The sequence below is a fragment of the Thioclava indica genome (assembly GCF_000714545.1).
GTDB classification, from domain to species: domain Bacteria; phylum Pseudomonadota; class Alphaproteobacteria; order Rhodobacterales; family Rhodobacteraceae; genus Thioclava; species Thioclava indica.
The window spans coordinates 1-57,671 of the sequence record NZ_AUNB01000002.1; the positions used below are offsets into that span (position 1 = coordinate 1).

General features: G+C 59.2%; 52 protein-coding genes and 1 tRNA gene (1 of these 53 running past the window's edge). 18 read left to right on the top strand and 35 right to left on the bottom strand.

Going from position 1 to position 57,671, the window contains the following annotated elements; all coding sequences use genetic code 11:
* The first annotated feature begins 130 nt into the window (after positions 1-130).
* On the top strand, positions 131-1,726 hold the full coding sequence (serA, locus tag DT23_RS02255) for a phosphoglycerate dehydrogenase (RefSeq protein ID WP_038127827.1): 1,596 nt from the start codon (positions 131-133) through the stop codon (positions 1,724-1,726).
* 64 nt (positions 1,727-1,790) lie between these two features.
* On the top strand, positions 1,791-2,537 hold the full coding sequence (locus DT23_RS02260; RefSeq protein WP_038127828.1) for a metallophosphoesterase family protein: 747 nt from the start codon (positions 1,791-1,793) through the stop codon (positions 2,535-2,537).
* On the opposite strand, the gene DT23_RS02265 is transcribed toward DT23_RS02260, so the two are convergent.
* On the bottom strand, positions 2,519-3,391 hold the full coding sequence (locus tag DT23_RS02265; RefSeq protein ID WP_038127829.1) for an MBL fold metallo-hydrolase: 873 nt from the start codon (positions 3,389-3,391) through the stop codon (positions 2,519-2,521). The genes DT23_RS02260 and DT23_RS02265 overlap by 19 nt on opposite strands.
* Positions 3,392-3,557: 166 nt before the next feature.
* Here DT23_RS02265 and DT23_RS02270 point away from each other — a divergent pair, with 166 nt between their 5' ends.
* Together DT23_RS02270 and DT23_RS02275 are read left to right on the top strand one after the other, a co-directional pair.
* The gene (locus tag DT23_RS02270; protein WP_038127831.1) at positions 3,558-4,733 is read left to right on the top strand and encodes an acetyl-CoA C-acyltransferase family protein; all 1,176 of its coding nucleotides are present in this window, start codon (positions 3,558-3,560) and stop codon (positions 4,731-4,733) included.
* Between the two features lie 138 nt (positions 4,734-4,871).
* The gene (locus tag DT23_RS02275; RefSeq protein WP_038127832.1) at positions 4,872-7,082 is read left to right on the top strand and encodes a response regulator; all 2,211 of its coding nucleotides are present in this window, start codon (positions 4,872-4,874) and stop codon (positions 7,080-7,082) included.
* A 6-nt stretch (positions 7,083-7,088) separates the two neighbouring features.
* On the opposite strand, the gene recQ is transcribed toward DT23_RS02275, so the two are convergent.
* Together recQ and DT23_RS02285 are read right to left on the bottom strand one after the other, a co-directional pair.
* Complete coding sequence (recQ, locus tag DT23_RS02280; protein ID WP_051696990.1) at positions 7,089-9,152, bottom strand: DNA helicase RecQ; 2,064 nt, start codon at positions 9,150-9,152, stop codon at positions 7,089-7,091.
* A complete protein-coding gene (locus tag DT23_RS02285; RefSeq protein ID WP_038127834.1) occupies positions 9,152-9,451 on the bottom strand; it encodes a YggT family protein in 300 nt (99 codons plus the stop codon). The genes recQ and DT23_RS02285 overlap by 1 nt, the downstream gene beginning before the upstream one ends.
* Before the next feature lie 128 nt (positions 9,452-9,579).
* Between DT23_RS02285 and DT23_RS02290 the strand changes: the two genes are divergently transcribed.
* The 8 genes from DT23_RS02290 (at position 9,580) to dxs (ending at position 17,469) form a co-directional block, all read left to right on the top strand.
* Positions 9,580-10,110 (top strand): acyl-CoA thioesterase, encoded by a 531-nt coding sequence (locus DT23_RS02290; RefSeq protein ID WP_038127836.1) that lies wholly within the window; start codon positions 9,580-9,582, stop codon positions 10,108-10,110.
* An 83-nt stretch (positions 10,111-10,193) separates the two neighbouring features.
* Positions 10,194-11,537, top strand: a complete 1,344-nt coding sequence (locus tag DT23_RS02295; protein ID WP_038127838.1) for an MFS transporter — start codon at positions 10,194-10,196, stop codon at positions 11,535-11,537.
* Between the two features lie 3 nt (positions 11,538-11,540).
* Positions 11,541-12,437 carry a penicillin-insensitive murein endopeptidase gene (mepA, locus tag DT23_RS02300; RefSeq protein ID WP_038127839.1) on the top strand — a complete coding sequence of 299 codons (897 nt, stop codon included), beginning with the start codon at positions 11,541-11,543 and terminating at the stop codon, positions 12,435-12,437.
* On the top strand, positions 12,410-13,330 hold the full coding sequence (locus DT23_RS02305) for an esterase-like activity of phytase family protein (protein ID WP_038127841.1): 921 nt from the start codon (positions 12,410-12,412) through the stop codon (positions 13,328-13,330). The genes mepA and DT23_RS02305 overlap by 28 nt, the downstream gene beginning before the upstream one ends.
* Positions 13,331-13,415: 85 nt before the next feature.
* Positions 13,416-14,048, top strand: a complete 633-nt coding sequence (locus tag DT23_RS02310; RefSeq protein ID WP_038127843.1) for a queuosine precursor transporter — start codon at positions 13,416-13,418, stop codon at positions 14,046-14,048.
* 360 nt (positions 14,049-14,408) lie between these two features.
* On the top strand, positions 14,409-14,657 hold the full coding sequence (locus DT23_RS19905; protein ID WP_038128000.1) for an exodeoxyribonuclease VII small subunit: 249 nt from the start codon (positions 14,409-14,411) through the stop codon (positions 14,655-14,657).
* Positions 14,658-15,524 (top strand): polyprenyl synthetase family protein, encoded by an 867-nt coding sequence (locus tag DT23_RS02320; protein WP_038127845.1) that lies wholly within the window; start codon positions 14,658-14,660, stop codon positions 15,522-15,524.
* Between the two features lie 19 nt (positions 15,525-15,543).
* Positions 15,544-17,469, top strand: a complete 1,926-nt coding sequence (gene dxs, locus DT23_RS02325; protein WP_038127849.1) for a 1-deoxy-D-xylulose-5-phosphate synthase — start codon at positions 15,544-15,546, stop codon at positions 17,467-17,469.
* A 42-nt stretch (positions 17,470-17,511) separates the two neighbouring features.
* Here dxs and DT23_RS02330 read toward each other — a convergent pair whose 3' ends face one another.
* The 6 genes from DT23_RS02330 to trhO form a co-directional block, all read right to left on the bottom strand.
* The gene (locus DT23_RS02330) at positions 17,512-18,129 is read right to left on the bottom strand and encodes an HAD family hydrolase (RefSeq protein ID WP_038127851.1); all 618 of its coding nucleotides are present in this window, start codon (positions 18,127-18,129) and stop codon (positions 17,512-17,514) included.
* Complete coding sequence (locus tag DT23_RS02335; protein ID WP_038127852.1) at positions 18,122-18,586, bottom strand: YaiI/YqxD family protein; 465 nt, start codon at positions 18,584-18,586, stop codon at positions 18,122-18,124. Before DT23_RS02335 ends, DT23_RS02330 begins: the two co-directional genes overlap by 8 nt.
* A complete protein-coding gene (gene fghA / locus DT23_RS02340) occupies positions 18,577-19,407 on the bottom strand; it encodes an S-formylglutathione hydrolase (protein WP_038127854.1) in 831 nt (276 codons plus the stop codon). Before fghA ends, DT23_RS02335 begins: the two co-directional genes overlap by 10 nt.
* Before the next feature lie 9 nt (positions 19,408-19,416).
* On the bottom strand, positions 19,417-20,334 hold the full coding sequence (locus tag DT23_RS02345) for an AEC family transporter (protein ID WP_038127856.1): 918 nt from the start codon (positions 20,332-20,334) through the stop codon (positions 19,417-19,419).
* 182 nt (positions 20,335-20,516) lie between these two features.
* Positions 20,517-21,494 (bottom strand): iron exporter MbfA, encoded by a 978-nt coding sequence (gene mbfA, locus DT23_RS02350; protein WP_038127858.1) that lies wholly within the window; start codon positions 21,492-21,494, stop codon positions 20,517-20,519.
* 76 nt (positions 21,495-21,570) lie between these two features.
* The gene (gene trhO, locus DT23_RS02355) at positions 21,571-22,476 is read right to left on the bottom strand and encodes an oxygen-dependent tRNA uridine(34) hydroxylase TrhO (protein ID WP_038127860.1); all 906 of its coding nucleotides are present in this window, start codon (positions 22,474-22,476) and stop codon (positions 21,571-21,573) included.
* Between the two features lie 97 nt (positions 22,477-22,573).
* Between trhO and pncA the strand changes: the two genes are divergently transcribed.
* Positions 22,574-23,173 carry a bifunctional nicotinamidase/pyrazinamidase gene (gene pncA / locus DT23_RS02360; RefSeq protein WP_038127862.1) on the top strand — a complete coding sequence of 200 codons (600 nt, stop codon included), beginning with the start codon at positions 22,574-22,576 and terminating at the stop codon, positions 23,171-23,173.
* A 2-nt stretch (positions 23,174-23,175) separates the two neighbouring features.
* The gene (gene pncB, locus DT23_RS02365; protein WP_038127865.1) at positions 23,176-24,483 is read left to right on the top strand and encodes a nicotinate phosphoribosyltransferase; all 1,308 of its coding nucleotides are present in this window, start codon (positions 23,176-23,178) and stop codon (positions 24,481-24,483) included.
* Here the strand turns inward: pncB and DT23_RS02370 are convergent.
* The 7 genes from DT23_RS02370 to dapF all read right to left on the bottom strand — a co-directional run bounded on the left by DT23_RS02370 (position 24,480) and on the right by dapF (position 31,384).
* A complete protein-coding gene (locus DT23_RS02370; protein ID WP_038127867.1) occupies positions 24,480-25,964 on the bottom strand; it encodes an inorganic phosphate transporter in 1,485 nt (494 codons plus the stop codon). The two genes, pncB and DT23_RS02370, sit on opposite strands and share 4 nt — an antisense overlap.
* A gap of 82 nt (positions 25,965-26,046) precedes the next feature.
* Entirely contained in the window at positions 26,047-26,511 is a 465-nt protein-coding gene (locus tag DT23_RS02375) for an NUDIX hydrolase (protein ID WP_240473525.1), read from the bottom strand.
* Positions 26,493-27,470, bottom strand: a complete 978-nt coding sequence (locus DT23_RS02380) for a phosphotransferase enzyme family protein (RefSeq protein ID WP_038127869.1) — start codon at positions 27,468-27,470, stop codon at positions 26,493-26,495. The genes DT23_RS02375 and DT23_RS02380 overlap by 19 nt, the downstream gene beginning before the upstream one ends.
* Positions 27,467-28,732 carry an aspartate aminotransferase family protein gene (locus tag DT23_RS02385; RefSeq protein WP_038127870.1) on the bottom strand — a complete coding sequence of 422 codons (1,266 nt, stop codon included), beginning with the start codon at positions 28,730-28,732 and terminating at the stop codon, positions 27,467-27,469. The genes DT23_RS02380 and DT23_RS02385 overlap by 4 nt, the downstream gene beginning before the upstream one ends.
* Complete coding sequence (gene arfB, locus DT23_RS02390) at positions 28,722-29,144, bottom strand: alternative ribosome rescue aminoacyl-tRNA hydrolase ArfB (protein WP_038127873.1); 423 nt, start codon at positions 29,142-29,144, stop codon at positions 28,722-28,724. The genes DT23_RS02385 and arfB overlap by 11 nt, the downstream gene beginning before the upstream one ends.
* Before the next feature lie 105 nt (positions 29,145-29,249).
* Complete coding sequence (gene mtaB, locus DT23_RS02395; RefSeq protein WP_038127875.1) at positions 29,250-30,551, bottom strand: tRNA (N(6)-L-threonylcarbamoyladenosine(37)-C(2))-methylthiotransferase MtaB; 1,302 nt, start codon at positions 30,549-30,551, stop codon at positions 29,250-29,252.
* Positions 30,548-31,384, bottom strand: a complete 837-nt coding sequence (gene dapF, locus DT23_RS02400) for a diaminopimelate epimerase (protein ID WP_038128003.1) — start codon at positions 31,382-31,384, stop codon at positions 30,548-30,550. Before dapF ends, mtaB begins: the two co-directional genes overlap by 4 nt.
* Before the next feature lie 106 nt (positions 31,385-31,490).
* Here dapF and DT23_RS02405 point away from each other — a divergent pair.
* Positions 31,491-31,566: transfer RNA gene (locus tag DT23_RS02405), tRNA-Lys, on the top strand.
* A gap of 440 nt (positions 31,567-32,006) precedes the next feature.
* Here DT23_RS02405 and DT23_RS02410 read toward each other — a convergent pair.
* From DT23_RS02410 to DT23_RS02425, 4 genes are all read right to left on the bottom strand, one after another.
* Positions 32,007-32,324, bottom strand: coding sequence for a hypothetical protein (locus DT23_RS02410; RefSeq protein WP_038127877.1), 318 nt, complete (start codon positions 32,322-32,324; stop codon positions 32,007-32,009).
* Positions 32,321-32,635 carry a hypothetical protein gene (locus DT23_RS02415; RefSeq protein WP_038127879.1) on the bottom strand — a complete coding sequence of 105 codons (315 nt, stop codon included), beginning with the start codon at positions 32,633-32,635 and terminating at the stop codon, positions 32,321-32,323. The genes DT23_RS02410 and DT23_RS02415 overlap by 4 nt, the downstream gene beginning before the upstream one ends.
* A gap of 10 nt (positions 32,636-32,645) precedes the next feature.
* Positions 32,646-33,971 carry a DUF2793 domain-containing protein gene (locus DT23_RS02420; RefSeq protein ID WP_051696991.1) on the bottom strand — a complete coding sequence of 442 codons (1,326 nt, stop codon included), beginning with the start codon at positions 33,969-33,971 and terminating at the stop codon, positions 32,646-32,648.
* Positions 33,972-34,116: 145 nt separating this feature from the next.
* A complete protein-coding gene (locus DT23_RS02425) occupies positions 34,117-35,436 on the bottom strand; it encodes a UDP-glucose dehydrogenase family protein (RefSeq protein ID WP_038127882.1) in 1,320 nt (439 codons plus the stop codon).
* A gap of 381 nt (positions 35,437-35,817) precedes the next feature.
* Here DT23_RS02425 and DT23_RS02430 point away from each other — a divergent pair, with 381 nt between their 5' ends.
* The gene (locus DT23_RS02430; RefSeq protein WP_156023824.1) at positions 35,818-36,939 is read left to right on the top strand and encodes a hypothetical protein; all 1,122 of its coding nucleotides are present in this window, start codon (positions 35,818-35,820) and stop codon (positions 36,937-36,939) included.
* Positions 36,940-36,951: 12 nt separating this feature from the next.
* A complete protein-coding gene (locus tag DT23_RS02435) occupies positions 36,952-38,757 on the top strand; it encodes a hypothetical protein (RefSeq protein WP_051696992.1) in 1,806 nt (601 codons plus the stop codon).
* 31 nt (positions 38,758-38,788) lie between these two features.
* On the opposite strand, the gene DT23_RS02440 is transcribed toward DT23_RS02435, so the two are convergent.
* The 6 genes from DT23_RS02440 to DT23_RS02465 form a co-directional block, all read right to left on the bottom strand.
* Positions 38,789-40,198: a phosphomannomutase gene (locus DT23_RS02440; RefSeq protein ID WP_038127886.1), complete on the bottom strand. Its 1,410-nt coding sequence runs from the start codon at positions 40,196-40,198 to the stop codon at positions 38,789-38,791.
* Positions 40,199-40,248: 50 nt separating this feature from the next.
* The gene (locus tag DT23_RS02445; RefSeq protein ID WP_038127888.1) at positions 40,249-41,670 is read right to left on the bottom strand and encodes a mannose-1-phosphate guanylyltransferase/mannose-6-phosphate isomerase; all 1,422 of its coding nucleotides are present in this window, start codon (positions 41,668-41,670) and stop codon (positions 40,249-40,251) included.
* 233 nt (positions 41,671-41,903) lie between these two features.
* Entirely contained in the window at positions 41,904-43,040 is a 1,137-nt protein-coding gene (glf, locus tag DT23_RS02450; protein WP_038127890.1) for a UDP-galactopyranose mutase, read from the bottom strand.
* Positions 43,041-43,158: 118 nt separating this feature from the next.
* Positions 43,159-45,843: a calcium-binding protein gene (locus DT23_RS19290; protein WP_051696993.1), complete on the bottom strand. Its 2,685-nt coding sequence runs from the start codon at positions 45,841-45,843 to the stop codon at positions 43,159-43,161.
* Positions 45,844-45,983: 140 nt separating this feature from the next.
* Positions 45,984-46,640 carry an ABC transporter ATP-binding protein gene (locus DT23_RS02460; RefSeq protein WP_038127892.1) on the bottom strand — a complete coding sequence of 219 codons (657 nt, stop codon included), beginning with the start codon at positions 46,638-46,640 and terminating at the stop codon, positions 45,984-45,986.
* 7 nt (positions 46,641-46,647) lie between these two features.
* Positions 46,648-47,754: a KpsE/RkpR family capsule polysaccharide export protein gene (locus tag DT23_RS02465; RefSeq protein ID WP_038128012.1), complete on the bottom strand. Its 1,107-nt coding sequence runs from the start codon at positions 47,752-47,754 to the stop codon at positions 46,648-46,650.
* Positions 47,755-48,061: 307 nt separating this feature from the next.
* On the opposite strand from DT23_RS02465, the gene DT23_RS02470 reads away from it, so the two are divergent.
* Complete coding sequence (locus DT23_RS02470) at positions 48,062-48,814, top strand: ABC transporter permease (RefSeq protein ID WP_038127895.1); 753 nt, start codon at positions 48,062-48,064, stop codon at positions 48,812-48,814.
* Between the two features lie 63 nt (positions 48,815-48,877).
* Here the strand turns inward: DT23_RS02470 and DT23_RS02475 are convergent, their stop codons facing one another.
* The 9 genes from DT23_RS02475 to DT23_RS02515 all read right to left on the bottom strand — a co-directional run.
* Positions 48,878-49,876 carry a glycosyltransferase gene (locus DT23_RS02475; RefSeq protein ID WP_051696995.1) on the bottom strand — a complete coding sequence of 333 codons (999 nt, stop codon included), beginning with the start codon at positions 49,874-49,876 and terminating at the stop codon, positions 48,878-48,880.
* A gap of 80 nt (positions 49,877-49,956) precedes the next feature.
* Complete coding sequence (gene rfbA, locus DT23_RS02480) at positions 49,957-50,835, bottom strand: glucose-1-phosphate thymidylyltransferase RfbA (protein WP_038127897.1); 879 nt, start codon at positions 50,833-50,835, stop codon at positions 49,957-49,959.
* Positions 50,835-51,677, bottom strand: a complete 843-nt coding sequence (rfbD, locus tag DT23_RS02485; protein WP_038127901.1) for a dTDP-4-dehydrorhamnose reductase — start codon at positions 51,675-51,677, stop codon at positions 50,835-50,837. Before rfbD ends, rfbA begins: the two co-directional genes overlap by 1 nt.
* Positions 51,674-52,723, bottom strand: a complete 1,050-nt coding sequence (gene rfbB, locus DT23_RS02490; protein WP_038127903.1) for a dTDP-glucose 4,6-dehydratase — start codon at positions 52,721-52,723, stop codon at positions 51,674-51,676. The genes rfbD and rfbB overlap by 4 nt, the downstream gene beginning before the upstream one ends.
* Positions 52,720-53,292, bottom strand: coding sequence for a dTDP-4-dehydrorhamnose 3,5-epimerase (rfbC, locus tag DT23_RS02495; protein WP_038127905.1), 573 nt, complete (start codon positions 53,290-53,292; stop codon positions 52,720-52,722). Before rfbC ends, rfbB begins: the two co-directional genes overlap by 4 nt.
* A gap of 194 nt (positions 53,293-53,486) precedes the next feature.
* Entirely contained in the window at positions 53,487-54,587 is a 1,101-nt protein-coding gene (locus DT23_RS02500) for a flagellar basal body P-ring protein FlgI (RefSeq protein WP_038127908.1), read from the bottom strand.
* Complete coding sequence (locus DT23_RS02505; RefSeq protein ID WP_038127909.1) at positions 54,587-55,600, bottom strand: flagellin; 1,014 nt, start codon at positions 55,598-55,600, stop codon at positions 54,587-54,589. Before DT23_RS02505 ends, DT23_RS02500 begins: the two co-directional genes overlap by 1 nt.
* A 1-nt stretch (position 55,601) precedes the next feature.
* Positions 55,602-57,056 carry a flagellar hook-associated protein FlgK gene (flgK, locus tag DT23_RS02510; RefSeq protein ID WP_038127911.1) on the bottom strand — a complete coding sequence of 485 codons (1,455 nt, stop codon included), beginning with the start codon at positions 57,054-57,056 and terminating at the stop codon, positions 55,602-55,604.
* Between the two features lie 30 nt (positions 57,057-57,086).
* Positions 57,087-57,671, bottom strand: the end of a protein-coding gene (locus tag DT23_RS02515) for a flagellar hook protein FlgE (RefSeq protein WP_038127912.1). Its footprint extends 747 nt past the window's final position; the window shows 585 of its 1,332 coding nt (coding positions 748-1,332); the start codon falls outside the window, past its right edge — the gene reads right to left on this strand; the stop codon is at positions 57,087-57,089.

The following is a 57,671-nucleotide window of genomic DNA, read 5'->3' on the forward strand; positions in this document are numbered from 1 at the left end:
GGTCGAATACGCATTCGAGGCCGAGATCGCGGCGCAAGCCTGATCCTTTGGTCTGATCCAAACCTGACAGATCGGCGGGCCATGCAGGCCCGTCTTTCCTAAAATTCAGAAAATTCAAGGAACCCAGAAAATGGCTCCCAAAGTTCTCGTCTCCGATAGTCTCTCGGAAACCGCCGTCCAGATTTTCCGCGACCGTGGCATCGAAGTTGACTTCGAACCCGGCCTTGGCAAAGACAAGGAAAAACTGGCCGAGGTGATCGGCAAATATGACGGTCTCGCGATCCGCTCGGCCACCAAGGTCACCGCGAAACTGCTCGAAAGCGCGACCAATCTGAAAGTCGTCGGGCGCGCCGGCATCGGCACCGATAACGTCGATAAGGAAGCGTCCAGCAAAAAGGGCGTGATCGTAATGAACACGCCGTTTGGCAACATGATCACCACCGCCGAACACGCCATTGCGCTGATGTTCGCCGTGGCGCGTCAAATCCCCGAGGCGGATGCCTCGACCCAAGCGGGCAAATGGGAAAAGTCGAAATTCATGGGGGTCGAGCTGACCGCCAAGACGCTGGGCGTGATCGGCGCAGGCAATATCGGTGGCATCGTGTGCGACCGGGCGCGCGGTCTGAAAATGAAGGTCGTGGCCTATGACCCCTTCCTGTCCGAGGAAAAAGCCGCAACGATGGGCGTCGAAAAAGTCGAGTTGGACGAGCTGCTCAAGCGCGCTGATTTCATCACGCTGCATGTGCCGCTGACCGATCAGACCCGCAATATCCTGTCGGCGGAAAACCTCGCCAAGACCAAGAAGGGCGTGCGCATCATAAACTGCGCGCGCGGCGGTCTGGTCGATGAAAACGCGCTGGCCGAGTTGCTGAAATCGGGCCATGTCGCGGGCGCGGCCTTTGATGTGTTCTCGCAAGAACCCGCCACCGAGAACGTGCTGTTCGGTCTGCCCAACGTGGTCTGCACGCCCCACCTTGGCGCCGCCACGACCGAAGCGCAGGAAAACGTGGCCCTGCAAGTGGCCGAGCAGATGTCGAACTACCTGCTGGACGGCGCCGTTGAAAACGCGCTCAACATGCCCTCGATGACCGCCGAAGAGGCCAAAACGATGGGCCCGTGGGTCAAACTGGCCGAGCATCTGGGTGGCTTCATCGGTCAGATGACCGAAGACGCGATCAAGGCGATCAACGTCACCTATGACGGTGTAGTGTCGGAAATGAACCTCAAGGCGCTGGATTGCGCGGTGATTTCGGGCATCCTCAAGGCCAGCCAACCGGACGTGAACATGGTCTCCGCCCCGGTCATCGCCAAAGAGCGCGGCATTCAGATCTCGACCACCTCGCAAGATCAAAGCGGCGTGTTTGACGGCTATATCAAGGTCACCGTGGTCAGCGAAAGCAAGGAACGCTCCATCGCGGGCACCGTGTTTAGCGATGGCAAGCCGCGCTTTATCCAGATCAAAGGCATCAATATCGACGCCGAAGTCGGCAATCACATGCTTTATACCACCAATAACGACGTCCCCGGCGTCATCGGCAAGCTTGGCACCTTGCTGGGCGAGCACGGCGTGAACCTTGCGAACTTCACCTTGGGCCGCTCGAAACAAAGCGGTGAGGCCATCGCAATCGCCTATGTCGATGAGGCGGTTCCCGCAGATGTCGTCGAGGCGATGAAAGACACCGGCAACTTCAAACAGGTCAAACCGCTGGAATTCAACGTCGATTGATCTAACTGAACGCACGAACGGGCCCCTCGCGGTTGCGGGGGGCCTTGTGCATGAAGGGGACGAAATGCGCAGCTATGCTATCGGTGATATCCACGGCCATCTGGAACAGGTGCACGCAGCACATGCGCTGATCGCGGCAGATCGTGCGAGTTGTGGCGATACAGAGGCTCCGATTGTGCATCTCGGTGATCTGGTTGATCGCGGGCCAAACTCGAACGGCGTGATCCAGTTTCTGATGGAGGGTCAGGCTCGCGGCGAAAACTGGGTTGTGCTGCGGGGCAATCACGACCGGATGTTCTTGGGCTTTCTCAACGATCCAGCCGCACAAGACCCGATCCTGAGCAGCCATGTCACCTATCTCAACCCGCGCGTCGGCGGTGAAGCAACGCTGCAAAGCTACGGTATCCCTGATGCTTTTTCCCGCCCCCTAAGCGAGATCGCCCCGCTTCTTGGCGCGGTCCCGCAATCCCATCGCGACTGGCTGGCATCCCAGCCCGCTTACCATCTGCGCGGTGAAACACTTTTCGTGCATGCGGGCATTCGCCCCGGCGTCGATCTGCACGATCAGGTCGAGGATGATTTGCTCTGGATTCGCGAACCGTTTCTGTCAGACCCCCGCGATCACGGGGTGCTTGTCGTGCATGGTCACACCAACATTCAGGCGGCGACCCATTACGGCAATCGCCTGAACCTTGATAGCGGCGCAGGCTATGGCCACCCGATTTCCACAGCCGTGATCGAGGGGCGCGACGCGTGGCTATTGACGCCCGAGGGCCGCGCTCCCCTGACCCCTCACCGCGCTTCGAAGTAATCCAGCGGGATTTTCAGGTAGCTACGGCCATCCGCTTCCGCCTCGGGTTTGCGCCCGCCGCGAATGTTGATCTGCAACGCCGCCAGCATCAGCTTGGGCAGCGGTAGGGTCGCATCGCGCGCCTCACGCGTTTCGATGAAATCGGCGCGGCTGATCCCGTCCTTCACATGTTTGTTGTCGCGGCGATGCTCGGCCACGGTCGCCATGCAGCGCGGCTCGCCCCCGTCGCCGGGATAATCGTGACCGATGAACAGGCGCGTCTCGCTGGGCAGGTCCAGAATCGCGCGCACCGAGTCCCACAATTCCGCCGCCGAGCCACCGGGAAAATCCGCGCGGCTCGTCCCGTTCTCGGGCATCATCAGAGTGTCATGCACAAAGGCCGCATCGCCCACCACATAGGTGATCGAAGCCAGCGTGTGCCCCGTGGACAGCATCACCCGCACTTCAAGATTGCCAATCCTAAAGGTCTCGCCGTCTGCAAACAGATGGTCCCATTGCCGCCCGTCCTGCGGCAGGTCTGGCGTGTTGTAGATACCCGCCCACAGGCTTTGCACCTTGCGCACCCGCTCGCCAATACCGCGTTTTGCACCCAGTTGTTCAGCCAGCCAGACCGCAGATGTAAAGTGATCAGCATGGGGGTGGGTGTCGAGCACCCATTCCACATCAATCCCCGTCTCGCGAATATAGCTCAGGATCGTCTTGGCGTTGTCCAGACCTGTCGCGCCCGCCTGCGGATCATAATCCCAGACCGGATCAACCACCGCCCCTTTCATCGTGTCGGGGTCGTGAAACACATATTGCCAGCTTCCGGTGGGTTTATCCCAAAAGCCTTTGACGATGGGGTGGGCGGTCATAGTGCCTCCTGCAATCACATTCGTTACTTGGAATGTGTCTCTGCCTTGCAAGATTTCAACCCCCCGGCGATCCGCGCCGTAACGTGCCGTCAATTTCGCATCCCCCCTCTGGCCGGATGCGCGCGCAGGGCCTACCGTACCGCCAACCCTAACCCAGGAGGCCCCCATGACCGGCATCGTCATCCTTTCCGCCACCCGCACGCCCATCGGCACCTTCGGCGGTTCGCTCTCAGGCTTTTCGCCCATCGAACTTGCGACCATCGTCTCAAAAGAGGCCATCGCGCGCGCCGGCATTTCCCCCGAGAAAATCGGGCAAACTGTGTTCGGCCATATCATCAATACCGAGCCACGCGACATGTATGTCAGCCGCGTCGCTGCCGTGAACGCAGGCGTGCCTGTCGGCACCCCGGCGATGAACGTTAACCGCCTGTGCGGGTCGGGCGTTCAGGCAGTCGTATCAGCCGCCCAAATGCTGATGCTAGGTGACGCCGATTTCGCATTGGCAGGCGGCGCCGAAGTCATGAGCAAATCTCCCTACATCCTGCCCGCTGCCCGATTTGGTCAGAAGATGGGCGATGCGAAAGTGGTCGATATGATGACCGGCGCGCTGTCCTGCCCCTTCGGCACCGGCCATATGGGCGTGACGGCGGAAAACGTGGCTGCGGAATGTAACATCTCCCGCGAGGACCAAGACGCGGTTGCGATGCAAAGCCAGGAACGCGCCGCCGCCGCCATTGCTGCGGGCCATTTCAAGGAAGAAATTATCCCGGTTGAGATCACGACACGCAAAGGCACGGTCGTTTTCGACACCGACGAACACCCGAAAGCCACCAGCCTTGAAAAGCTGGCGGGCCTCAAGCCTGTGTTCCAGAAAGACGGCACCGTAACGGCGGGCAATGCCAGCGGCATCAATGACGCCGCCGCTGCTCTTATTATCGCACGCGAAGACGCCGCCGCTGCCGAGGGCCTGACTCCGCGCGCAAAAATCACCGGCTACGCGATTGCCGGCGTGCGCCCCGAGGTTATGGGCCTTGGCCCAATCCCCGCCGTGCGCGCTTTGCTGGAAAAAACCGGCCTTAGCGCTGATGAGTTCGACTGGATCGAAAGCAACGAGGCCTTTGCCGCCCAAGCCATCGCCGTCTCGAAAGAGCTGGGCCTTGATCTTAGCAAGGTGAACCCCGATGGCGGCGCGATTGCGCTGGGCCACCCGGTTGGCGCAAGCGGTGCGATCCTGATCGTCAAGGCGCTCCATGCGCTGGAACGCACCGGTGGTAAACGCGCGCTGATCACCATGTGCATCGGCGGTGGGCAAGGCATCGCACTGGCCATCGAACGGGTCTGAGCGCCAGAGAATACGAGTAATTTTAATCGTATTCTCAATGACCTGACGATGAGCGCTCCGCAGCGCGATTAATCGTAAATTCACCGGCCTATGCCAATCTGCCCCCGAAGGAACGCTTTCGGGGGCAACTGGCGCGTGATGCAATCGACTATCGCGGATAAACTGGCGCAAGAACGCCGGGCCCGGCTTGCGGCGGAACGCATGCTGGAGCAGAAAAAGACCGAACTGTTCGCCGCCAACCAGAAACTGGCCGTGCATGCGCGTATGCTGTCGGACCAGATTGTCGAACAACGTCAGGGCCTCGCGCGCGCGCTGAATGAAACCGAAACGCTTAAGGGCGAAAACACGCGCGTTAAAACCGACCTGGAACACGCCCATTCAATGGCGATGATCGCGCAACGTCGCCTCTGGGATGCGGTCGAAACCATTACGCAGGCCTTTGCTGTTTACGATAGCGACCTGCGCCTCGTTGCGGCAAACCGGACATATCTGTCGTTCTTTGAGGGTGAGGTCGCGATCGCGCCGGGCACCTCTTATGATGATGTGCTGCGCTTTGTCGCCGAACGCGGCATGTTCGATCTGCAAGGGCGCGACCCGCAAGACTGGCATTTCGAAATGAGCGCGCGCGTTCGTAGCCGCGATATCCGCCCCGTCGAAATGCAATCCCATGACGGGCATTGGTATCGGCTCAACAATCGCTGGGGCGCGCAGGGCGATCTCGTCACCTACGCCCAAGACATCACCGAGTCGATCGCACGCGAGGATGAGCTGCGCGAGGCCCGCGATAAGGCAGAGGCCGCCAATCGCGCCAAATCCGCCTTCCTCGCCAATATGAGCCATGAAATCCGCACTCCGATGAATGGCGTCGTGGGCATGGCCGATCTGCTTTCAGAAACCGACCTGACCGAAGAACAACAGCTTTACGCCGACACGATCCGCTCCTCGGGTGAGGCGCTTTTGACGATCATCAATGACGTGCTCGACTACTCCAAGATCGAAGCCGAACGGATGAAACTTTATCCCGAACCCTTCGATCTGGAACGCTGCCTGCACGAAATCATGGTGCTGCTGCAGCCCTCTGCCAAGGACCGTGACGTCAAGCTGCTGGTCGATTACGACCTGTTCCTGCCCACCAGGTTCAAGGCCGATCCCGGCCGGATGCGCCAGATCCTGACCAATCTTTTGGGCAATGCCGTCAAGTTTACGCAAAGCGGTCATGTGCTTGCCCGCGTCGTCGGGTTTGAACGCAGCGAGGCGCAATATGAGCTGCATATCACGATCGAAGACACCGGCATCGGCATCGCGCCCGAGTTGCTCGATCACGTCTTTGGCGAGTTCAATCAGGTCGAGGCGGATTCAAACCGCAAGTTTGAGGGAACGGGTCTGGGCCTTGCGATCTCAAGTCAGCTTGTGGCGCTGATGGGCGGCGAAGTCTGGGTCGATAGCGCGCTGGGCGAGGGGTCGTGTTTCGGCTTCAAAGTCACCTTGCCACGCAGCGAACCCGTCACGCCGATCGACGTGCCTTCGCCGCCGATCACCCTGCGCGCGGCGTTGGTGGTCGATGATCTGCTCGTCAATCGCGTCATCCTTGAACGCCAGCTCCAGACCTATGGCCTTGAGGTCACGCTGTGCCGCTCGGGCGAAGAGGCGCTGCATGTTATCCAGGACGGGGCAGCGTTCGACGTTGTGCTCAGCGATCACCTCATGCCCGGTCTTGACGGGTTGTCCTTTGCGCAAAAGCTGCATGATGCAGGCATCGACGTGCCGATCTTGCTGCTAAGCTCTGATCCAGAGGCCGCGCGCGCCGCGCAAAGCGCCGAAGTCGCCGCCTGTCTGCAAAAACCGGTGCTGCGCTCGGAACTTTTCCGCGCCTTGCAGGATCTGTCCCACAAGCCCCCTCCGCCGCCTGTGCCAGCCGCACCGCCCGTCGCGCCCGCCAGCCCGGTGTTGCTGCGTCAAATGCGCGTACTCGCCGCCGAGGACAATCGCACAAACCAGCTTGTCTTTGCCAAGATGGTCAAGGATTTCGACATCGACCTGCGCTTTGCCAATAACGGGCGCGAGGCGGTCGCTGCATGGCGCGAGTTTGTGCCCGATTTGATCTTCATGGATATCTCGATGCCCGAAATGGATGGCCGCGAGGCCGCGCGCGCAATCCGCGATGCCGAAACTCTTGGCGCGCATGTGCCGATCTGCGCACTGACGGCCCACGCGATGGAAGGCGACAGCGAGTCGATCTTTGCCGCGGGCATCGACCATTATCTGACCAAGCCATTGAAAAAGATTGCTATTGCAGAACGTATCAATGCCGAACGTCCAGATGAAACGCGTCCGCCCATCCCCGAATAGCCGCGTTCAACGATACTCGGCCAGCACCGCCAAAAACGCATCGCCAAAGCGCTCCAGCTTGGCCTCGGGCAGGCGCGTCAGGCGCGCCAAATCGTCTTGCGTATGCGGTTTAGCCTCAGAGATCTTGCGCAACAGCGATGTCGAGCACGACAATGGCCGCGCCAGCCCATCGATCCCCCGCTCCAGATCGCGCTGAACCTGCGCCAGACGATCAAAAATTTCGCCCGCCGGACTGCCTGCCAGCTTGCGTCGTGTCGGATGCATCTCCTCGACCGCCCCCGCGATCACGCCCAGAAATGCGGCCCCGTAGCTTTCAAGCTTTTTCGCCCCAACTCCGCCGATCCCGGCCATCTCGTCCAGCGTCGTGGGCCGTTTTTCAGCCATCTCGATCAGCGTGCGATCGTTGAAAATAATATAGGCTGGCATGCCCGCAGCCTCGGCCAAAGCGCGCCGCTTCGCCTTGAGCGCCGAAAGCAGCGGCGCATCCTCATCGCTCACCAGCGCCTTCGCCGTGTTTTTCGTCTTAGCTTTCGTCACCAGATCGCGCCGCAAGGTGATATTTTCCTCGCCGCGCAAGATCGGATGCGCGCGCGCTGTCATTACCAAAGCCCCATGCCGTGCCGCGTCGGGCCGCATCAGGTCGTGCCCCATCATCTGACGAAATACCGCCTGCCATTGCGCGCGGCTAAGATCGCGCCCGATCCCGAAAGTCGGCAATTTATCATGGCCGCGCTGCATGATTTTGTCGGTGCTACTGCCCAGCAAAATCTCGATCAGATGGCCGGCGCCAAACCGTTCATCGGTGCGCAACGCGGCGGACAAGCCTTTGCGCACGGCTTCGGTGCCATCAAACAGGTCGGGCGGGTTGTCGCACAGGTCGCAATTGCCGCAATCCGCCGCATCTTCACCAAAATAACGCAGCAGTTTCACGCGCCGACATCCGGTCGCTTCGGCCAGCCCAAGCAGCGCGTTGAGCCGCCCGTGATCGGCCTCTTTATGCTCGGGCGGGGCGAGCCCCTCGTCAATCTGGGACCGCCGCAACCGAATATCATCCGGCCCATACAGCGTTAGCGTTTCGGCAGGCGCACCATCGCGCCCCGCACGTCCGATTTCCTGATAATACGCCTCGATGGATTTCGGCAGATCGGCATGCGCAACCCAGCGGATATCAGGCTTGTCCACACCCATTCCGAAGGCCACGGTCGCGACTACGATCAACCCGTCTTCCTGCTGAAACCGCACCTCGACATTGCGGCGATCCTCGGCGTCCATGCCGCCGTGATAATGGCACGCCGAATGCCCCGCCTCGCGCAATGCGCGCGCCAGCGTTTCGGTTTTCGCGCGCGTGCCGCAATAAACGATGCCCGACTGTCCTTTGCGCGCCGCCGCAAACGTCAAAATCTGTTGGCGCGGCTGGTCTTTGGGCGAAAATGCCAGATGAATGTTGGGCCGATCAAAGCCGCGTAGAAAGGTTTCCGGCGGCGCGCCATCAAACAGTCGCGTGACAATCTCGGCGCGGGTTTCTTCATCGGCGGTGGCAGTAAAGGCCGCCAGAGGCACGCCAAGACTGCGCCGCAATTCCCCTATGCGCAGATAATCGGGGCGGAAATCATGGCCCCACTGGCTGACGCAATGCGCCTCGTCCACCGCGATCAAGCTGACATTCGCGCGCCGCAGCAAGTTGAGCGCCCCGCCCGAAGCCAACCGCTCGGGCGCCATATACAGCAGTTTCAGACGACCCTCGTCGATCGCGGCAAAGACCTCTTCGGTCTCTTCCTCGGTATTGCCCGAGGTCAGCGCGCCTGCCTCAACGCCCGCCTGTTTCATCGCGCGCACCTGATCGCGCATCAGCGCAATCAGCGGCGAAATCACCACCGTCACACCCTCGCGCATCAGGGCAGGCAATTGAAAACACAGGGATTTACCGCCACCCGTGGGCATGATCGCAAGCACGTTGTGCCCCGCGATCACCGCACGCACGACCTCTTCCTGACCGGGCCGGAACGCATCGAACCCCCAGACCCGCGCGAGCAGCGCAGATGGGTCGTCGCTCGGGTCCGGCTCAGACATTAATAAGCAGCGCCGTAAAAGAAGCCCGCGTTGTTAAACAGCGCCTGACGCAGGATAATAATCACGATGAAGGCCACCAAGGGCGCCAGATCAAGCCCGCCGGTATTGGGCAGAAACTGGCGAATACGGCCATAGACCGGCTCCAGCAGGTTATTCAAACCATACCAGATCTGGCTGACCAGCGGCTGGCGCAGGTTAAGCACCTGAAAATTGATCAACCAACTCATGATGATATGGGCGATCATGATGAACCAGATCACATTCAGAATAAGGACGAGCGCTTGAAAAAGCGTGACCATCGAACACCTCCGCTTTGGGTCGCTAGGACAGGTAAGCGAGGGCCGCGCGCAATGCAACCGTCACACCTGCGGCTTTTTCCGTAACGTCGGTATTGACGCGCCTGCTGCATCGCGGCACCGCTTAGCTTATGTATCCGATCATTCGCATGACCAAAGAGTACCTGAAGTTCCGCAATGCGCCTGCGCTGCCGCTGACGGGCACCCATATCAGCCATCACAGATGCTGGCCGTGGGATATCGACCTGTGGATGGAGCTGAACAACGGGCGCACGCTGACGCTGTATGATCTGGGGCGTATTCCACTGGCGATGCGCACCGGTCTATGGGGCGCGCTGAAAAAGAACCGCTGGGGCATCACAGTTGCGGGCAATACCACGCGCTATCGCCGCCGCGTGCGTGCCTTTCAGCGATTCGAGATGCGCTCGCGCTGCATCGGTTGGGATGACCGCTGGATGTGGTTGGAACATGCGATGTTCGTGGATGGCGAATGCACCTCGCATGTGTTGATCCGTGGCGCTGTGACCTCGCGCAAGGGCATGATCACCCCCGCGCAGGTGATTGCCGAGATGGGGCTCGACACGCCCAGCCCGGACCTGCCAGATTTCGTGACCGCCTGGGCCGAGGCCGACACGAAACGTCCCTGGCCGCCAACTCTTTAGCGTCTCCAGGCACTGTGACTTGCGCCAGCGCGCCTTTTCGGGCTTGATCGCGCGAAAGGCGATTAACGCCTGCGGGGGACAATATGATTACAGCACGCAAGCGCATTTGGGGCTGGTGGTTTTTCGACTGGGCCAGCCAACCTTATAACTCGCTGCTGATCACCTTCATCTTCGCCCCCTTTATGGAAGAGCTACTCGGCTCTGGCACCGGTGCGCAGACCGTCTGGGGTTATGGCGTCGGGCTGGCGGGGTTGGTTGTCGCGCTGTTTTCGCCCTTCCTTGGGGCCATCGCAGACCGCTCGGGGCGGCGGATGCCGTTTATCTGGGTGTTTTCCATCATGTATGTGCTGGGCGCTTGGGGTCTGTGGTATGCGGTGCCGGGCGATTACAGCTTGATGTTTATCATGCTGTCTTTCGCCATCGGCATGATCGGCATGGAATTCGCCACCACCTTCACCAATGCCATGCTGCCCGATCTCGGCCCGCGCGAGCAAATCGGCAAAATATCCGGCTCGGGCTGGGCCTTTGGCTATATCGGCGGGCTGATCACGCTGTTGATCATGCTGTTCCTGCTGCAAGCCAACCCCGGTTCTGGCAAAACGATGCTCGGCATCGCGCCTTTGTTCGGGCTTGACGTGGCGACGCGCGAAGACACCCGCGTCGTCGGCCCGCTGGTCGCGATCTGGTATGCGGTGTTCATGATTCCGTTCTTCTATTGGGTGCGCGAGCCGCGCAAAGCCGACGCCCTGCCGGTTCGCAAAGCCCTGCGCGGCGCATGGCCCGAGCTACGCGCCACCCTGCGCGCGCTACCCAAGCGTCGCTCGCTCTCGTCTTTCCTGCTGTCGTCGATGTTTTACCGCGATGCGCTGAACGGCATCTACACGTTCGGCGGGCTGTACGCGGCAGGCGTGCTGGGCTGGTCGATCACGATGATCGGCATCTTCGGCATCCTCGCCATCATCACCGGCGCGATCTTTGCATGGCTTGGCGGCAAGGCCGATGACCGGTTCGGCCCGAAATCGGTGATTGTGGTGAATGTCGTGATCCTGACGGCGGTGGTGATCGGCGTCGTGTTTATCTCGCGCGATCATGTCTTTGGTATCGCGGTTTCCCCCGACAGCAACCTGCCCGACATCGCCTTTTATGTCCTTGGCGGGCTGATCGGTGCCTGCGGGGGCGCGTTGCAATCGGCCTCGCGCACGATGATGGTGCGCCAAGCCGACCCTGAAAAAATGACTGAACATTTTGGTCTTTATGCGCTGTCTGGAAAGGCCACGGCCTTTATCGCGCCGCTTGCGATTGGCATCACGACTCAGATCAGCGATAATCAATCCACGGGTATCACCCCGATTATCGTGCTTTTGATTCTGGGTCTGGTGCTGCTAAGCTTCGTCAAAACCAACGGAGATCCGCAGCCCGAAGGGTAATTCATGTTTCGTTTACTGATTGTCGCTAGTTTTTCTCTCGTCACGTCGCTGTCTCCGGCTCTGTCCGAGCCTTTGGCCCGCCAGCTTTTCGGTTCAAAATCGGCCCCCTCACACCAAGCCCCCGCCGCGATCGGGTTTTACTCGCGTGGCTGTGCGGCGGGTTTGCAGGCGATGCCGCAAAGCGGGCCGACTTGGCAGGCGATGCGCCTGTCGCGCAATCGCAATTGGGGCCAGCCCGAGATGATCGCTTATCTGCAAGATCTGTCGCGCTACGCGGCCAGCCTGCCGGGCTGGAAAGGTCTCTATGTCGGCGATATTTCCCAACCCCGCGGAGGCCCGATGACGGGCGGTCATGCCAGCCACCAGATCGGTCTGGATGCCGATATCTGGATGCTGCCGCCGCAACGTCTTGATCTGAGCCGCGCCGAGCGTGAGAAAATCTCGTCGATCTCGGTGCGCACCGCCGATCAGCGTCGCACCAATCGCAACTGGACGCCGCAACATATGGCGCTGCTGCGTCATGCGGCTGCGGATCCGCGCGTGGATCGTATCTTTGTGACTGCGGCTGCCAAGATCGCGATGTGCAACGCCGCGCCGCGCAATGACCGCGCCTGGTTGCAAAAAATCCGCCCGCTTTACGGCCATAACACCCATTTCCATGTGCGTCTGAAATGCCCGCCCGGCGCGCGCTATTGCGAGGTGCAGAAACCCACTGTCGCGCAGCTCTCCAAAGGCGGCGATGGCTGTGACGAGACGCTGAACTGGTGGGTGACCGACTATCTCAACCCGCCGAAGAACACCGCGCCGCCGAAGAAAAAAGGCCCGCGCAAGAAAAACGCCAAGACCTATGTTATGTCGGATCTGCCCAGCCAATGCCGCGCCGTTCTTTCCTCGCGCTAGTCGCGGGGGCGTTGGCGCTAGGGCTGGCGGGGCTAACAGCCACCGCCGCCCAGCCGCGCGCGCAATTCCTGCAATCCTATCACTGGCGGATGCCGGACCAGTCGCTTTTTGGCGGCTTTTCCGGCTTTGAGATCGGCCCGCAGGGGCGCAATTTCGTCACTCAATCGGATCGCGCAACGCTGTGGCGCGGCCAGATCCAGCGTGATGCGAAGGGGTCGATCACCGGGGTTACGCTCACCTCGGGGCCAAACAAGCTGCACAACATCAAGGGCGCGTTGATGCCGCGCCGTTTCGCCGATTCCGAAGGCCTGGCGCTTGCCCCCGATGGATCTGTCTATCTTTCGTTCGAGGGCGAGGCCCGCGTTGCCCATTTCGCGACGGATGGCGGCCCCGCGCATGACTTGCCCCGCCCTCCGGCGTTCAAACGCATGCAGCGTAATTCCTCGCTGGAGGCGCTTGCGATTGCGCCCGATGGCACGCTTTACACGATGCCCGAGCGTTCCGGCTCACTCACCAAACCCTTTCCGGTCTGGCGCTATCGCAATGGCAAATGGAGCCAGCCTTTCGCCATCCCGCGCAACGGCGACTGGCTGCCGGTAGGCGCGGATTTCGGCCCCGACGGGCGGCTTTATGTGCTCGAACGTGATTTCTGGGGGCTGCTCGGCTTTCTCACGCGGGTGCAAGTATTTGACATCAAAGGAAATACAATAAGCGGCGGCGACGTTCTGATCAAGACGGGGCCGGGCAAGCATGACAACCTTGAGGGTCTTTCCGTCTGGCAAGACAACACGGGCGCGATCCGCCTGACGATGATCTCGGACGACAACTTCCGCATCTTCCAGCGCACCGAAATCGTGGAATACCGCCTGCCGCCAAACCCCAAGGGGGATTGACGCAAACGAAACATAGGCGTATCGCGCGCCCTTGTCTGGAACGTCCAGACCATGTCCCCGCTACCATGTAAAAACGGATGAAATGATGACCCGCTTCTTACCTGGCATTCTTGCCATGGCCATTATCGTTGTGGCCTCCAATATCCTCGTGCAATTCCTCGTCGGTGATTGGCTGACCTGGGGCGCGTTCACATATCCCTTCGCCTTCCTCGTCAATGACGTGATGAACCGCGTCTATGGCCCCGCTGCCGCGCGTCGCGTGGTGTTTGCGGGCTTTGTCGTCGGGGTGATCTGCTCGCTCATCGGCTCACAGATCATGCTGCAAGGCGATGGCTACACCTATCCCGCCGTCACGCTGCGCATTGCGCTTGGTTCGGGTGCTGCGTTCCTCGTGGCGCAGCTGACCGACGTGTTCATCTTTGACAAGTTGCGCAACGGAGTGTGGTGGCGCGCGCCTGCGGTGTCCACGCTGATCGGGGCGTCGCTTGATACGATGATCTTCTTCTCGATCGCGTTTTCGGCCACGCTCAGCTTTATCGAGCCCTCCAATGACGTGTCTTGGGCGGGCGCGCATTTGCCGCTTTTGGGGCTTGGCCCGGAAGTGCCGCTTTGGGTATCGCTGGCCTGCGCCGACTGGCTTGTCAAACTTGCCCTGACTTTAATCGCTTTGATGCCTTTCAAGGCCATTGTCACAAAACTTTCTCCACGGATTGCGTAAAAAAACTTGTCACACACAAAATATGTGGCAGGCTGTGGATAACGGCAACGCATGAAAGGAGGTGGTCCAGTGTCAAGAGTGATAGTGGAGAGAGGTGTTGGGACAGTGAGGGGGGCCGTGGCCTAAGGGCAAACCCTAGGGCAAAGAACCCTGACTGGGACGACTGGATCCTTCGGACCCTAACCGGACCATCTCCGTAGATCTCGGAGGGCCGTCTCACATCGAGACGGCCCTTTCCGTATGAAAAACCGTCGCAAGAACGGGCGACTGACGGCGTATCATGCCTTGCAGGGCTGGACCTTGGACCGCTTTGGTGGCATCCCAAGATCAAGCCCAAAAGATCAGGCAAGGAGCGATAAATTGAGCGACGAACAGCCCGACGTAAAATCCCTCAGCTTTGAGCAGGCGATGAAGGCCCTCGAAGAGGTGGTCAGCCAGTTGGAACATGGTGATGTGGCGCTGGATCGCTCGATTGCGCTGTATGAACGCGGGGCCGAGTTGAAGGCGCGCTGTTCCAAGCTGCTCAAAGAGGCCGAAGAGCGTGTTGAAAAGATCACGCTGGGCGCAGATGGCGCACCCCAAGGCACGACTCCGGCTGACGGGCTGTAAATGTTCAAGGCGCGTCTGTCTGAAGTCCAAACTGCGGTGCAAACGGCGCTGGATGAGGCCGTGGCCCGCCAACCCGAAGGCCCGCTGCGCGCCCCGATGCATTACGCGCTGCAAGGCGGCAAACGCTTGCGCGCGTTTCTCGTGCTTGAAAGTGCGGCGCTGTTCGATCTTCCGCAATCCCAAGCCATGCCAGCGGCGGCGGCGGTCGAGGCCCTGCATGCGTTCAGCCTTGTGCATGACGACATGCCCTGCATGGATGATGACGACCTGCGTCGTGGCCAGCCGACGGTGCATGTGAAATGGGATGACGCGACCGCCGTCTTAGCGGGCGATGCGCTGCAAACTTTGGCGTTCGAGCTGTGCTGTGATCCGGTTCTGGGCGCGCCGGATCGCCGGATCGCACTGGTCGAGGCTTTGGCGAAATCCTCCGGCGCGGCGGGGATGTGCCACGGGCAGGCTCTTGATATCGCAGCGGAAACGGCGAAAACACCGCTGACCCTCGATCAAATCATCTCCCTGCAAGCGGGCAAAACCGGTGCGCTGATTTCCTTCTCGGTGCGCGCGGGGGCGATCTTGGCGGGTGCTGATCAAACCGCGCTGCGCATCTATTCTGACGCTGTGGGCCTCGCCTTTCAGATCGCCGATGACATCCTTGATGTAACCGGAGATGAGGCCGCGACTGGCAAGCGCGTGGGCAAAGACGCCGGTGCAGGCAAGGCGACCTTCGTGTCGCTGCTTGGGCTGCAAGGTGCGCAAACCCGTGCGGCAGAGTTGATTGAAACTGCGAGTGACGCGCTATCTGATTATGGGGATAGGGCAGAAAACTTGCGAGATGCCGCGCGTTTCGTTATCTCCCGTAAAACTTAAGCGAGCCGAAGGCAGCCAGATGAGCGATAGCGCCAATCCCGTGACCGTGACCCCGATCCTTGACCGGGTGCGTCTGCCTGCGGATATGAAGGGGCTGTCGGATGCCGAGCTGAAAAAGCTCGCCGATGAGCTGCGCACCGAAACCATTTCGGCAGTGTCTGAAACCGGCGGCCATCTGGGTGCGGGGCTGGGCGTAGTGGAACTGACTGTCGCGCTGCATGCCGTGTTTGACGCACCGCGTGACAAGATCATCTGGGATGTCGGCCATCAGTGCTACCCGCATAAAATCCTAACCGGACGGCGCGACCGTATCCGCACGCTGCGGATGAAAGACGGGCTGTCGGGGTTCACCAAACGCTCGGAAAGCCCTTATGACGCGTTCGGCGCGGGCCATAGCTCGACCTCGATCTCGGCGGCTGTCGGCTTTACGATGGGGCGCGAATTGGGCGCACAAACCGGCGATGCGATTGCGGTGATCGGTGATGGCGCGATGTCGGGCGGCATGGCGTTCGAGGCGATGAACCACGCGGGCCATTTGGGCAAGCGGATGTTCGTCGTGCTCAACGATAATGAAATGTCGATTGCTCCGCCTGTGGGCGCGCTGTCGTCCTATCTGACGCGGCTTTATGCCGAGGGTCCGGTGCAAGACCTTAAGGAAGTCGCCAAAGGTGCCGCGCGGGCCTTTTTGCCCGAGGCATTCCACGAGGGCGCACGCCGTGCCAAGGAAATGCTCAAAGGTATGGCGATGGGCGGCACCTTGTTCGAAGAACTCGGCTTTACCTATGTCGGCCCCGTCGATGGCCATGATCTTGAGCAGCTATTGCCACTGCTGCGCATGCTCAAGACCCGCGCTAAGGGTCCGGTGCTGATCCACGCGTTGACGAAAAAGGGCAAAGGCTACGCCCATGCCGAAAGCCGCCCCGATGGCGGCCATGCCACCGCGAAATTCGATGTCGCGACGGGCACGCAGGTCAAGGCGATTTCCAACGCGCCCAGCTATACCAAGGTTTTCGCGGAAAGCCTGATCAAGGAAGCTGCGAAAGACGAGAAAATCGTGGCTGTGACGGCGGCAATGCCCGATGGCACGGGGCTGAATATGTTCGCCCAACTCCATCCGCGCCGCTGCTTTGACGTTGGCATTGCCGAACAGCACGCGGTGACCTTCTCGGCGGGGCTTGCGGCCTCTGGGATGAAGCCGTTCTGCGCGATCTACTCGACCTTCCTGCAACGTGGTTACGATCAGATCGTGCATGACGTGGCGATCCAGCGCCTTCCCGTGCGCTTCGCCATTGACCGCGCAGGGCTGGTGGGGGCCGATGGTGCGACCCATGCGGGCAGTTTCGATGTGGGCTTTATGTCCAGCCTGCCTGGCATGGTCGTGATGGCCGCCGCCGACGAGGCCGAGCTGGTCCACATGGTCGCCACCGCCGCCGCCCATGATAGCGGCCCCATCGCCTTCCGCTATCCGCGCGGCGAAGGCATGGGCGTGGACATGCCCGAAACCGGTGTGCCACTGGAAATTGGCAAAGGCCGGATGATCGCCGAAGGGGGCCGCGTCGCGATTCTCAGCTACGGAACGCGTCTGGCCGAGGTGCTCAAGGCGCGCGAGGCGTTGCAAGCGCGCGGTCTTGCACCCACCGTTGCCGATGCGCGTTTCGCCAAGCCGCTCGACACCGATCTGATCGACCAGCTCGTCGCCAATCACGAGGCGCTGATCTGCATCGAAGAGGGCGCGATTGGCGGCTTTGGCAGCCATGTCGCGCAATATCTCTCCGATCAGGGCGTGTTCGATCGTGGCTTCAAGTTCCGCTCGATGGTGCTGCCCGATACGTTCATCGACCACGCCTCCGCCGATGACATGTATCGCACCGCCGGAATGGACGCGCCCCAGATCGAGGCCAAGGTGCTGGAACTGCTCGGCGTCGCCGTGGCCAAGCGCGCCTGAGATAAGCGTTGCTTATTTCGGGCAGGCTTGGTTAAGCGCGGCTTATGCGGCCTCGGTCGCGCTGAGCAGTCCCTCATCAACCAACCGTTGCGCCCAGCCTTCCGGCCCCTCAAACAGATGCGTTTTCCAGCCGAACGTATGCGCGGTCGCGATATTATCCGCGCGATCATCGGTGAACAGAAGCTGATGGCGGTGCAGTCCCGATGCCGCCTCGACCATCTCGTAGATTTTCGGATCGGGCTTGGTCACGCCCATATGACCCGAGATGAAATCACGATCAAATTCGCGCAGGAACGGGTAATGGGTTGCCGCGAAATCATAGCTGCCAATCCCGAAATTCGTCAGCGAAAACACAGGTATGCCCTTGGCCTGAAGCGCCTTCATCAAACGCAACGAGCGCGGAATTTCCGGCGTCGCCATCTTGATCCAGTCGTCATGCCACAGCCGGATCATATCGCGCCATTTCGGGTGCTGATCCGCCACGGCATAGATCGTTTCACGAAACGGCGCGCCGCGGTCGATGTCGTCATTCATCGCGTGCAGATCGACTTGCGCAAACATTTCTTTGCGCGCGGCGACGGGCATGATCGAGTCGTAATACCGCTCGGGTTGCCATTCGATCAGCACATTGCCGATGTCGAAAATCACCGCCTCAACCATGTTTCGCCTCTTTCATAGCTGCGCGTGTCACGCGATCCAGCGCATCCGCAAAGCGCGAGCGATCTGCCTTGGAAAACGGCTTGCCGCCGCCTTGGCGAAACGGATCCGCGCTGCGCAAATCCGACATCAAATCACGCGTCGCCAGCACATTGCCGATATTGGCGGGCGTTAGCGGTTCACCATCGGGGCGCAAAACGCGCGCGCCTGCCTCGACACATTTCGCCGCCAGCGGAATGTCATTGGTTACAACCACATCGCCAACGGTCGCGCGTTCAGCGATATACATGTCAGCAATATCAGGGCCTTGATCGACATAAACCATCTCGACCAATGGGTTGGGCGAGGGCCGCAACCCGCCATTGCTGACCAAGATCAGCTTGACCTTTAGACGGGTTGCGACGGTCTCGGCCTCGGCCTTGACCGGGCAGGCATCCGCGTCAATCCAGATCACTGCCAAAGCGCCTCGGCGTGGAAATCAATGTGATCGGGGATGAATGTTTGCACGAAGTAATAACTGTGATCATAGCCCTGCTGCATCCGGAATGTGCCGGGCTGACGACGCGTTGCCATCGCGCTTGCCAAGGCCTCGGGGCGTAGCAATTCAAGGAACTGATCGGACGTGCCCTGATCGACCAAAACTTCGCCATCAAAGCCGTTTTGCCACATCAAATGCGAGGCGTCATGCTGCGCCCAGCCCGTCTCATCCTCACCCAAATAAGCGCCCAACTGCTTGCGCCCCCAATCCGAGTTCAGCGGGTTTGAAATCGGCGCAAAGGCCGAGACAGACCGGAACCGCCCCGGCAGTCCCATCGCCAAGGTCAGCGCGCCATGCCCGCCCATCGAATGCCCCGTGATTGACTGGCGCTCGCTATCAATCGTGAAACTGGCGGTCACGGCGCGGGGAAGTTCTTCGGCGATGTAATCCCACATCTGGAAATGCTTGGCCCAAGGGTTTTGCGTCGCGTTGACGTAAAATCCCGCGCCCTTACCCAGATCGTAATCTTCGTGATCGGCGACGCCTTCACCGCGCGGGCTTGTGTCGGGGAAGACAAGCGCGATGCCATGTTCCGCCGCATAGGCCTGCGCGCCCGCTTTGCTCATCGCGTTCTCATGCGTGCAGGTCAGGCCAGACAGATACCACAGCACCGGAACGGGGCCGAACTCGGCCTCGGCGGGCAGGAACAGGCCAAAGGTCATTTCGCAATTGGTGACCTGCGAGTCATGCGCATAGACGCCCTGAACGCCTCCAAAACAGCGGTTTTCCGAGATCGTGCGCATCGCGCCCTCCTACATTTGCACCCAGTGAATAACCGCCGGAACGGTCAAAATTGAAACAGCGGTCGAGACGAGGATCGCCGCTGACACACGCTGCGGCGCGACCCCGAAATGTTGCGCCAGAATATAGACATTCCCCGCGACGGGAAGGGCTGCCGCCGCAATCATCACGCCCGCCGCATAGGGATCGACGTTGAAAATCATCAGCGACGTGATCGCGATGGCAAGCGGATGCAGGAACAGCTTGCCAAAGGACAGCCAGATCGCGGGCGCGGGCTTTTCGGCGGATTTTCCGGCCAGCGAGGCCCCGATGGCAAACAAGGCCCCCGGCGTGGCCGCCGCCCCCAACAGCGTGACAAATTCTTCAAGCGGGCCCGGCATCGGCAATTTCAGTGAAGCCCAGATCAGCCCCGCACCCATCGACACGATCATCGGGTTTTTCAACAAGCCCATGGCAATCGGTGCAACCGAAACCCGCCCGTGGCGCGCGGCGGTGATGATGATCGTAATGATAGAGGAAAACACGATCAGATCGCACGAGAGCACCATCAGAACCGGCCCGACCGCCGCAGGGCCGAGCAGCACGACCAGCATCGGCACGCCCAGAAAACCGGTATTGCCGGTCATCGCTGTGTGGCTTTCCATCGCCGCCAGTGCGGTGGGTAATTTGCGCGCCTTGGCGACCGCGAAGGTGGTCAGCCAGACCGCGCCCGAGCCGCTAAGATAGGCCAGCACGAAGTTCAAATCGAACAGTTCCGCCAGCTTGAGATTGGCCGAAAACTTGAACAGCATCGCGGAAAGCGCAAAGTAAAAGACGAATTTCGTCAGCCACGCGGTGGCTTCGGCTGTGAAAAACCGGATTTGCCCGGCGAACCAGCCCAGCCCGATCAGGGCGAAAAATGGTAGCGTCTTGAGGAAGATATCCAGCATTACCAAGCGCTAGCATGCGCTTGCCGCAAGTGCCAGATGCGGAATGAAGGCGGCGCGATCAAGAAAGACGCCTCCGGCGGGAGTATTTACGGCTAGATGAAAGACAGGGCGTGCTCCCCATTCATCTAGCTAAAAATACTCCCCGCGGAGCGTCCGACATCGCCACAGGCGCAAAGCTTTGATTAGCCCGCGCCGATCAATACACCCGCAGCGAAGACCAGCGCGCCACCCAGCACGACCTGGAAGGCTGCGCGCAGGAACGGGGTCTCCATAAAGCGGTTTTGAATCCAGGTGATCGCCCAGAGTTCAAGGAACACGACGATCATGGCGATGGTTGTTGCGGTCCAGAAATCGGGGATCAGGTAGGGTAGGGCGTGGCCTAAGCCGCCGAGCGTGGTCATCACCCCCGAGGCGATGCCGCGTTTGATGGGGGAGCCGCGCCCCGAGATCACGCCGTCATCATGGGCGGCCTCGGTGAAGCCCATCGAGATACCCGCACCGACCGAGGCGGCCAGACCCACAAGCAGCGTGGTGTGCGGGTCATGCGTTGCAAAAGCGGTGGCGAAGATCGGGGCCAGCGTGGACACCGAGCCATCCATCAACCCGGCCAGACCCGGTTGCACCCATGTCAGGATGAATTGGCGCTTGGCCTTGCGATCTTCTTCTTCCTTGGCGTCTTCGGGAAGATGGGTCGCGGTTAGTTCGGCGGCTTTTTTCTCATGGCCCTGTTCGGCGGCGGCGAGATCGCCCAGCAGCTTGCGCGTGGCGGCATCCGAGCTGCGTTGTGCCGCAAGGGTGTAGAAGTTTCCCGCATCGCGTTCCATCGCCTCGGCCTCGCCACGGATGGTGTCGAGCGAAAGGTTTTGCGTCAGCCAGATCGGTTTGCGCGCATAAAACCCCGCGACATGTTCGCGCCGGATGAGGGGGATTACGTCGCCAAAGCGTTGGCGGTGTTGTTCGATCAAGCGGCGGCGATGCTCGTCTTCTTCTTGCGCCATGCCGTCGAAAATCTGGGCGGATGCGGGATATTCTTTGCGCAGCATTTCGCCGTATTGGCGGTAGATGCGCGCGTCATCCTCTTCGGAGGAGATCGCGAGGGCGAGCACTTCTTGTTCGGACAAATCGGAGAAGCGGCGGCGGGAGGTGAAACCGGCGAACATGGGGCATCCTTATTTAGAACGTTTCTAAATTACCGAGGGCGGTGGCGATTGCAATGCGGTATTTCGACCGGATCGGTCAAGATCGTCCGAGATGGGCCTCTCCGCGTTCTTCAGCAAGGCGCATTTGGTGTTCGCGTTCGCGGAAACGGGCGCGATCGGCATCTGTAAATTCGGCGATGCAGCGATGGCAGGAAACGCCTTTTTCATAGTCAGTGTGCTGTTTGTCTTGGGCAGACACGGGGCGACGGCAGGCGTAGCAGCTTTCGTAATCGCCGACTTCCAGGCCGTGACGCAGGCTCACGCGGTTGTCGAACACAAAGCAATCGCCGTTCCAAAGCGAACCCTCTGCGGGCATGTCCTCTAGGTATTTCAGGATGCCGCCTTTGAGGTGGTAAACGTCTGAGACCCCTTCGGAAATCAGGAAATTGGTTGCCTTTTCGCAGCGGATGCCGCCGGTGCAGAACATCGCGACGCGCTTGTTGTGAAAGCGGGGGGCGTTTTCGCGCCACCAATCGGGAAATTCGCGGAAAGATTTGGTTTGCGGGTCGATTGCGCCCTCGAATGTGCCGATCTCGACCTCGTAATCGTTGCGGGTGTCGATCACCACCGTGTCGGGCGACGCGATGAGTTCGTTCCATTGCGCGGGGTCGACATAATGGCCGACGCGGGCGCGCGGATCGACATCGGCGATGCCCATCGTCACGATCTCACGCTTGAGCCGCACTTTCATTTTGCCAAAGGGCATCTTTGGCGCGCCGCTTTCTTTCCACTCAAGATCGGAGCAACCGGGCAGGGCGCGGATATGGGAGAGCATCGCGTCAATCCCTGCACGCGAACCCGCGATGGTGCCATTGATCCCCTCATGGGCCAGCAAAAGCGAGCCTTTGACGCCCTGCGCGCGTGCCAGATCGGCCAGCGGAGCCTGAAGCGCGGCGGGGTCGGGGAACTTGGTGAAATGATAAAGCGCTGCAACAGTAATCATGCACAGGGGCTTAGCGCCGCGAGGGGTATTCTGGCAAGGGCTGGATTGACCGCGCGGGCCTGCCGCCCTACCCATTGAGAAACCTTGGGAGAAACGCATGACCAAAGCCTTGATCGTGATTGATGTGCAAAACGACTTTTGCCCCGGTGGCAAACTGGCGGTGGAAGGCGGCGATGAGATCATCGCGCGGATCAATGCGTTGATGCCTGAATTCGAGGTGGTGGTGCTGACGCAGGACTGGCATCCGGCGGGGCATTCGTCTTTTGCCTCAAGCCATGAGGGGGCGGCGGCGTTTACCCAGATTCATATGGAGTATGGGTTGCAGACGCTGTGGCCCGATCATTGCGTGCAAGGCAGCAAGGGTGCAGAATTCCACGCGGATTTGGCGGTTGATCGCGCGCAAATGGTGATCCGCAAAGGGTTCCGCGCGGGCATCGACAGCTATTCAGCGTTCTTTGAGAATGACCACAAGACCACCACGGGGTTGGCAGGGTATCTGCGCGACCGGGGCGTCGAGGATGTGACCTTTGTCGGCCTTGCGACCGATTTCTGTGTGGCGTGGTCGGCGCTGGATGCGGCGAAACTGGGGTTCAAGGCAACGGTGCTGGAAGGCGCGTGCCGGGCGATTGATTTGGACGGATCACTGGCCAATGCGCGCGATGCGATGCGCGCGGCTGGCGTGACATTGGAGCAATAAGCATGGTCGATATCGCCACCCGCGTTTATAATCACAAATGGAAAATCGACCCGATCGTGCGCTCGCTGATCGATACGGATTTCTACAAGCTGTTGATGTGTCAGTCGATTTTCCGAAATCATCCCGATACGCAGGTCACGTTCTCGCTGATCAACCGCACGAAGTCGGTGCGTCTTGCCGAGCTGGTCGATGAGGGTGAGCTGCGCGAGCAGTTGGATTATGTGCGCTCGCTGACGCTGGCACGGGGCGAAAGCACATGGCTGCGCGGGAACACGTTTTACGGCAAGCGGCAGATGTTTCGGCCCGATTTCATGGAGTGGTTCGAGAACTTTCAACTGCCGCCCTACCATCTGGAAAAGCGCGACGGCCAGTATGAGCTGACCTTTGAGGGCAAATGGCACGAGGTCATGCTGTGGGAAATTCCCGCGCTGGCGATCCTGATGGAGCTGCGCGGGCGCGCCGTGCTGGACCGGATGGGGCGGTTTGAATTGCAGGTGCTTTACGCACGCGCGATGACGAAGGTTTGGGAAAAGATCGAGGCGTTGCGCGAGTTGCCCGGTCTCAAGATTGCGGATTTTGGCACGCGCAGGCGGCACTCGTTTCTGTGGCAGGATTGGTGCGTGCGCGCGATGCTGGAGGGCTTGGGCGATAGCGGCAAGGGGGGCGCGTTTACCGGCACGTCTAACTGCCTGATCGCGATGCGGCGCGATATTGAGGCGGTGGGCACCAACGCGCATGAGTTGCCGATGATCTACGCCGCACTGGCCGAGGATGACGCCGAGTTGGCGCTGTCGCCTTACAAGGTGCTGGCCGATTGGCATGAGGAACACGAGGGCAATCTGCGCATCATTTTGCCCGATACCTATGGCACTCAGGGGTTCCTTGATCACGCGCCGGATTGGTTGGCCGGATGGACGGGGATTCGGATTGATTCGGGCGATCCGGCGACGGCGGCCGAGGTGGCGATTGAGTGGTGGAAGGCGCGCGGCGAAGATCCACGCGACAAGTTGGTGATTTTCTCGGACGGGTTGAACGTCGACAAGATCCGCGAATTGCACGCGCAGTTCTCGGGTCGCGTGAAGGTCAGCTTTGGGTGGGGCACGTTGCTGACCAATGATTTCCGCGGGCTGGTGCCGGGTGATGAATTGGCGCCGTTTAGTCTTGTATGCAAGGCAGTTTCGGCCAATGGGCGCCCGACGGTCAAGCTGTCGGACAATCCCGAAAAGGCGATGGGCCCGCCCGATGAGATCGCACGCTACAAGCGTGTGTTCGGGGTCGGCGCGCAAGAGGCGATAGGTGTGATCGTTTAGGCGGTCAGCCAGTCCAGCACGACATAGATCAGGGCCGAAAGCCCGGCGCTCACTGGCACGGTGATGATCCATGCGGCGGCCACTGTCAGCATATGCGAGCGGCGCACCAGAAGGCGGCGTTTGCGTTCCTCAACCGGCACCGGCTTACCCTTGCGGATGCCAAGCTCGCGGGCGCGTTTTTCGGAATGCCATTCGCGATAAAAGCCCACGCCAAAGATGCCGCCGACCGCGATATGGGTCGAACTGACGGGAAGGCCCAGCCATGAGGCGACGATCACCGTGATCGCGGCGGACAGGGCGACGCAATAGGCGCGCATCGGGTTGAGCTTGGTGATTTCATTGCCCACCAGCCGGATCAGTTTCGGCCCGAAAAGCAACAGCCCGAACGAAATCCCCAACGCGCCTACGGCCATCACCCAGAACGGGATGCCGACCTGCGAGGCGACATCGCCTTGCTCAATGGTGTGCACGATGGCGGCGAGCGGACCGACCGCATTGGCGACATCATTGGCACCATGCGCAAAGCTCAGCAGCGCCGCCGAGACGATGAGCGGCAGTGAAAACAGCGATTTCAGGGATTTCTTGCGATTCTCCATGCCTTCGGATTGGCGGCGGATCAGCGGGATCGTGACGAGCCAACAGGCGATACCTGCTGCGATGCCGATCAGCACCGCTTGCAGCAGGCTGATATCGAACAGATGTTTCAGCCCCTTGAGCCCAAGATAGGCAGCGAATGCGCCTGCCATGATCCCGATCAGGATCGGCACCCATTTGCGCGCCGCGGCGATCTTGTCATCGACATAGACGACCTTAGTTTTGATGATCGCGAGGAAAAGCGCTGCGATGATCCCGCCCATCACCGGAGAGATCACCCAACTCGCCGCGATCATGCCCATCGTGCCCCAGTCAACCGCGCCAAAGCCTGCCGCCACGATGCCGGCGCCAACAACGCCGCCAACGATGGAATGGGTGGTTGAAACGGGCGCACCCAGCCATGTCGCAAGGTTGAGCCACAGCGCCGCAGCCAAAAGTGCGGCCATCATGGCCCAGACGAAATGCGCGGAATCCGGCAGCGCGTTTGGCGCGATGATGCCCTTGGCGACGGTGTTAACGACATCGCCGCCTGCGACCAGCGCGCCGAGGCTTTCAAATACCGCCGCCAGTACAAGCGCCAGCCCCAGCGTCATCGCCTTGGAACCCACAGCAGGCCCCATATTGTTGGCCACGTCATTGGCCCCGATATTGAGCGCCATATAGGCCCCGATCACCGCTGCTGCGACGACCACAAGATGCCCCGGTTGCCCGCCCATCAGCAGCGCCGCTGCCAGCCCTGCGAGCACGATAAAGGCCAGCGCCACGCCCGGTGCGATCAAGCCGCGCGAAACGGTATGCGCGCCTGCCTCAAGCCGACCGATCCGTTTGAGATCCTTATCCAGCGTTTTCCACTGATTGACGGGCGGCTTGTTGTCTTCGTCGCTCACGGTCAGATACCTGTCATGCTGGGGTCATATCCAGCGCCGGACCTATCGGTTTCGACCGATTCAGACAAGGGAAAGCCCGCGTTTAGCGGATCAGCCCGTGCAGAATGTCCTTCAAGCCGTCCTCACTGACACGTTTGGCGGCCTGATTGGGCGAAAACCACCGCCGTTTGCGCTGGTGATCTTCGGGGTAGCTCTTGGACATTTTCTCGATTTTAAGGTGGTAGACCAAGACATCGGTGGGCACGGCCAGACCGCCTTCAAGACGTTTGTCATAGTGAAAGCTGCCCAGCGGATCAGACGAAATGCGCCCCTTCACGCCAGCCTCTTCCCAAGCCTCTTGCCGTGCCGCGCCCGACAGCGAGCGACCCCGCATCGGCCAGCCCTTGGGAACCACCCACCGCCCGGAATCGCGCGAGGTGATCAGCAGCACCTGCACCTTGCCATCGCGCAAACGTGTGCAAAGCGCCGCCACCTGCAACGAGGCGGGGCGGCGTCCCAACAGGTCTTTGGCCACGCGTTTGGCCAGTTTCAGCGTTTGGGCTGCCACGGAGGGGGTCCATCAAGCATATGTTGTGCGAAATCGCATGCACGCTCTATATAGGCGATTTGTCGGGGGTCGTCACCTGCTGCGCGGCTCACGATCCAGCCACATGACGCAAAACCGCGCAATGCCACAAAAAGCGGCAGCAAGTTGGCCTGATCTTCGGAAAGCGCGCGCTGGGCGCGGTATCCTGACAGTAGTCCCGCTGCTTGTGCGCCCCAAAGCGGGTCACGCCAGCCTTGCACAAGCGCGGTTGCCAAATCGTAAAGCCGATAGCCCGGCCCGCAATCGTCGAAATCAATCAGCGCCAGCCCTAACGGTGTGGCCAGCACGTTTTCGCGCAGGATATCGGCATGGATCGGGCCGAAATCTTGCGCTGCGGTGATTTGGGTTTGCGCGAATTGGCGCGCGTCTTGCAGTAGCGCGGCCTGCGCAGCGGTCAGCGCGGGATGCTCCCAAAACCGACCCCATTGCGGTTGCTCGCCAAGCAGGCCGTCAGCATCCCAAGCGTGGCGGGTGAAATTCGTCGGTGGCGCTGCGTCGCTCGCGTTGTGGAGCTGGGCGATCAGCGCGCCCAAGGCTTCGGCTTGGGCGTTAACCTGTGCCGCATCCGGCCCAAGCGGTTGATCGCCCGCGCCAATCGGCACCCCGTCGAGCCATTCCACACAGGATGCCACGCGATCGCCCGCGCCCCCCGTCAAACGCCCGTTGACGGCGCGCACCGGGCGCGGCACGGCCAACCCTTGCGCACTAAGCGCCTCGCACCAGCGCAGCTCGGTTTCGATGCCTGCACGGCCCTGATAGCCGGGGCGATGCAGGCGCAGCGCGACGTGGCGGCCATCTTTTAGGTGCGCCTCAAAGACGATATTTTCACGGATATTCACAAGGCGCGGCGGGGAGGCGGTTTGCCCCCAAGCAAACAGCGCGGTTTGCGCCATCGCCATCGCTTTGCGTTCAGGCATCATGCGGGGATCTCGGCGAAACTGGCGCGGAGTTGGTCGATCAGGAAGTCGACCTCTTGGCGCGAAAAAACCAGTGGCGGGCGGATTTTCAGGATGTGCTGGGCGCGCCCCACACGCCCCATCAGAACATGACGGTTGCGCATCGCCTCGACGATTTGCCCGGCCTCAGCGCTGGCAGGTTGCCCGTCGCGCGCCAGTTCAATCGCGGCGAACAGGCCAAGGCCCCGCGTGTCGGCGATCAACGGATGTTCGATGCTGCGCAGCCCCTGCAACAGATAGGCCCCGATCTCGGCGGCGTTTTGTTGAAGCTCTTCGTCGTCGATCACCTGCAACACCGCCATTGCCGCAGCACATGACACCGGATTGCCGCCGAAGGTGTTGAAATAACCGAACGCCTCGCGAAAGGCGGCCATCACATCGGCGCGCGCGACCACGCCAGCCACCGGATGCCCGTTGCCCATCGGCTTGCCCAAAGTGACCACATCGGGGGCGAAGCCCAGCCAGTCATGGCCCCAGAAATGACTGCCGATACGTCCGAAACCGGGCTGCACCTCATCCGCGATGATCAAGCCGCCGGCTTGCCGGATGATTTCGACGGTCGGATTGAGGAAACCGGGGGTGACGCCGGGCATCCCTTCATTGGCGAAGATCGGACAGAGCATGAACCCCGCGAATCCATGCCCCGAGGTCTCTAGTTCAGCGATGGCTTGCGCGACATTTGCGGCGAAGGCTCGCGGTTGTGCGTCCAGCGAGCCACCTAGCGGCGCAAGGCTGTCAGGCGCAGGCACGCGGCGGATATGATCGGGCCAGCCTCCGATTGGTGGGCGTCGGGTGGAGAGATGCGCGACCGCCGTGGTGTTGCCGTGATAGGTGTTGTCGGTGGCGATGAAACCACGCTTGCCCGTCACCGCCTGAGCCATGCGCAGGGCCACGTCATTGGCCTCGGACCCGGTGCAGGTCATCAGCAGTTGGTTGAGCCCGTGGTCAAGCCGCGCCACGAGCGCCTCGCCGTAATCGAGAATCCCCTCATGCAGGTAGCGCGTGTGGGTGTTGAGCGTCGCGGCCTGATCGGCAATCGCACGCACCACGCGCGGGTGGCAATGCCCGACATGAGCGACGTTGTTATAAGCGTCGAGATAGCGCTGGTCCTGCGCGTCCCACAGATATGCACCCGCGCCGCGCGTGATATGCACCGGTTGCTCGTAGAAGGTCGGCACGTTGGGGCCAAGAAGGCGCGCGCGCCGCGCCATCAACTCATTCTCCATCGTCAACCTTTCCGCGCATCGCCTTGACCTCGCCACGGATCGTCTTTGCCTTGAGCCGACGACGTTGGCTGCCCTTCGTCGGTTTGGTCGCGATCCGGCGTTTGGGGCGCTCGCAAGCCTTACGGATCATCTCGGCCAGCCGCTCACGCGCGATCTCGCGGTTGCGCGCCTGAGACCGCGTGTCTTGCACCTGCAACAGCAGCGCGCCCTCCAGCGTCCATTTGCGCCCGGCCTGTCGTTTCAAACGGGCCTTCACGGCAGGTGGAAGATTAGGCGACCGCTCGGCTTCGAATCGCAATTCGACAGCAGTCGAGACCTTATTCACATTCTGACCACCCGGCCCTTGGGCGCGGGTGAAGCTCTCGACGAGTTCCCAGTCTTCGATGGTGATTTGATCGTTTATACGCAACATGACGCCAAGCTAGCGCGTGGCGGGGAAAACGAAACCCCTTGGGCTTCCTCTTGATCGAAATATCCCGGGGGGCGCGCTAGCGCGGGGGCAGCGCCCCCTGCTTGACTACAATTTATCGCCCTCCGGCGATGGGGGCAGCGCACCTTCCTCGGCTTGCAAACGCGTACCGTCATGCCCGGAGATCCGCACGCGCATCAATGTGCCCTCTGCCTGATCACTGCCGAAAGCCACCTCGGCGAAGTCTTCGGTGCGGGCCATGCGCGGGCCTTCGGTCAGCACGACATGCTCGCGCCCGATTTGCGCGTCCAGATGGGTCGTTAGCGCGGCCTGACCTTTGGCACGCAGGCGCGCCGCACGCTCTTTGATCGCAGGGCCTTTGACGGCGGGCATCCGCGCGGCTGGGGTGCCTTGGCGGGCGGAATAGGGAAAGACATGCAGGAAGGTCAGCCCGCAGTCATCCACCAGCTTCAGCGAGTTCTGAAACATCGCCTCATCCTCGGTCGGGAAGCCTGCGATGATATCGGCGCCGAACACGATGCCGGGGCGTAGTTTGCGAGCCTCTTCGCAAAAGGCAATCGCATCGTCGCGCAGGTGGCGGCGTTTCATCCGCTTGAGAATCATATCATCGCCATGTTGCAAGGATAGGTGCAGATGCGGCATCAGCCGGGGCTCGGTGGCGATGGCCAACATCAGGTTTTCATCGGCCTCAATCGAATCAATCGAGCTGATCCGCAGCCGCGCCAGGTCGGGCACCAGCCGCAGGATGCGCATGACCAGATCGCCCAAGCGCGGCTCGCCCGGCAGGTCGGCGCCCCAAGAGGTCAGATCGACCCCGGTCAGCACCACCTCGTTAAAGCCGCGATCCACGAGGCGCTTGATCTGCTCGACCACGACACCCGCAGGCACCGAGCGCGAATTGCCCCGCCCAAAGGGGATGATACAAAACGTGCAGCGGTGATCGCAGCCGTTTTGCACCTGAACATAGGCGCGATGGCGGCCAAACCCGTCGATCAGATGGCCTGCGGTTTCGCGCACGGACATGATGTCATCAACCATCACGCGCTCGGTCTCGCCGATGAAATCGGGGCCTCTCGGGGCCAGCTGAGCCCAGGTGTCGGCCTGCATCTTCTCGTGATTGCCGATGACGCGCGTGACTTCGGCCATAGCGGCGAAGGTTTCGGGTTCAGTCTGCGCGGCGCAGCCCGTCACAATCACCGGCACATCGGGGTTTTCCCGCGCCAGCCGACGGATTTCCTGTTTTGCTTTGCGCACCGCCTCGGCGGTGACGGCGCAGGTGTTAACCACGACCGCGCCTTCAAGGCCCGCCTGCGCGGCCAGCTCTTTCATCGCCTCGGTCTCATAGGCGTTGAGCCGACAGCCGAGCGTCGAGAAAACCGGCGGCTTCATAGCGTGGCCAGAAAGTCGGGGGTGAGGGTCGCGTCAAAGACATGCGCGACCGGTCCGGTCATCCAGACGCCATCCTCGCGCCAGTCGATTTCCAATTGTCCACCATCGACATCGACCAAAACGTGCTTGCCCGTCAGCCCGCGCAGGTTCGCGGCGACGGCGGTGGCGCAGGTGCCTGATCCGCAGGCTAGGGTGATTCCCGCGCCGCGCTCCCAGACGCGCATGCGCAGGTGGTCGGGGCCAATCAGCGCGGCAAATTCGACATTGGTGCGCTCGGGGAACATCGGGTCGTGTTCAATTACGGGGCCAAGGCCGGCAACATCGACCGTCTCGGCATCCGCGACGAAGAAAATGCAATGCGGATTGCCCATGCCCACCGCGATCGGATCTCCGTCAAGCGGCAGATGCGCCGGATCGGCCGAGGCCGCGAGGGGAATCAGCGTCGCCTCAAGAATCGGCGCGCCCATATTCACCGAGACCAGCCCATCCGTACGTCGCAGCGCCGCAAGCTGGCCCCGTTCTGTCGTCAGCGTGACCTGATCGCGCCCCAGCTGGCGCATCATGTAATCACTGACGCAGCGGGTGGCATTGCCACACGCACCCGCGCGGGACCCGTCCGAGTTCCAGAAATCCAGCGTAAAATCCGTGCCTTGCCCGGGGCGGATCACCGCCAGCTGGTCAAATCCCACACCGCGATGACGATCCCCCAAGGCGCGCGCCAGCGCAGGCGTGACCGGATCGGCCCCCTCGCGGGCGTCGATCACGACGAAGTCATTGCCAAGCCCGTGCATTTTCATGAAAGGCAGATCAGCGGTGTTTTGCGTGTTGTTCATGGCGCGCGATATACGCCCGCGCCAAGGTTTTTTCCAGACATGCAATTTTTGCGAGTTTTTGGCCTTGACCCCCATGGCCGGGGTTTATAGAGAAACGCCCTGTGATGGGCCGTTAGCTCAGTTGGTAGAGCAACTGACTTTTAATCAGTAGGTCGTTGGTTCGAACCCAACACGGCTCACCATCACACCCCTTGTTTTCCAAGGGTTGCGCGATGTCTGGCTATCGACGCCAACCGCGCCCGCCGTTCCCGAAAGCAATACAGAAGCAAATGTGCGCCAATTCTAGCGTCGCGGTTTGCAGTGCGGGGTAGCGCTTGGGGACGAACGATTCGTCTCTGGCAGTAACTCTTGGCAATCGCCGTAAAGTTCTATGGTTTCAGAGATGTATTTGCCGCGTCATTCGCCTTGAGCTTACGATTATGGAGCTCCCGTTTGACAGTGCATTCAACGTCAGAGGAGAGCGGATATCGGTTTTACTTGCGGCTTGGCCTTTCACCCGATGATCTGATTGAGGCTGCAAACACCCCTTGCAACGGCGAATAAGGAAGCATCGTTGATGGGTAAGCCTTCACTATAGGAGGGTTCACGGTTGAACCCATCCTACAGACCCGAAACCCTGACCCTAAAACTCGGCCACGAGGTCATGCAAACCCTCGGGGATCATGGGCCAGTCTGGCGCGATCTCCTCAGAAATCGCATGTCGTGCCGTGCTCAACATGGCTGAAATCCACTGTTGCGCACTACGGAAGGTTTCCATCTGCTCGGTGGTCAGTGCGCCGATGATTGCGGCGCTTTGAATGTTGGCCATCGTGTTTGCATCGAGAATTGCCGCGATACGTGTCGCGCAGGCGTCCTTGATCGCACGTGCGCGCATCGCCTTAGCTTCGGTCGCCTTTGCGTCAGCCGTCACCAGCTTGCTCATATCCATTTCAATGCTCATGCGGTGATCTCCTCAAGCTGATAAGGTGGCAGCATGATCGGCCCGTCTTGGATGACGGTGATCGGCTGCGGAAAGCGGGTTTCATCGGGCGCATTCGCCCCGCATGGCAGCGCAATGGTCAAGCTCAACTCGCCATCATTGCGGCTGATCGGCCCGACGATCCAGTCAGACGCCACTGCCTCAGCAGGCAGGCTTGCGCCGTCGGGAATGGCCGATAGATCAAGCGTTTCGCCGTTGAACATCAGCGTTTCGCCTGCGCAGGACAGTGTCAAAGGCGTGTCCGCGCGGCGGGGGGATAAAGCGAGTTTCATGGCGATCTCCTTAATACCAGCGGCCAATTGCATATAAATCTAGCGAAAAGGTTCCGCTTTGCGGAATGGGGTTGCGAACATTCCAGGAGTCCACGTTTCTCCCGTAAGCGTTTGTTTTCCCGCCATACCATGCTGTTGCGGCAGCTGAGCTGAACTCTCGAATGGACGCAGAGCCGAACGGAGGTAACGCGAAAATTGCGGGCATTGGATACGTCACGTTCAGTCCTGGCCCAAAATCATGGTCAATCGTGGCGGTGCAAATTTGAGTGCCATCGGCAAAGCGAACATATTTTCCGTTCGCGTTTGATCCCCGTTCAAGCACGGCGCCCGTCGGGATGCCGCTTGATTGAGCCACCGTGCCGACGACATTTGATTGATCGTAAATCTGCGCCCATGCGCCCCACGTGCCCGCGGTGCAAGTTCGATGCCATCGCCCATCTGCGCCACTCGTTTTCCAGACGATTTGTTGCAGCGTGCCATTGCCAAACTGCTGGACATCGACTTGGCCATAGGTCGCCGCGAAGGGAAGGGAGGCTACATTGACGCTCGACGGAGAGAAATTCCAACGACCGGCTGGCGTATCGAGTGCATCAATATCTGTAATTTCCGGACTATACCCAACGTCCGTCTGGCCCAATCCAAAGGCGCCTACGGTCATCAGCCGCCCTACCGTCGCATCGGCTGCGTCGCTCTGCACTGCAGCCCCGCTAAGCTGACCGTTCTGTGCGTCGACCCGCAATGCCTCGGTCCAAGCGCTTCCATCGTCGGATACCTTGATGTGAAAGTCGTTATCGCCCGACAGGCCCATCTCTGCATGGCCCGCCCAGTCGCTTTGATACAAAAGCGAGGCCGTGTCGGTGTCGCTCGCCTTGTTAAGCTTGAGCTGATGGCCTGCCCCGGCATGGGTAAACAGCGATGCCTCGGATGCCACCGCAAGCCGGTTGGTCGCATCCCAATCGGTGCCAATCCCCAGCCCATCCAGGCTTTGCAGCGTCGTGGCAATTTCCTGCCATTCTCCGTCCACGAAGATACACTGAATCGCGGTGTTCAAATCCCAAGCATACCAGCCCTCTTGGGGTGCAATGAAAAGCCACTCAAAGCCGGTCCATTGCGCCAGCATCCCGCCTTTTCCCGCCCAATCACCCTGCGGCACGGCAGCCAAGGCATGAACCGGCCCGGCCTCGGGCACGGCTGGCGGGATCGTCGCCCCCCGCGCCACCAGCACCAATTGGGTCAAAACATCGAGCCGCCGAAGCGCCTCGTTATAGGTGACGTGTTTCTGCGCCTGACTAGGCAGCATATAAGGCAGATCGAGACGTACGGAACTGTCCGACATGAGAGTTGGCCTCTTGCACTGTTAACAATTCAGCACTTTATGAGGCAAATTTATCAACAAATTCTGGGGCGTCCGCCCGTCTCGGTCATAGTTCCTTAATCAATACCGCAAGATCTCCCTGCGTCTTGCTGCCAAGCACGCAAACCTAGCGCGCCATATCAGGCCGCCCGATGGAGCTATACCCCTCGAACCCCGCATTGCGCGCGTCCTCCGCACTGTAAACGTTGCGCAAATCTGCCATGCGCGGCGTTTTCATCCCGCCCGCGATACGGGTCAGGTCAAGCGCGCGGAACTCGTTCCATTCTGTCAGGATTACGATCAGATCACTGTGTTCGCTGGCCGCATAAGGATCATCAAGCCACTCGACGCCGGGCAAAAGATGCTCGCCTTCATGGCGTCCCTGCGGATCAACAACGCGCACCTTGGCGCCGCCGCCCAGCAGCGCAGGCACCACGGTCAAGCTTGGCGCATCGCGCATATCGTCGGTGTTGGGCTTGAACGTCACGCCCATGATCGCAATCGTTTTGCCATTGAACGAGCCGTCACACAGATCCAGCAGCTTATCGACCATCCGGCGTTTGACCTGCTCGTTGATCGCGATCACCGCCTCGGTAATCATCATCGGCGAGGCGTTTTCCTGACCGATCCGCGCCAGTGCCTTGGTATCTTTAGGGAAACACGAGCCGCCATAGCCCGGCCCGGCATGCAGGAAATTCTTGCCAATCCGGTTGTCCAAACCCATCCCCTTGGCGACCTGCTTCACATCCGCGCCGACTTTTTCGCATAGCGCGGCAATCTCGTTGATGAAGGTGATCTTTGTCGCGAGAAATGCGTTTGCGGCGTATTTGATCATCTCAGCCGATTCCAGATCCGTCACGACAATCGGGAATTCACGCAAATAAAGCGGGCGATAGATATCCGCCATCACCTTCGCGGCGCGCTCGGTCTCGACGCCAACAACAACGCGGTCCGGCTTCATAAAATCATCAATCGCCGCGCCTTCGCGCAGGAATTCAGGGTTTGAGGCGACGTCGAAATCCAGCTCGGGGGTGGTCTGGGTCATTACCTCACGCACCTTGCGGTTTGTTCCAACCGGCACAGTCGATTTCGTCACGACAACGATGTAATCCTTGGCCGCCTTCGCCACCTCTTGCGCCGCCGCCATCACATAAGTCAGATCCGCATGGCCATCGCCTCGACGCGTCGGAGTGCCCACAGCGATAAACACCGCCTCGGCGCCTTCCATCGCTTCAGTCAGATCCAACGTGAATCGCAAACGTCCCGCCTCCACGTTGCGCATCATCAACTGATCGAGGCCGGGCTCAAAGATCGGCACCTTGCCACTGTTCAGCATGTCGATCTTGCGTGCGTCTTTGTCGACACACACCACATCATGCCCGAAATCCGAGAAACACACGCCAGAGACAAGCCCGACATAGCCGGTTCCAATGACAACAATCCGCATAACAATCCCTCGTCTTTCAAACTGGCGAAACGCTGGTGCGTTTTCGAACCGGACGGCTGTTTTATAACCGCCGTTTATACGATGTCCATTCTTCTAGAGCATCCGCGCGGGGCTGGCGACGCACAGTGGCGACGCGACGACAGTCAATCCTGTAGCCTAGGCGTGTCCTCGGTATCGCTCTTGTTGCGTGCGGCAGCTTTCCACGTATCGTCCAGACGGACTCTGGGTCTGGTTGCGTCACCCATCCCTATAGTAGTAATGCGTATTCTATTGATCCCGTAAAAGGCGAGCGGTATGAACAAATGAGGCAGGCTCTATGGCTTTCTGGGCCACCATTGGGACGCCGCTGATCGTGGCGAGACAAAACAGGACACCGACCCCATGAGAGCCATTTGCCACATCGGGCATCATAAAACCGGAACAACGTCTCTACAGGCCTTTCTGTCATGCAATTCCCCAAGCTTGCTCAAGGCTGGCATTTTATATCCGTGGGTTGAATCTCAAGGTGCTGCTTTCGCGGTCGCGAGCGCCGCCGGTCGGCTTGATCCACCCGAGGTGCTACCGATCAATATTCGCGAGGCGCATAACGCCTTGGCATTCCGGATGCTGGCGGATTCCGTCGAAAGCTGGAAGGTGCCGCCCTATCACACGGACCTACCGCATTCGCGTCAGATGCTGCTTGCGTTGAACAATCAGATAGAGGCAATCCGCCCGGATCATGTCGTGCTTTGCTCCGAGGTCATGTCCCAGTTCGGCAAGGTGGCGAAGGGGCAAATCTCGCGTTTGCGTGGGATCGGCCTCGTAGGTGCGGATGAAATAACCATCTGGTGCACCTTGCGCCGCCCCGACGAGCAATTGGTGTCCTGGCATGGTCAGCAAATCCGCTTTGGACAGGCACCCGCACCGCTTAGCGATTCTGAAAATGGGTTAAATCTAAATTGGCTCCATTTCGACTATCGCGGTGTGCTAGAGCCTTGGCTTGATGAAATTCCCGAGGCGAAAATCGTGCTGCGGCCCTATGCGGAAACCTTGGCAGAAGGCGGGTCAGTCAAAGATTTCCTCAAACATGCGGGCATTCAATTCCCCAAACAGCTGCGACCCGTTCCCCGGATGAACGTTAGCCTCAAACCCGCTGTTCTCACATTGATGCGCGAAGCCAATCTGACCTTGTCGCGCCCCGCCGCGCGGGAATTGGCGCAGGTGCTTCCCTCTCTCACCGAGAGGTATTCTCTTGCCGGATCGAGTGAGGTCGAACTCCTCGGCCAACGCTCTCGGGATCGACTGTTAAAGAGCTTCCTTCCGATCCATGACTGGCTCTCTGAAATGTCCGGGCGACAGGCGTTTTTCACGGATCTCGATGAAATGAGCCGTTGTCGTCCGATCCCCGAGCGCGAGGCCTTGCGGCAATTGCTTGATCAGATCTCGCCCGATCTTTTCACTCACATGGAGCACGCTGAAGTTGGCGAGTTTATTGCCGGATTATGCAGCACGTTCAGACCGTAGGGTTGCCCGACAATGCTAGATAGCCCCATCTTCCCATTGCAAGCGCTTCTATGGCCAGAGCTGGGCGTGTCAACGGAACAGGATCTATACGCAAAGCTACAAGGGCCCGTCAGGTTTTGCGGCGCCGCGCAAAACCTGACGTTCGGCCCCGATGGCGTGGCCGATTTCGGCACCGCCGCCAATCTTTTCAACCTCGGCAAATGGCGTCGCGAATGTGGCTTGAAAACGCTGGGGCTTAGGGTCGAAGGACAAGGCCCGTTCGAGTTAACGGTCTTTCAGTCCGACTCGGAACACCCGTCGCGCTGCATTGCTAAAGACATTGTTAATTTGGCAAAAGATCACCCTTTCCAGATAGATCTTTCGCCCTTCCTGCTGCCCGGCCAGTTAGGAGTGGTCCATTTCGTCCTGAAATCCTTGGGCGAAGGCGATGTGAGTGATGCCGTCTGGGAAACTCACGATCCACCGTTACGCAATCCCAGCCTGACGCTGTCCATCACAACCTTCAAACGTGAGGCAGCGGTGCAGGCCAGCGTGGCCCGGTTCGAGAGCTTCATGACGAAAACGGCGCGCGCCTCTCGGTTTCATCTCTTGGTGGTCGACAATGGGCGCAGCGCCAACATCAAGCCTTCCGCGCATGTCACCCCCATCGACAATGATAATCTTGGCGGTTCGGGCGGTTTTGCTCGCGGCCTTTATGAGGCCGAGTTGCGCGGTGCCACACACTGCCTGTTCATGGACGATGACGCTGCAGTCCATATGGGCGCGATGGAACGGGTCTGGGCGTTTCTCGCCTATGCGCAAGACGAGAGCACCGCAATTGTCGGGTCGCTGACCATGGCCAATCCGCGCTGGGCTTTGTGGGAAAGCGGCGCGACCTTCGATAGCAGTTGCCGTCCGCAATGGCTTGGAACGGATCTTCGGGATTTCCCGCAGGTGCTGGCGATGGAAATCGGTTCGACACTGCCAAAACCACACAATTTCTACGGTGGTTGGTGGTTCTTCGCCTTCCCGATTGCATCTGCGGCGCACAAGCCTTTCCCGTTTTTCGTGCGCGGCGATGATGTAAGTTTTTCGCTCGCAAACCGGTTCAATCTGGTCACGCTTCCCGGTGTGATTTGCTTCCAAGATGCGGATTTTTCCGACAAAGAATCGCTTCAGACGTTGTATCTCGACCTGCGCAGCCATCTGATCCATCACCTCGCCTTGGCGACGATGGATATCGGCTTAAAGCGCACCCTTCGCATACCCGCTTGGTTCTTTGCGCGCAGCATGATGCAACTCCATTACGAGTCCGTCGAAGCCCTAAACCTCGCCCTCGAAGACGTCTTACGCGGGCCAGAGTTTTTCGCCGCCAATGCCGACATGACCGAGCGTCGCGCCACTATCGCAAAGCTGCGCAAGACCGAAGCGTGGGGGCCACTGATCGGCGATCCTCCCGTCTCAAAACGGCGCTTCGATCCCAGAAGCAACCGGTTCTGGCGTGCGCTCATGAAGTATTCATTGAACGGCCATCTGCTGCCATTCTTCGGCTTTTGGGGAAATCACGTCACGCTGAAATCCGGTCAGCGCGGAGCCCTCCACGAGATATGGGGTGCTGCGCGTATCACCTATGTCAGTGCCGACGGATCGCAAAGTTTTACCGTCCGCCACTCCAAGCGCGCCGCTTTGCGCCAAGGGCTGCGCATGACCAAAAACGAAATCGCATTGGCGCGACGCTATCACGATTTGAAAGCTCAATGGCAAAAGGGGTATGTCGCGCTCACCTCTTGGAGCTTCTGGATGAAAAAGTTCGGGCAAGATGCGCCAAAACACCGTTGATCCGGCTCTGATCGCAGCCATATCTCCGGCGCTATTCAGCCTCGGACGCGCCCAGTGTCTCGCGCAGTTTGCTAAGGTAACGCGCGACAAGTTTTTGCGCTGTGTCGGCCAGATCGGCCTCTGCGTAGCACCGGAACTCAGGCGCATTTCCAGAGGGGCGCAGATGCACGATGCTCCCGTCTTCGAAACGCACGCGCAGACCATCGGTTAAATCCAGTTGGCTTTCGGGCGCTTGGACGGCGAAGAATGACTGCCGCGCCGCAGGGTCTTGGATAAGTTTTGCAAGGAAATCTCGCGACGTCTCGCTGGGAATCCCTGCAACGCGATCCGCGGCGGTAAAGCGTTGCGGCAAGCTGGCGACAAGGGACGCCAAGGGGCGACCGGTTGCATGCGCGGTCGCTAGCGGCGCAAGGATCGGCAGCAGGCAATCGCGTGTCATCAGCGGCGCAATCGGCCCCGCCGGACCTTTTGCCTCAAACCCCAGAAGAAAGCCGCCATTGGCCTCATATCCAACGACGCGGGCATCGGGGCTTTGGGCGCGCACCTTCTCCATCGCGTCAATCACAAAGGGCGAGCCGATTTTCGTCAGATGAACGGCGCGAAACTCACTCATCTCAGAGACCATGCTATTTGAAGACACCGGTGTGCAGATAACATCCGCGCCAAGGCTGCGCGCGGTAAGCGCCCCCAGCACATCGCCCGCAACAATGCGGCCGTTCGCATCAGCCACCATCGGGCGATCCGCATCGCCATCGGTGGAAATGATCGCATCAAGGCCGTGAACTGCGCACCAACCCGCCAACATGGTGCGGGTCTGTTCATCAAGCGCCTCGGTATCCACCGGAATAAAGGTCTCTGAGCGCCCCAACGGTATCGCGACGCCGCCCAATCCCTCAACGACGGCAACCATCAGATCGCGCGCGACAGAGCTGTGCTGATAGACGCCGATACGCATATCTCGTAACGCGTCGCGGCCAAAGCCCGATATGTAGCGCGCCAGATAGCCCTCCGTTGCCGACTTGTCTTCGCGCGCGAACCCACTGCTCGCATGCGCCGACGCGCGCCCAAGGTGGCCGTTGATCGCAACCTCGTCTGCCTTGGAAATCTCCCCTGACGGCACATAAAACTTCAGCCCATTGCGATCAGCGGGAATGTGGCTGCCCGTCACCATGATCGCGGCATCGCCTTGCGCCATCGCTGACAGCGCCAGCGCCGGGGTTGGCAGCGCCCCGCAATCAATCACGCTTATGCCCTCGTCGCGCAAAGCCGCGCGCACAGCTTGGGCAATCGCTGGCGAAGATGGCCGCAGATCGCGCCCCAGATGCACGGCGCCGCCCGTTGGGCAGGCCGCAACAAACGCCCGACAATAATCGGCGACAAGATCGGGAGTGAGCTCGACCACAAGGCCGCGCAGCCCGCTGGTTCCAAATTTGGGTGCCATCATCGTTTCCACTCAGTTTTGCGTATCTGGTCGGCGGCGTACCTTTGGAATCAATCCCGTGCGTAAACATCCTCATAGCGAATGATGTCATCTTCGCCCAGATACGACCCGGTTTGCACCTCGATCAAAACCATCGGCACTTTGCCCGGGTTTTCCATCCGGTGAACCGCGCCGAGCGGAATATAGACAGATTGGTTTTCGGTCACGAGCTTCACATCCTCGTTCACACTCACCTTTGCGGTGCCTTCAACGACGATCCAATGCTCCGAGCGGTGATGGTGCGACTGCAACGAAAGCGCGCCGCCCGGATGCACCACGATCCGCTTGACCTGAAAACGGTCCCCGATCACGAGGCTTTCAAACCAGCCCCACGGACGATGGTCCTTGGGGAAATTGGTGGCTTGCAGCGCATGCTTTTCTTTTAGCGCGGCGACGGCCAGCTTGACGTCTTGGGCGCGCGACATATCCGCGACAAGCACGGCATCGGGCATCGCGATGGCGATAATATTTTGCAATCCGATCCCGACCATTTCCAGCGCCCCATCTTCCGAGCGCAGCAAGGTGTTGTCGCAATCCAAAGCCGTCGCATGATCAGACGTGACGACGCCGCGCGCATCGGGATTGCCTTCGCGCCAGACGGCATCCCAGCCGCCAAGATCGCTCCAGCCAGCGGCAAACGGCACGACAGACAGGTTGTCGGCCTTTTCCATCACCGCGTAATCAATTGAAATATCGGCAGCCTTGGCCCACGGATCGGGGGCGAGGCGCAGAAAGCCCAAATCGGGTTTGCCCTGATCCACAGCCGCCTGCACCGGCGCGATCAAGTCGGGGGCATGAGCGCGGAATGCGGCGAGGATCGATTTCACCGAAAACAAGAAAATCCCGGCATTCCAAAGATACATTCCCGCCTGCACCATTTCTTCGGCACGCGCAGCATCGGGTTTTTCAACAAAGCGCCGCAGCGCCAAGGGCTGCGCCGAGAAATCTTGCGGATCCTCGGCCAGTTCCAGATAGCCATAGCCGGTTTCGGGATGGGTCGGCTTGATGCCGAACGTCACCAACTGCCCCGCGCGCGCCGCCTCGGCCCCTGCAAGGGTGGCGGCGCGAAACGCCTCGATGTCGGGAACAACGTGATCGGAAGGCGCAACAAGCATCAAGCCATCGGGATCGCTTTTCTCCAGCCATAGGGCCGCGGCAAGCACTGCGGGAGCGGTGTTGCGCCCCTCGGGTTCAATCAGGATCGCACCAGGATCAATGCCAATCTCGGTCAGTTGCTCTGCGACAATAAAGCGAAAATCCGAATTTGTGAGCACCAAAGGAGGCGCGAACCCCTCATCGCAAAGCCGCAAAGCCGACGCTTGAAACAGCGTGTTTTCACCGACGAGCGGCACGAATTGCTTAGGGTAAGACTTGCGCGACAACGGCCAAAGGCGCGTGCCAGAACCGCCGCAAAGAATGACAGGCGTAATCATGGTTCGGCCTTTCCGTTGGGTCACTTCTCGCTGATTACCCATGAATTTGCCGAATTTTTCAAGACCTATTCCCCAACGTGCGTTTTGAGTGTCAAATCTTGTAGGTATTTCGAGGCTGCCGGCTTTTCGATCAACGTGGCTTTCACAATTCAACCATGAGAACTGTCGCCTCTCAGCCTGACGAGTCACCGCGCAAGCTGATGGATGTTTCGCGGCCCGCGCGGTCTGGTGTCTTACAAGGGCGAAGTCGCGAAGGCGGGCAGATCGGTTCCCTTAGCCAAAAACGCATCGGCGGTATCAAGCGCCTCGCGGATCGTCACGTCCATGTCGAGATAGCGATAGGTGCCCAGACGCCCAACAAAAGTGACGCCCGACGTCTGCTCGACCAACGCGACATACTCGGCCAGAAGCGCCTTCTCCTTCACCTGACGGATCGGGTAATAGGGGATATCGTCGGGCTCGCAGTCGCGCGAAAACTCGCGGTAGCAGACGGACCCGTCATGGCTTTCCCAAGGCGAGAAATGCTTGTGCTCGGTGATGCGGGTGAAGGGCACGGTTTCCTCGCCGTAATTCATCACCGCGCAGCCCTGATAATCGCCCTCATAGCTGAAGCGTTCAAAATCGAGCGTACGATAGCCAAGCCGACCCAGCTCGTAGTCGAAATAGCCGTCCAGCGGGCCGGAATAGAAGACATGGTCATAGTCGTCCGCCATGTCGCGCGTGAAGCGGGTGTTCAGATGCACCGTGATGGCAGGATGATCGAGGATGCGCGCCACCATCTCGGTGTAGCCATTTTCAGGCATGCCTTGGAAACGATGGAAGAAATAGTTGTCGTCATAGTTGAAACGCACCGGCAGGCGCTTGAGGATCGCGGCGGGTAATTCAGTGGGCGACACACCCCATTGCTTGATCGTGTAGCCCTTGAAAAACGCCTCATACAGCGCGCCGCCGACGAAACGCATCGCCTGTTCCTCAAAGTTTTGCGGCTCGGCGATGCTGGTATCGGCCTGCTCTTCGATGAAGGCGCGCGCCTCATCCGGGCGCATCGTGCGATTGTAGAACTGGTTAATCGTATGCAGGTTGATCGGCAGCGAAAATACCTGCCCGCCCGAGGTGGTCTTTACGCGGTTCTTATAGGGCATGAAGGTTTCAAAGGAATTGACGTAATCCCAAACCTCGGCGTCATCGGTGTGGAAAATATGGGGGCCATAGATATGCACCATCACGCCGGTCTGCGCATCGCGTTCCGTATGGCAATTGCCTGCGATATGCGCGCGACTGTCAACGACCGTGATGGAATGACCCGCCTCGGCCAGTTTGCGACCAATGACAGCACCAGAGAGACCGGCCCCGACGAGCAAGATGTTCATACGTTGACTTTCAAAACACAACCTTAGCGTGTTCTTTCATAAGGCTTTCGAAAAATCAATATGAGGAGACCGCCTGGCGCACCGGTCCCCGACGCGAAGCACGGATGACGGCGATACACTAAACGATGATCACGTCACTTTCGTTAATATCATCCGCCGACAGCCCTTGCAGCAACACTTCGCCGCCATTCCACTCCAGCCAGACGCCTTGGGAGGAGTTGGTGATTGTCAGCGCATCAAAGCTTTTCTCGCTGATATCAAGCACAAGATAGTCCTCGCCCGGCTTAAAATCGGTGATTTTGTTTCGATCCGAGAGAGCATCAAAAGCAAACCCGTCGGAACCAAGTCCGCCGGTCAAAAGATCATAGCCGCTGCCGCCTTCAAGCCAATCTTTCCCGCCGTTGCCAGACAAGACGTCGTCCCCGGCGCCGCCGAAAATGGCGTCTTTTCCGGCGTTGCCAAACAGTTCATCATTGCCGGAGCCGCCATTGATGAGGTCGTTGCCGCCGCCGCCGGAAACGACATCGTCCCCGTTTCCGCCATCCAGTGTGTCGTAGCCGAATGCGCCATTCAGTGTGTCATCGCCATCTCCACCTAACAGAGTGTCGATTCTTGCACCGCCATGCATCCAGTCATTTCCAGCGCCGCCGACCAGACTGTCTTCGCCGTTTCCGCCCAGCATGCTGTCATTGCCGTTGCCACCATCCAGTGTGTCAAAGCCATATGCGCCATACTGTGTGTCATTGCCATCTCCCCCCACCAGAGTGTCGCTTTTGCCGCCGCCGTGCATCCAGTCATTTCCAGCGCCGCCGAACATGCTGTCTGTTCCGTATCCGCCATCCAGCCGGTCGCTCCCATCTTCACCGTAGATTGTGTCGGCACCGCCGTTTCCAAATAAAGTGTCGTTCTGTGCCCCACCATTCAGCCAGTCTTTACCACCGCCGCCTGCGATGGAATCGGCGCCGTTCTGCCCTTCAAGACTGTCATTTCCGAACGCACCAACGATTGAATCACCGCCATTTCCGCCAAACATGGTGTCATTCTCCGCGCCACCATGCATCCAATCGTCGCCCTCCTCTCCGAAAATGAGATCACGCCCATTCTGACCCTCAAGCCAATCATCGCCGTCCGATCCGTAGATGCTATCTGCGTCACCCCCCCCGACGAGGGTGTCGTTTTGCGACCCGCCATACAAGCCGCCTAGCACGGTTGTATCGGTATTGCCTGAGCCCTCTGGGTTGCCATCGTCGGGCGCGCTATCGTCTTCGCCACTCCTAAGCACCATTGGCGGTCGGTTCGCGTTCCAGTCGATGGATTGAAAGATCTGATCTGCGGTCAGGGTCTTCCCGTTAGCACTGCGGATTTCGGTCTCTTCACCGCCGCGAAAGGTAAGGACCGCGCCCCATGATTTTTCCGTAACGCCAAGGCGGCTGGCATCATAGAGCATCGGGATTGCGGTCAGATCGAGGTGATCAATCGCCGCATCGAAATCGGTGATCACATCGCGTTGGTCATCGGCATTCAGAACGAACAGATCCGCGCCAGCGCCGCCGCTCAGACTGTCCTGGCCCCAGCCGTCGATCAAAATATCCGCGCCAGCGCCACCGCGCAAATCGCTGTCGCCTGCACCGCCGATGAGCATGTCGTCCTTACCGGTCCCATCCAGACGGCCACTATCGGTTGACAGCACAGCCCCTTGATCGGAGAGCGACACAGTGAGCCGGCTTAGCCCCGACGTCTTATCCGAGCTGACCAGAATATCGAGCTGATCCCCGGAACTGACGGTCGTAAGCGCCGAGATGTTTTCAAGCCCAGCGTCTAACGTATCCGCAAGGCTATCGAGGTGAATCAACTGGCCGTTTGAGGCCAGTGTGAACAGGCTTAGGCCCGCGTCCCCGCCGCCGGCAATGACATATGTCCAGTCGCCAACCTGTGTGGCTGTCATACTTTGCGTGCGGCCAAAGCGGGTGTCGAGCGTGTCGATCAAGTGGTCGGTTACGCTTAATGATCCGTCATCGTGCAATTCAAGCGCAGTAAGTGCACCGCCCTCGCCAGCGTCGGCAGAGCTTGTGACAAGAATGTAGCAATGCCCGTCCACTTCGACCGCTTCCATAGCCGTTGGGTCGCTGAGAAGCCCAAGACCGGAGTCCACACCTAAAGAGCTTGTGGCGGTCAGCGCGCCGGTGCTTTGTGAAATCGAGAATGCGCTGACGCCTTGTTCGGTGCCCGAAAGCGTTAGCAGGTATTCCTTCCCGGCAAGCTGCACCGTCGTCATCGCGACCGGATTTTGCAGATAAAGATCGCCAGCGTCGCCATAAGACGCACCCGCCTGATAGCCGCCCGTGCCATCAGAGGTAAAGCACTGCATCTTGTCCACGGCGTTCATCGCATAGACGAAACCGCTTTGCGCTGCGGCAATTACGGGGCCCGTCAGGCCCTCTGCCTCGGGCAGACCCACCGTGGTTGATGATCCGATCTGGCCATCGGATTGGACGGAAAACCCAAACGTGCCATCCTGAGACGTGCAGCCCACGACCGCGATCATCGACCCGCTGTCTGCTTTGAGCACGGTAGAGCCGCCTGTAACGGCATAAGACATCGACGTATTATAGGTGACGCTGTCGATTAGAGTCGCGTCGTCTAGATCGGCGCTGAGACAAAAGCTTAGCAACCCGCCTGACGGGCCATTGACCGCCAGAATGATCGGCTCGACCGTGGTATCAAGAACTTGCATCGAGCGAATATCGACCGCAAGATCCCCCCAAGACGCCCCTATTTGAAAACGGAATTCGAGACTCAGCATCTCCACTCACCCATACACTTACCCCGAGACAGGTTTGCGCTGGGCTGTGAAGCTTTGGAGGACTCAATCGGGCGAAACTATGGAGAACGGCCCAAATTTGATATGAAGTTATCGCAAACCGGGCGCGTTCGGCTTGGCTGTCACGCGCGCATCAGGGCTTCGTGCTGATCAATCGCCTCGTCGAGATCGTCGAAATAATACAGCTTGCCGCCGTCAAGTATGATCCCCGCATCGCAAAAATCGCGCATCTCTCGCATGTTATGCGTCACCATAATCGAGCTGCTCGCTTGCATTCTATCACGGAAAACAAGGCGGCTTTTGTTGCGAAACCGAGCATCGCCGACGGCTGTGACCTCATCGACAAGATAGGTATCGAACCGAATTCCCATCGACGTACCAAAAGTGAGACGTGATTTCATCCCGGAGGAATAGGTGCGCACCGGCATCTTGAAATGCTTTCCCAACTCCGCGAAGTCTTCGACGAAATCTACCAAACTGTCAGTGTCGACGCCGTAGATCCGCGCTACGAAGCGCACATTTTGCGCGCCCGTCAGTTCCGGATGGAACGAGCCGCCAAAGGCTACCGGCCAGGAAATCGACCCATCCGAGACGACACGCCCGGAATCGGGTGGCAGAATACCGGCGATGATCTGGATCAGCGTCGATTTCCCCGCCCCATTGCAGCCCAATAGCCCCAGCGATTTTCCCGTGGGCAAGGTCAGGTTGAGATTGTCGATCACGGTCTTGCGCTCACCGGCAACCCAAAAGCCTTTCGAGAGGTTCTCGAACCGGATCATGACACCCTCAACCCCGATCGCGGATGGAATAATAGATCAATACGATGATCCCCCAGCTCAGCATCAAGAATAACGCCGCAAGACCAAAAATCATGGCGCGTTGCGGATATTCCGGAGAGTCCGCCAAGGTGGGCGTGATGTAAGTCGCCAGATATCGGGTCTGGCGTTGCGCGCTATCATAGGCGGAATCGCGCGCCGTCAGAGCTGCGCGGTAGACTTTCTCTGCGAACTCTTGATCGACGGTCAGGCCCTCAAATTCCGACATCAGGGCGGGGTAATCCTTGCCTGTTCCGGGCACGATCGTCGTCGCAAGGTTTTTGCGTTCCGTCGCGATGCGCTCGCGAATGGCTTGAATGCGGCGTTTGGCCTGAGTCACGCGCGGGTCGTCGGTGCTTGTCGAGGCGGCCAATTGGTCAAGCGCGACAAGTTCCTGTGCGAGTTGCTGCTGGAGGTTGTTCGTAACCCCCATGCGCCCTTGAATGTCTGATTGCAGATCGACAATCTGCGTGCGGGTGCGGAACTCTGTGAGCTTTTCACGCGCCTCGCGAAGCTGTTTTTGCGCCTTTTCAAGATCGCTATCGGCATAGCGAATGGCATCTGCTCGGGCGAGATCGTTGAGTCCGTTGACCATTTTCGTGCTTTGATCGACGATTTCCTGCGCGATCTTTTGCGCCATGTCAGGCGTGAAGGTGTGCACATCGACCTGAAGCAACCCGCCGCTCTGATTGTAGGTCACGCGCACAACGCGCCCCCAGTACCAATGCAAATCCTCGGCAGTGGCATCGGGCCACAACGCAAAGACCGGGTCACTTTTCCAATGAGATGAGAAATAGCTGCGTAGATTAAGCTTTTTATCGACTGCCAGCGCTAAATTCTGGCTCCGGATGAACTGATACAGAACATCGCTGTCAGGCGAAGATGAGCCACCGGTAAACTGCGCCAAGCCCCCCAGAATATCCGACGAGCTTGTTTCATCGGACTGACGCACCGAGAAGCCGGTCGTTGATCCATAGCGATCATCCGCGACCGCCCACAAATAAATCGCGACAACAAATAGCGGGACCAAGACCATTGCTATGAAGCTGGTTAAAATGCCCCAGTGACGTTTGCGCATGCGCGCCGCTCGCGCCAGTGGCCGCGTCTCGACAGGTTTGCGGGCGGGGGTGCCCTGCGGTTTGCCTTGTGGCTTGTTGGCTGCCTGTTTTTGGCCCTGAGGCTGGCGTCCCGCTGGTTTTTGCTCCGGGACCGCGCCATTGTTATTTTCGCCTGTCAAATCCCTACCTCAAGAACGTGGTTTGCAATCGTATTCAAGACTAACATAATAGAATTCGAGATCACCAATACAAAGGCGCCTCTCATTGTCATCTGTCCCTATTCGCCCGCCTGCACCACCCGGACGCGGAGTGTCGCAAAGGTTTCGCATGGCGCGCACCGTGACAGCTCTTATACTGCGGGAAATGTCGACGCGCTATGGCCGATCCCCCGGAGGATACCTTTGGGCCATCATCGAGCCGCTCGGCGCCATCTTGATCTTGACCATCGCCTTTTCGCTTGTTTTGCGCTCCCCGCCTATCGGCAATAGCTTTATCTTATTCTTTGCGACTGGCTTTGTGCCGTTCGGTGCTTTTCAAACGATTTCAAATCTCATCGCGCGGTCTCTTCGGTTCTCAGGGGCGCTATTGTCTTATCCCGTCGTTACGTGGGTCGATGCGATCGTGGCCCGTCTATTGCTCAACAGTCTGACCCAGATTCTTGTGTCCTACGTAATCTTGGGCGCTATCTTGTCCTTGCAAGCGGACCCGGTCACGCTGGATCTGGTGCCAATCCTGGAAGCCATGGCGCTGGCGCTATTTTTAGGATTGGCGGTGGGCACCCTGAATTGCGCGCTGATGGGGTTGGTGCGTGTCTGGGATCAGATCTGGTCCATTGTCACCCGACCGTTGTTCCTCGCCTCCGGCGTGTTTTTTCTTTACGATACGCTGCCAAAAGTGGCGCAGGATATTTTGTGGTACAATCCCGTGCTGCACGTGACAGGGCTGATGCGTCGGGGCTTTTATCCCAGCTATGATGCTGACTATGTGTCCGTCCCATATGTTGTCGGCGTCTCTTTGGTGATGCTGTTCCTCGGGATTGTGCTGCTTGGCCGATATCATCGTCAAATTCTGACATCGTGACGGGACGCTTTTGATCGTCTGACCTATGAGAGAGGCTATACACTGGCCCATGTGAAAGAGGGCTTAACGCTTGTCTGCCCAAGCCAAAACGGTTTGATGGGCGATATCCGTGCGCCGCAACAGGCCGTCGCGGATCGCGCGACCGATCAGCGACAGAAAAACCAGCCGCTCGCCTTGATGGAAGCGCGCTTTCAGCAACCATTTCGGAACAATCACCAAAAGCACTGGCAAGAACATCCAACCCGCGGCCATGCGATACAGCAGCAGCAGGTTGCGATGGTAGTAATAGACTTTCCACAACGGATGAAACCGGCCCCGCTGTGAGTTGGCAAAGGTCTGGCAGTCATGTTCAAACCGGACATCGGGGGCGAACGCGACCCTGCCGCCTTTATTTGATAATTCCAGGGTATAAAGGCCATCATCACCGTATAAAAACAGCCCCGGATCGGGCAGTCCGGCCAAGGCCAAACCCTTGCGCGAAATGAAGAATCCAACGAATGAGGTCACGTCGATTTTCAAGGCGTGATCGGAATTGTAAGCCTCGGGCGTTATGTGAAAACCGTCGCGCCCTTGCAGCAGCGTGCGCCAAAACGCCCGACCGTTTGAGAACGGATTGCGCGAAGGGCGGTTCATCTCACAGATCCGGCCATCGGGGAAGTAAACCGCTGCCGCCAGCGCGTCCCATTGGCTCAGATCGCGTGCGTGAAACGCTGCCAAAGCGCCGGGTTCGGGGCGGGCATCATCATCCATCACGACCATCCAGTCGGGATCAAAGCGATCCCGCGCCAGCGCCATGCCGCCTGCGAACCCCCCGGCGCCGCCGAGGTTGGTTTCACTGCGCTCAATCGTCAATCTTGGATCGGAAAGCGAGCCCAGCCACTCCGCAGTGCCATCATTTGAGGCATTGTCGAACACGATCACCGCTTGCAGATCTTTGGGCGCGGTCTCAAGCAGGCGCGCCAGCGTCGCCTTGAGCTGAGCTAAGCGATTATAGGTCACAACCACCGCAACCAAACGGGTTGCCGCGCGATGTTGGCTGTCAGGGACGTTGCCGCTCTGCATCAAGCCAGTATTCCTTTTATTCTCGCGCCAACGCGAGCCGAGCCAACCGGTTTCTCATCGCGTATCGGATGAAGAATGCCTCAGGTTTCGGAAATCAGACGTTTCAAATACGCCCCGTAGCTGTTTTTCCCAAATTGATCAGCGCGTTCTGCCAAAGCGTCGGCGCTGATCCAGCCATTGGCAAAGGCGATCTCATCGGGGCTGCCGCTTTGCAAGCCTTGGCGTTGCTCAAGTGTGCGCACGAAATTCCCGGCGTCGAGCAAACTCGCGTGGGTGCCGGTATCCAGCCAAGCATATCCGCGCCCCATTTGCTTGACCGACAAGTCACCATCCGCGAGATACATCTCAAGAAGCGAAGCGATCTCAAGTTCGCCGCGTGCGGATGGCGTCACCTGACGGGCGCGTTCGGGCGCTGTCTCATCAAGGAAGTAAAGCCCGGTGACCGCGTAGTTCGACGGCGGTTTCGCAGGCTTTTCGACAATCGCGCGCACCTGGCCATTTGCGTCGAAATCCACCACGCCGTAGCGTTCGGGATCGGCCACGTGATAGCCAAAAACGGTGCCCCCGGCCGTTGCGACGTCTGCCTCTTGCAGCAAGATCGGCAAGCCGTGGCCGAAGAAGATGTTGTCCCCCAGAACCATCGCCGAAGGCGCGCCCTGCAGAAAATTCTCAGCCAGAAGATAAGCCTGCGCAAGACCGTCAGGCGAGGGCTGCGTGATATATTCCAGCGAGATGCCCCATTGGCTGCCATCGCCCAACGTGCGTTTGAACTGGTCCTGATCAACGGGGGTCGTGATGATCACAATCTCACGGATGCCCGATAGCATCAGCGTGGTCAGCGGGTAATAGATCATCGGCTTGTCATAGATCGGCAGCAGTTGTTTCGACACGCCGATGGTGATCGGATACAGCCGCGTTCCGCTGCCGCCTGCCAGAATGATGCCTTTGCGTTGGGTCATTATGTGACCTCCAGCTCGCTAAGAATTTGTGCCAATCCGGCTTTCCAGTCTGGCGGAGCAATCCCGAAATCCTGCGTAAGACGCGCGCAGTCCAGCCGCGAGTTATGCGGTCGCGCGGCGGGTGTCGGGTATTGCACGCCGGGGATGCCGGTGACGGTGACATCGCGGTGGGCTTGCGCAAAGATTTCTGTCGCGAAGTCTTTCCAGCTTACCCAAGGCATGCCGCCGTAATGATACAGCCCGCCACCCTGACCTGCCCCTAGGGGCGCGGCAATGCGCAGCAATGTGGCGGCGATGTCAGCAGCGGGTGTCGGCCCCCCGATTTGATCGTCCACCACGGTCAGCGCATCTCGGGTTTGCGACAAGCGCAGCATTGTTTTGACGAAATTATTGCCGTGTGACGATACCACCCAGCTTGTGCGTAAAATCGCATAGCGCCCGCCCGCCTGCGCAATGCCCTTTTCGCCTACCAGTTTTGAGCGGCCATAGGCGTTGAGCGGCGCAACCGAATCATCAGGCTTCCAAGGGGCGTCGTCCGATCCGTCAAACACGTAATCGGTCGAGAGATGCAGAAACGGAATTCCCTTGGCGGCGCAGGCCCGTGCCATGGCTGCGGGCGCATCGCCGTTGATCACAGTGGCCAATGCCTCTTCTTCTTCGGCGCGGTCGACAGCCGTGTAGGCGGCGGCGTTGATGACGCAGGTTGCGTTGCTTTCCTCTATCACTTTGGCGCAGGCCGCCGGATCGCTGAGATCGGCAGCGTCACGGCCTAGCGCTGTGACCTCGCCTTGGCGCTGCAACGCGGTTGCGACCTGGCCGGTTTTGCCGAAAACGAGGATCACGCGCGCACCCCAAGTCGCTCGCCCACGCCCTCGCGGGTTTGCAGGGCGCGCCACCAATCCTCGTTGTCGAGATACCATTGCACGGTTTTCGCAAGCCCTTGTTCAACGGTCACGCTGGGCCGCCAACCCAACTCGTTGCGAATACGGCTGGGGTCAATCGCGTAGCGCGCGTCATGGCCGGGTCGGTCGGTAACAAAGGTGATTTGGTCGCTATAAGAGCCCTGCGATTTCGGCCTCTTTTCATCAAGGATCGCGCACAGCGTTTGCACCAACTCAAGGTTGCTGCGTTCGTTTTCACCGCCGATATTGTAGCTGCGCCCCGACGTGCCCTTTTCAAGCACTAACAGCAACGCATCGGCGTGATCCTCGACATAAAGCCAGTCGCGAATGTTCGAGCCATCGCCGTAGATCGGCAGGGGTTTGCCCGCCAAGGCGTTCAGGATGACCACCGGAATCAGTTTTTCTGGAAAGTGGAATGGCCCGTAGTTATTTGAACAATTGCTCAGAACAACGGGCAACCCGTATGTCTCGTGCCAAGCGCGCACCAGATGATCGGAGCTCGCCTTTGAGGCTGAGTAGGGAGAGCGCGGATCATAGGGCGTGGTTTCCGTGAATTTAACGCTTGGGTCATTTGGCAGAGAGCCGAACACTTCATCGGTTGAAATATGATGAAAACGGAACGCGGCGGGCTTGCCTTGCGCGGTCCAATAGCGCCGCGCCGCTTCCAGCATGTTGTAAGTGCCGGTGATATTCGTGTCGATAAAATCGCCCGGTCCGTCGATTGAACGATCAACATGGCTTTCCGCCGCCAAATGCATCACCGCATCGGGCTGATGACGATCAAACACCGGATCAAGCGCGGCACGGTCGCGAATATCGACCTGTTCAAAGGCGTAATGTGCACTGTTTGACACGCTGGCAACGTTCGCAAGGCAAGCGGCATAGGTCAGCGCGTCTAGATTGACGACATCATGTCCGCGCGAAATCGCCAGACGCACCACTGCTGATCCGATAAAGCCAGCGCCACCGGTAACCAAGATTTTCATCTGCCGATCTCCCAGACGAATGGACTGTTGAGACCCGCCAAGCTGCCTGCCTCGGCATCTTTGGGCGAGAGCGCGGGACTCACCCCCTCGGGTAGATCCCAGTCAATCGCGAGATCGGGATCGTCCCAACGGATCGCGCCCTCTGTTTCGGGGGCATAATAATCGCTACATTTATAGATGATTTCGGTGTCCGGTTCACGCGTGACAAAGCCATGCGCAAAGCCGGCCGGTATGAGCAGTTGCCGCCCGTTCTCAAAGCTAAGTTCGGTCCCAAACCACTGCCCATAAGTCGGGCTTCCTTTGCGAATGTCGACCGCGACATCCCAAAGCCGCCCCCTACCGCAGCGCACCAGTTTGTCCTGCGCATGAGGGGGCGCTTGAAAGTGCAGACCGCGAATTGTGCCCTGCGCCTGTGACAAAGAATGGTTGTCTTGCACGAAATCATACTCGAGGTGATTTTGTTCAAACGCTTTCGCGCTATAGCTTTCGCAGAAAAACCCACGGCTATCGCCAAAGCGTTTGGGAGTTATGATCAGGACGCCGACGAGGGGCGTTTGTTCTATAAGCACGCGAGGCTCTCATTGCATTGAAATTTACACACGGCAAAATGGTCTAGAATGGATCGGATTGCCAGTGTGCAAACGCATCGTGATCACCGCCGATGCGCAGCAGGGGCTGAAGTCTCAAGAAAATCTTGTTTAGTTGGTTGAGCGGAGGGTCGCGGCGAGAAAATGCCCTCATGATTTCATCAGCTTTCGTTAGCTTAATTCACCAGAAATTCGGCATGCAATGCGCCTGCAGCGTTAATGCTTTTCAGGATGTCGATCATGTCGCGCGGGCTTACCCCTAGTGCGTTGAGACCAGCGACCACTTCAGACAATGTGCTGCCCTCGGTCACCTCCGCCATGCGAATACCGGGTTCTTCCGTGATCGATGCTTGCGAGCGCGGCACGACGACAGTTTCGCCCTCAGAGAAGGGGTTTGGCTGCACGACCAGCGGGCGCTCTTCGACTTTGAGCGTCAGATTTCCCTGGCTGACGGCCACGCGCGAGATGCGCACATCTTGCCCCATAACGATGGTTCCCGAGCGTTGATCGACAACCACGCGGGCCCGCTGTTCGGGTTCGACACCAAGGTTTTCAACTCGTCCAATAGCATGTGCAACTGATCGCGCGCGTGTGGATTTGATGTCAAGCGCGACGGTGCCGCCGTCCAGCATCTCGGCGACGCGCCGACCGTATTCGCGGTTGATCACCGTTTCAATTCGACTGGCGGTGGTAAAATCCGGGGTGCGTAAAGCGAGCCGAACCACGTTCAAATCATTGATCGCAAAATCAATTTCACGCTCTACGCGGCCGCCAGCCGGGATGTTGCCCGATGTCGGCACCCCTTGCGTAACAGTTGCGCCTGCGCCTTCGGCGACGGCGCCGCCTGCAATGATCGTGCCTTGTGAAACGACATAGATTTCGCCATCAGCCGCCTTGAGCGGGGTCATCACCAAAGTGCCCCCCAGCAGACTCTTTGCATCGCCAATCGCCGAGACGGTGACGTCGATTTGGCTGCCAGCGCGCGAGAACGGTGGCAATGATGCTGTCACCATCACGGCAGCAACGTTTTTGGGCCGAAACTGTTCGCCGGTAACGTTAACGCCGAGTCTCTCAAGCATGTTTGACATAATTTCTTCAGTGAAGGGCGCATTGCGCAAGCCATCACCCGTCCCATTGAGCCCGACGACAAGGCCATAGCCAACTAGATCATTGCCGCGCACCCCATCGAATTCGACCAGATCTTTGATCCGGATCGGAGTGGCTGCGGTCAGGCAAGGCACAAGCAACAAGCAGAGGGCGAGAAAGACTTTCAACATTATATATAATCCGCCAGCGAGAGCCGCGAGAGCCGCGATGTCAGTGTGTAAAGGGTTTCGAGTTGGGTGCTGACGGCCTCGAGTGCAGTTGCGCTCTCATATGGATCGGCAGAGATCAGCTCGGTTCTTGCCAGTTTCAGGGATGTACTCTCGGCTTGGTTGCGTGTTTGGGCATCGGCGATTTTGCCTTGTTTCGAGCCGATTTCGGCGGCCAACCCTGTAAGACTAGAGTTGCCCGAGAGGATACGCTCTCCTGCTGCTACTGAGAGTGTAGAGCGGGCCCCTTGATCCCCCCCAAAAAGCCCGTCTGCCATCAGTGATGCGATCGCAAATCCTTTAATTACATCTCGAATACGCGGATCGGATGCGGAGCTGTCTATCGATGTGGTTTCACCATCCGCGATACGAAAACTCAGCCCCAGACTGTCATCGCCACGATAGGCTGTGTCGATGAAACCACCGCCTCCGGCGGGCGCAGAAAACCAACTATCAATTAGTGTAATTGCGTCTTCTGCCGATGTCGCACCAGAAATTTCCGTTTTGAGCGCTGATAAAATATCTGCAGGATCGGCTAATGGTGCGGTGTCGGTTGCTGCACCTGAGAAGACATAACGACCCGCCACGTTGGTGTTGAGTGCCGAAATCAATGTGTCGAACTTTACGGCCGCGTTGGCAGCGGTGACATCTATCAATGTTGGGCTGGAATTAGTGGCGGCTGACAGCAGGGTTGTAGCAGAATCTTCAGATAAGGAGCTGATAACGCCCAACGTTTCCTGCATCGTGTCCGTTGTAAGCGCCGCTTCAGTCGTGACAACGTTATAGCTATCCATCATCGAGAGGCTGCGATTGATACCGGATAGTGAAGAAAAATCCCCGGCCACTGCGGCGCCGATATCTTGTTTGATGCCGCTGGCGACTTCTTGACTGAGTTGCGACAGCGTCGTTTTGAGCTGCGTGTTATGCTGGCGTAGCTGGAAGCTTTGGGCCATATCACCGACGGAAACGTAGTTCATCTTACAGCTCCAGTAGTGTGTTAATGAGAGTGTCTACGGTTTGCATTACCTTCGCATTGGCGGCGTACATGCGTTCGACCTGTAGAAGCGTTTGCAGCTCTTGGTCGGTGTCCACGCCATCGGCGAGCGCCATTTCGTTTAGTGTCTCGTGGCGCGCGGCGGCAAAGCTCTCGGTTGCCTCGGCGCTTTGGCGCTTGCTTGAAAACTCGGACATCAAACTCGCGGCCAAGCTTGACGCGCTGTGTTTCGAGGCACCAAAATCACCCGAAGATGGGGTGCTTTGAGCCGTTAGCGCATCTGCGAGTGAGGTCAGGATTTGTGAGTTTCCGACCGAGCCCGCGCTGGTTGCGCCCAAACCGTCGCGAAGATGCCAGAGCGCGCCGCCCTGATCGGGGTCGGCGATTGCATTGATTGAAATCCGACTGGCCAATCCCAGTTCATTCGCCGTATCAAGCGCCCCACCGGCATCGGTAAATAGGCCCGGATCGCCAGAGCTTAGGGTTGGATCGGTTGTAGGATCAGAAAAGCGCTCAATCAGGTTGCGCGCATAGGCATCAACTTGGGTCTGTGCTTGCGGTGCCAATTCGTCACGGATGGAAAATAGAGCGCCGAGTGAGCCTCCGCCCATCAGTCGATCATCGTCGGTTGCAATGTCCATTCCGTTGATCGTAAGACCTGAAAGCGCCCCCGAATCCTGCGTCATGTCTGCGGTAATCGTGCCCGCTGCGGAAAATCCGATCTCGACCGGATTGCTTTCCAGCAGAAATGCACCGCCAGTTGTAACGAGGCTGATCTGATCATTATCGCGCGCGATTTGGCGAACGGGAACGATTGTCGAAACTTGATCAACCAAGACCTGACGTTGATCGAGCAGCGCGCTGGCATCATGGCCGGATGCGCGCAAAGAAAGAATATTGCTGTTGAGTGTGTCGATCTGCGCCAGTGATTCATTGAGAAAACTGACTTGGGATGCGATTGATTTATCGGCATCCATGCGTGCTTGTTGAATGTTGTCGCTGGTATCGCCCAGATGGGTCGTGATCGACTTTGTGGCATCAAGCACCGCCGTTAAACGAACTTCGCTTTCAGGCCGACTAGCAGCCTCAACAAGATTGGCCTCGAGGTCGGACAGTTGCGTTGAGAGCGATCCGGCCTCTTCGGGGTTGCCGAGCCAGCCCTCCATCTGTGAATAGAAATCGGTCCGCTTGCCAGCGTTTTCGGCACTTGCATCGGCAAGACGTCGGTCTTGCAGGACGGTTTCATTCACCGCGCGATTGACACCGGTGACTGCGACGCCTGCACCGTTTGTGCCAAGCATTTGCGACGATAACTGCACCTCGCGGCGTGCATAGCCCTCGGTCATGGCATTTGCGGTATTGGAGGCCACGACCTCTGCCATCCGCGAGGATGCGGTGAGCCCGGACAAAGCGTTGGATAGAGCGAGCGTGATGCTCATCATGGCCTCCTATCTGTGATCCTACACGGATCAGCGTTTGATATTCGTCGTCTCTTGCAGCATTTCGTCCACGGTCTGGATGACCTTGGCATTCGAGGAATAGGCGCGCTGCGTCTGAATGAGGTTTGTAAGTTCCTGCGCCACGTCGACGGCCGAGCCCTCTCTGGCGTAACCCTCAATAGAGCCGGTCGGGCCATCGCCAGCGTCCCACAGGAAGAACGACCCAGAAGTCGGCGAGACCTGGAAGGTCTGGTTGTCGAGCGAGGTCAGGCCGTTCTGATTGGGGACATCGACCAACGGGATTTGGTAAACGGTGCGGATGAAACCGGTGTCGTAGGTTGCTTTCAAATAGCCGTTTTCATCAATTTCGACCGCTGTCAGGTTGCCTACTGGCGAGCCGTCCTTGTTGATCGCGGTCGGTGCGAAGCTGTCGGACAGTTGCGTCAATCCGTTGGTATCGCCGATCTTGCCAATGGTGACTTCCATCGGGCCACCAGCAACCGACAGTGAGAGTTTTCCCGTAGCGGCGTCATAGGTGCCCCCGGATACCACATTGACCGAGGCAAGCGTGCCGCCCGATCCGCGGCTGTCATCGAACGCCAGCGTATATTCCCC

Excerpts from the sequence above, each read along its gene's own strand:
- serA (WP_038127827.1), top strand. The coding sequence starts at position 131 with ATGGCTCCCAAAGTTCTCGTCTCCGATAGTCTCTCGGAAACCGCCGTC.
- DT23_RS02260 (WP_038127828.1), top strand. The coding sequence starts at position 1,791 with ATGCGCAGCTATGCTATCGGTGATATCCACGGCCATCTGGAACAGGTG.
- DT23_RS02265 (WP_038127829.1), bottom strand. The coding sequence starts at position 3,391 with ATGACCGCCCACCCCATCGTCAAAGGCTTTTGGGATAAACCCACCGGA.
- DT23_RS02270 (WP_038127831.1), top strand. The coding sequence starts at position 3,558 with ATGACCGGCATCGTCATCCTTTCCGCCACCCGCACGCCCATCGGCACC.
- DT23_RS02275 (WP_038127832.1), top strand. The coding sequence starts at position 4,872 with ATGCAATCGACTATCGCGGATAAACTGGCGCAAGAACGCCGGGCCCGG.
- recQ (WP_051696990.1), bottom strand. The coding sequence starts at position 9,152 with ATGTCTGAGCCGGACCCGAGCGACGACCCATCTGCGCTGCTCGCGCGG.
- DT23_RS02285 (WP_038127834.1), bottom strand. The coding sequence starts at position 9,451 with ATGGTCACGCTTTTTCAAGCGCTCGTCCTTATTCTGAATGTGATCTGG.
- DT23_RS02290 (WP_038127836.1), top strand. The coding sequence starts at position 9,580 with ATGTATCCGATCATTCGCATGACCAAAGAGTACCTGAAGTTCCGCAAT.
- DT23_RS02295 (WP_038127838.1), top strand. The coding sequence starts at position 10,194 with ATGATTACAGCACGCAAGCGCATTTGGGGCTGGTGGTTTTTCGACTGG.
- mepA (WP_038127839.1), top strand. The coding sequence starts at position 11,541 with ATGTTTCGTTTACTGATTGTCGCTAGTTTTTCTCTCGTCACGTCGCTG.
- DT23_RS02305 (WP_038127841.1), top strand. The coding sequence starts at position 12,410 with ATGCCGCGCCGTTCTTTCCTCGCGCTAGTCGCGGGGGCGTTGGCGCTA.
- DT23_RS02310 (WP_038127843.1), top strand. The coding sequence starts at position 13,416 with ATGACCCGCTTCTTACCTGGCATTCTTGCCATGGCCATTATCGTTGTG.
- DT23_RS02320 (WP_038127845.1), top strand. The coding sequence starts at position 14,658 with ATGTTCAAGGCGCGTCTGTCTGAAGTCCAAACTGCGGTGCAAACGGCG.
- dxs (WP_038127849.1), top strand. The coding sequence starts at position 15,544 with ATGAGCGATAGCGCCAATCCCGTGACCGTGACCCCGATCCTTGACCGG.
- DT23_RS02330 (WP_038127851.1), bottom strand. The coding sequence starts at position 18,129 with ATGGTTGAGGCGGTGATTTTCGACATCGGCAATGTGCTGATCGAATGG.
- fghA (WP_038127854.1), bottom strand. The coding sequence starts at position 19,407 with ATGCGCACGATCTCGGAAAACCGCTGTTTTGGAGGCGTTCAGGGCGTC.
- DT23_RS02345 (WP_038127856.1), bottom strand. The coding sequence starts at position 20,334 with ATGCTGGATATCTTCCTCAAGACGCTACCATTTTTCGCCCTGATCGGG.
- mbfA (WP_038127858.1), bottom strand. The coding sequence starts at position 21,494 with ATGTTCGCCGGTTTCACCTCCCGCCGCCGCTTCTCCGATTTGTCCGAA.
- trhO (WP_038127860.1), bottom strand. The coding sequence starts at position 22,476 with ATGATTACTGTTGCAGCGCTTTATCATTTCACCAAGTTCCCCGACCCC.
- pncA (WP_038127862.1), top strand. The coding sequence starts at position 22,574 with ATGACCAAAGCCTTGATCGTGATTGATGTGCAAAACGACTTTTGCCCC.
- pncB (WP_038127865.1), top strand. The coding sequence starts at position 23,176 with ATGGTCGATATCGCCACCCGCGTTTATAATCACAAATGGAAAATCGAC.
- DT23_RS02380 (WP_038127869.1), bottom strand. The coding sequence starts at position 27,470 with ATGATGCCTGAACGCAAAGCGATGGCGATGGCGCAAACCGCGCTGTTT.
- DT23_RS02385 (WP_038127870.1), bottom strand. The coding sequence starts at position 28,732 with ATGGAGAATGAGTTGATGGCGCGGCGCGCGCGCCTTCTTGGCCCCAAC.
- arfB (WP_038127873.1), bottom strand. The coding sequence starts at position 29,144 with ATGTTGCGTATAAACGATCAAATCACCATCGAAGACTGGGAACTCGTC.
- mtaB (WP_038127875.1), bottom strand. The coding sequence starts at position 30,551 with ATGAAGCCGCCGGTTTTCTCGACGCTCGGCTGTCGGCTCAACGCCTAT.
- dapF (WP_038128003.1), bottom strand. The coding sequence starts at position 31,384 with ATGAACAACACGCAAAACACCGCTGATCTGCCTTTCATGAAAATGCAC.
- DT23_RS02410 (WP_038127877.1), bottom strand. The coding sequence starts at position 32,324 with ATGAGCATTGAAATGGATATGAGCAAGCTGGTGACGGCTGACGCAAAG.
- DT23_RS02415 (WP_038127879.1), bottom strand. The coding sequence starts at position 32,635 with ATGAAACTCGCTTTATCCCCCCGCCGCGCGGACACGCCTTTGACACTG.
- DT23_RS02420 (WP_051696991.1), bottom strand. The coding sequence starts at position 33,971 with ATGTCGGACAGTTCCGTACGTCTCGATCTGCCTTATATGCTGCCTAGT.
- DT23_RS02425 (WP_038127882.1), bottom strand. The coding sequence starts at position 35,436 with ATGCGGATTGTTGTCATTGGAACCGGCTATGTCGGGCTTGTCTCTGGC.
- DT23_RS02430 (WP_156023824.1), top strand. The coding sequence starts at position 35,818 with ATGAGAGCCATTTGCCACATCGGGCATCATAAAACCGGAACAACGTCT.
- DT23_RS02435 (WP_051696992.1), top strand. The coding sequence starts at position 36,952 with ATGCTAGATAGCCCCATCTTCCCATTGCAAGCGCTTCTATGGCCAGAG.
- DT23_RS02440 (WP_038127886.1), bottom strand. The coding sequence starts at position 40,198 with ATGGCACCCAAATTTGGAACCAGCGGGCTGCGCGGCCTTGTGGTCGAG.
- DT23_RS02445 (WP_038127888.1), bottom strand. The coding sequence starts at position 41,670 with ATGATTACGCCTGTCATTCTTTGCGGCGGTTCTGGCACGCGCCTTTGG.
- glf (WP_038127890.1), bottom strand. The coding sequence starts at position 43,040 with ATGAACATCTTGCTCGTCGGGGCCGGTCTCTCTGGTGCTGTCATTGGT.
- DT23_RS19290 (WP_051696993.1), bottom strand. The coding sequence starts at position 45,843 with ATGCTGAGTCTCGAATTCCGTTTTCAAATAGGGGCGTCTTGGGGGGAT.
- DT23_RS02460 (WP_038127892.1), bottom strand. The coding sequence starts at position 46,640 with ATGATCCGGTTCGAGAACCTCTCGAAAGGCTTTTGGGTTGCCGGTGAG.
- DT23_RS02465 (WP_038128012.1), bottom strand. The coding sequence starts at position 47,754 with ATGCGCAAACGTCACTGGGGCATTTTAACCAGCTTCATAGCAATGGTC.
- DT23_RS02470 (WP_038127895.1), top strand. The coding sequence starts at position 48,062 with ATGGCGCGCACCGTGACAGCTCTTATACTGCGGGAAATGTCGACGCGC.
- DT23_RS02475 (WP_051696995.1), bottom strand. The coding sequence starts at position 49,876 with ATGCAGAGCGGCAACGTCCCTGACAGCCAACATCGCGCGGCAACCCGT.
- rfbA (WP_038127897.1), bottom strand. The coding sequence starts at position 50,835 with ATGACCCAACGCAAAGGCATCATTCTGGCAGGCGGCAGCGGAACGCGG.
- rfbB (WP_038127903.1), bottom strand. The coding sequence starts at position 52,723 with ATGAAAATCTTGGTTACCGGTGGCGCTGGCTTTATCGGATCAGCAGTG.
- DT23_RS02500 (WP_038127908.1), bottom strand. The coding sequence starts at position 54,587 with ATGTTGAAAGTCTTTCTCGCCCTCTGCTTGTTGCTTGTGCCTTGCCTG.
- DT23_RS02505 (WP_038127909.1), bottom strand. The coding sequence starts at position 55,600 with ATGAACTACGTTTCCGTCGGTGATATGGCCCAAAGCTTCCAGCTACGC.
- flgK (WP_038127911.1), bottom strand. The coding sequence starts at position 57,056 with ATGAGCATCACGCTCGCTCTATCCAACGCTTTGTCCGGGCTCACCGCA.